55 protein-coding genes (2 of these 55 cut by a window edge) are annotated in these 57,671 nt (G+C 37.2%); 28 read left to right on the top strand and 27 right to left on the bottom strand.

The genetic code is table 11. The features are described from left to right. Nucleotides 1–197: the 5' portion of a hypothetical protein gene (locus G440_RS0109675; RefSeq protein ID WP_157417921.1), read on the bottom strand. It extends 505 nt beyond the left edge of the window; only the first 197 of its 702 coding nucleotides appear in the window; the start codon lies at nucleotides 195–197; its stop codon lies off the left edge, out of view. 274 nt (nucleotides 198–471) lie between these two features. Here G440_RS0109675 and G440_RS0109670 point away from each other — a divergent pair, with 274 nt between their 5' ends. From G440_RS0109670 to G440_RS0109650, 5 genes are all read left to right on the top strand, one after another. Further along, the gene (locus G440_RS0109670; RefSeq protein ID WP_026451123.1) at nucleotides 472–3,318 is read left to right on the top strand and encodes a WD40/YVTN/BNR-like repeat-containing protein; all 2,847 of its coding nucleotides are present in this window, start codon (nucleotides 472–474) and stop codon (nucleotides 3,316–3,318) included. Between the two features lie 107 nt (nucleotides 3,319–3,425). Next, nucleotides 3,426–4,082 carry a succinate dehydrogenase cytochrome b subunit gene (locus G440_RS0109665; RefSeq protein WP_026451122.1) on the top strand — a complete coding sequence of 219 codons (657 nt, stop codon included), beginning with the start codon at nucleotides 3,426–3,428 and terminating at the stop codon, nucleotides 4,080–4,082. Between the two features lie 20 nt (nucleotides 4,083–4,102). Continuing rightward, nucleotides 4,103–6,106 (top strand): fumarate reductase/succinate dehydrogenase flavoprotein subunit, encoded by a 2,004-nt coding sequence (locus G440_RS0109660; protein WP_026451121.1) that lies wholly within the window; start codon nucleotides 4,103–4,105, stop codon nucleotides 6,104–6,106. 152 nt (nucleotides 6,107–6,258) lie between these two features. Then, nucleotides 6,259–7,053 (top strand): succinate dehydrogenase/fumarate reductase iron-sulfur subunit, encoded by a 795-nt coding sequence (locus tag G440_RS19765; protein WP_051285267.1) that lies wholly within the window; start codon nucleotides 6,259–6,261, stop codon nucleotides 7,051–7,053. Nucleotides 7,054–7,232: 179 nt separating this feature from the next. Then, nucleotides 7,233–7,898, top strand: coding sequence for a transglutaminase domain-containing protein (locus tag G440_RS0109650; protein WP_157417919.1), 666 nt, complete (start codon nucleotides 7,233–7,235; stop codon nucleotides 7,896–7,898). A 64-nt stretch (nucleotides 7,899–7,962) separates the two neighbouring features. On the opposite strand, the gene rpmA is transcribed toward G440_RS0109650, so the two are convergent. The 7 genes from rpmA to mutY all read right to left on the bottom strand — a co-directional run bounded on the left by rpmA (nucleotide 7,963) and on the right by mutY (nucleotide 13,810). Next, nucleotides 7,963–8,226 (bottom strand): 50S ribosomal protein L27, encoded by a 264-nt coding sequence (gene rpmA / locus G440_RS0109645; protein ID WP_026451119.1) that lies wholly within the window; start codon nucleotides 8,224–8,226, stop codon nucleotides 7,963–7,965. Between the two features lie 32 nt (nucleotides 8,227–8,258). After that, on the bottom strand, nucleotides 8,259–9,038 hold the full coding sequence (rplU, locus tag G440_RS0109640; RefSeq protein WP_026451118.1) for a 50S ribosomal protein L21: 780 nt from the start codon (nucleotides 9,036–9,038) through the stop codon (nucleotides 8,259–8,261). Between the two features lie 289 nt (nucleotides 9,039–9,327). Further along, on the bottom strand, nucleotides 9,328–9,786 hold the full coding sequence (locus G440_RS0109635) for a DUF4199 domain-containing protein (protein ID WP_026451117.1): 459 nt from the start codon (nucleotides 9,784–9,786) through the stop codon (nucleotides 9,328–9,330). Between the two features lie 455 nt (nucleotides 9,787–10,241). Beyond that, the gene (gene gldD, locus G440_RS0109630) at nucleotides 10,242–10,799 is read right to left on the bottom strand and encodes a gliding motility lipoprotein GldD (protein WP_026451116.1); all 558 of its coding nucleotides are present in this window, start codon (nucleotides 10,797–10,799) and stop codon (nucleotides 10,242–10,244) included. Then, nucleotides 10,795–12,123, bottom strand: a complete 1,329-nt coding sequence (locus G440_RS0109625; RefSeq protein WP_026451115.1) for a gliding motility-associated protein GldE — start codon at nucleotides 12,121–12,123, stop codon at nucleotides 10,795–10,797. The genes gldD and G440_RS0109625 overlap by 5 nt, the downstream gene beginning before the upstream one ends. 42 nt (nucleotides 12,124–12,165) lie before the next feature. After that, nucleotides 12,166–12,621, bottom strand: coding sequence for a single-stranded DNA-binding protein (locus G440_RS0109620; RefSeq protein WP_026451114.1), 456 nt, complete (start codon nucleotides 12,619–12,621; stop codon nucleotides 12,166–12,168). Between the two features lie 106 nt (nucleotides 12,622–12,727). After that, entirely contained in the window at nucleotides 12,728–13,810 is a 1,083-nt protein-coding gene (gene mutY, locus G440_RS0109615) for an A/G-specific adenine glycosylase (RefSeq protein WP_026451113.1), read from the bottom strand. Nucleotides 13,811–13,941: 131 nt separating this feature from the next. On the opposite strand from mutY, the gene G440_RS0109605 reads away from it, so the two are divergent. The 3 genes from G440_RS0109605 to G440_RS0109590 all read left to right on the top strand — a co-directional run bounded on the left by G440_RS0109605 (nucleotide 13,942) and on the right by G440_RS0109590 (nucleotide 16,892). Further along, on the top strand, nucleotides 13,942–14,232 hold the full coding sequence (locus tag G440_RS0109605) for an HU family DNA-binding protein (protein ID WP_026451112.1): 291 nt from the start codon (nucleotides 13,942–13,944) through the stop codon (nucleotides 14,230–14,232). Nucleotides 14,233–14,588: 356 nt separating this feature from the next. Next, nucleotides 14,589–16,133: an Rne/Rng family ribonuclease gene (locus G440_RS0109600; RefSeq protein WP_026451111.1), complete on the top strand. Its 1,545-nt coding sequence runs from the start codon at nucleotides 14,589–14,591 to the stop codon at nucleotides 16,131–16,133. Between the two features lie 282 nt (nucleotides 16,134–16,415). Continuing rightward, entirely contained in the window at nucleotides 16,416–16,892 is a 477-nt protein-coding gene (locus G440_RS0109590; RefSeq protein ID WP_026451110.1) for a regulatory protein RecX, read from the top strand. A 120-nt stretch (nucleotides 16,893–17,012) separates the two neighbouring features. On the opposite strand, the gene G440_RS0109585 is transcribed toward G440_RS0109590, so the two are convergent. The 3 genes from G440_RS0109585 to G440_RS0109570 all read right to left on the bottom strand — a co-directional run bounded on the left by G440_RS0109585 (nucleotide 17,013) and on the right by G440_RS0109570 (nucleotide 19,215). Then, the gene (locus G440_RS0109585) at nucleotides 17,013–17,699 is read right to left on the bottom strand and encodes a hypothetical protein (protein ID WP_026451109.1); all 687 of its coding nucleotides are present in this window, start codon (nucleotides 17,697–17,699) and stop codon (nucleotides 17,013–17,015) included. A 104-nt stretch (nucleotides 17,700–17,803) separates the two neighbouring features. Continuing rightward, nucleotides 17,804–18,319 (bottom strand): DUF6646 family protein, encoded by a 516-nt coding sequence (locus tag G440_RS0109575; RefSeq protein WP_026451108.1) that lies wholly within the window; start codon nucleotides 18,317–18,319, stop codon nucleotides 17,804–17,806. Between the two features lie 41 nt (nucleotides 18,320–18,360). Then, the gene (locus G440_RS0109570) at nucleotides 18,361–19,215 is read right to left on the bottom strand and encodes a cupin-like domain-containing protein (RefSeq protein WP_026451107.1); all 855 of its coding nucleotides are present in this window, start codon (nucleotides 19,213–19,215) and stop codon (nucleotides 18,361–18,363) included. A gap of 133 nt (nucleotides 19,216–19,348) precedes the next feature. Here G440_RS0109570 and G440_RS0109565 point away from each other — a divergent pair, with 133 nt between their 5' ends. Both G440_RS0109565 and G440_RS0109560 read left to right on the top strand, forming a co-directional pair. Next, nucleotides 19,349–19,660 (top strand): type II toxin-antitoxin system ParD family antitoxin, encoded by a 312-nt coding sequence (locus G440_RS0109565; RefSeq protein ID WP_245574845.1) that lies wholly within the window; start codon nucleotides 19,349–19,351, stop codon nucleotides 19,658–19,660. Then, nucleotides 19,653–19,961 carry a type II toxin-antitoxin system RelE/ParE family toxin gene (locus G440_RS0109560; protein ID WP_034259319.1) on the top strand — a complete coding sequence of 103 codons (309 nt, stop codon included), beginning with the start codon at nucleotides 19,653–19,655 and terminating at the stop codon, nucleotides 19,959–19,961. Before G440_RS0109565 ends, G440_RS0109560 begins: the two co-directional genes overlap by 8 nt. A 181-nt stretch (nucleotides 19,962–20,142) precedes the next feature. Here G440_RS0109560 and G440_RS0109555 read toward each other — a convergent pair whose 3' ends face one another. The 8 genes from G440_RS0109555 to G440_RS0109520 all read right to left on the bottom strand — a co-directional run bounded on the left by G440_RS0109555 (nucleotide 20,143) and on the right by G440_RS0109520 (nucleotide 29,174). Next, complete coding sequence (locus G440_RS0109555) at nucleotides 20,143–20,418, bottom strand: FoF1 ATP synthase subunit delta/epsilon (protein ID WP_026451104.1); 276 nt, start codon at nucleotides 20,416–20,418, stop codon at nucleotides 20,143–20,145. Between the two features lie 74 nt (nucleotides 20,419–20,492). Next, nucleotides 20,493–21,998 (bottom strand): F0F1 ATP synthase subunit beta, encoded by a 1,506-nt coding sequence (gene atpD, locus G440_RS0109550; RefSeq protein WP_026451103.1) that lies wholly within the window; start codon nucleotides 21,996–21,998, stop codon nucleotides 20,493–20,495. A 167-nt stretch (nucleotides 21,999–22,165) separates the two neighbouring features. Then, nucleotides 22,166–23,059: an aminotransferase class IV gene (locus G440_RS0109545; protein ID WP_026451102.1), complete on the bottom strand. Its 894-nt coding sequence runs from the start codon at nucleotides 23,057–23,059 to the stop codon at nucleotides 22,166–22,168. Nucleotides 23,060–23,265: 206 nt separating this feature from the next. Beyond that, nucleotides 23,266–24,009 carry a sulfotransferase-like domain-containing protein gene (locus G440_RS0109540; protein WP_026451101.1) on the bottom strand — a complete coding sequence of 248 codons (744 nt, stop codon included), beginning with the start codon at nucleotides 24,007–24,009 and terminating at the stop codon, nucleotides 23,266–23,268. Between the two features lie 89 nt (nucleotides 24,010–24,098). Further along, nucleotides 24,099–24,767: a hypothetical protein gene (locus G440_RS0109535; protein ID WP_169718954.1), complete on the bottom strand. Its 669-nt coding sequence runs from the start codon at nucleotides 24,765–24,767 to the stop codon at nucleotides 24,099–24,101. 101 nt (nucleotides 24,768–24,868) lie between these two features. Further along, nucleotides 24,869–26,716 (bottom strand): glutamine--fructose-6-phosphate transaminase (isomerizing), encoded by a 1,848-nt coding sequence (gene glmS, locus G440_RS0109530; RefSeq protein ID WP_026451099.1) that lies wholly within the window; start codon nucleotides 26,714–26,716, stop codon nucleotides 24,869–24,871. Nucleotides 26,717–26,725: 9 nt separating this feature from the next. Then, on the bottom strand, nucleotides 26,726–28,264 hold the full coding sequence (gene bamH, locus G440_RS0109525; RefSeq protein WP_034259316.1) for a BamH family beta-barrel-assembly machinery protein: 1,539 nt from the start codon (nucleotides 28,262–28,264) through the stop codon (nucleotides 26,726–26,728). A gap of 100 nt (nucleotides 28,265–28,364) precedes the next feature. After that, entirely contained in the window at nucleotides 28,365–29,174 is an 810-nt protein-coding gene (locus tag G440_RS0109520; protein ID WP_026451097.1) for a glycogen/starch synthase, read from the bottom strand. Between the two features lie 131 nt (nucleotides 29,175–29,305). Between G440_RS0109520 and panC the strand changes: the two genes are divergently transcribed. From panC to G440_RS0109500, 4 genes are all read left to right on the top strand, one after another. Beyond that, nucleotides 29,306–30,172, top strand: coding sequence for a pantoate--beta-alanine ligase (gene panC, locus G440_RS0109515; protein WP_026451096.1), 867 nt, complete (start codon nucleotides 29,306–29,308; stop codon nucleotides 30,170–30,172). A 12-nt stretch (nucleotides 30,173–30,184) separates the two neighbouring features. Beyond that, complete coding sequence (panD, locus tag G440_RS0109510; protein WP_026451095.1) at nucleotides 30,185–30,535, top strand: aspartate 1-decarboxylase; 351 nt, start codon at nucleotides 30,185–30,187, stop codon at nucleotides 30,533–30,535. Between the two features lies 1 nt (nucleotide 30,536). Further along, nucleotides 30,537–31,517 (top strand): lysylphosphatidylglycerol synthase transmembrane domain-containing protein, encoded by a 981-nt coding sequence (locus G440_RS0109505; protein ID WP_026451094.1) that lies wholly within the window; start codon nucleotides 30,537–30,539, stop codon nucleotides 31,515–31,517. 72 nt (nucleotides 31,518–31,589) lie between these two features. After that, nucleotides 31,590–32,738 carry an alpha/beta hydrolase gene (locus G440_RS0109500; protein ID WP_026451093.1) on the top strand — a complete coding sequence of 383 codons (1,149 nt, stop codon included), beginning with the start codon at nucleotides 31,590–31,592 and terminating at the stop codon, nucleotides 32,736–32,738. 2 nt (nucleotides 32,739–32,740) lie between these two features. On the opposite strand, the gene G440_RS0109495 is transcribed toward G440_RS0109500, so the two are convergent. Together G440_RS0109495 and G440_RS0109490 are read right to left on the bottom strand one after the other, a co-directional pair. Continuing rightward, nucleotides 32,741–33,391 carry a response regulator gene (locus G440_RS0109495; RefSeq protein ID WP_026451092.1) on the bottom strand — a complete coding sequence of 217 codons (651 nt, stop codon included), beginning with the start codon at nucleotides 33,389–33,391 and terminating at the stop codon, nucleotides 32,741–32,743. Further along, nucleotides 33,392–36,256 (bottom strand): sensor histidine kinase, encoded by a 2,865-nt coding sequence (locus G440_RS0109490; RefSeq protein ID WP_026451091.1) that lies wholly within the window; start codon nucleotides 36,254–36,256, stop codon nucleotides 33,392–33,394. 47 nt (nucleotides 36,257–36,303) lie between these two features. On the opposite strand from G440_RS0109490, the gene radA reads away from it, so the two are divergent. The 3 genes from radA to G440_RS0109475 all read left to right on the top strand — a co-directional run bounded on the left by radA (nucleotide 36,304) and on the right by G440_RS0109475 (nucleotide 40,339). Then, on the top strand, nucleotides 36,304–37,665 hold the full coding sequence (gene radA / locus G440_RS0109485) for a DNA repair protein RadA (RefSeq protein ID WP_026451090.1): 1,362 nt from the start codon (nucleotides 36,304–36,306) through the stop codon (nucleotides 37,663–37,665). A 109-nt stretch (nucleotides 37,666–37,774) separates the two neighbouring features. Beyond that, nucleotides 37,775–38,908 (top strand): M23 family metallopeptidase, encoded by a 1,134-nt coding sequence (locus G440_RS0109480; RefSeq protein WP_026451089.1) that lies wholly within the window; start codon nucleotides 37,775–37,777, stop codon nucleotides 38,906–38,908. A gap of 66 nt (nucleotides 38,909–38,974) precedes the next feature. Next, complete coding sequence (locus tag G440_RS0109475; protein WP_026451088.1) at nucleotides 38,975–40,339, top strand: acyl-CoA dehydrogenase family protein; 1,365 nt, start codon at nucleotides 38,975–38,977, stop codon at nucleotides 40,337–40,339. A gap of 7 nt (nucleotides 40,340–40,346) precedes the next feature. Here the strand turns inward: G440_RS0109475 and G440_RS0109470 are convergent, their stop codons facing one another. Next, nucleotides 40,347–41,135 (bottom strand): exodeoxyribonuclease III, encoded by a 789-nt coding sequence (locus G440_RS0109470; RefSeq protein WP_026451087.1) that lies wholly within the window; start codon nucleotides 41,133–41,135, stop codon nucleotides 40,347–40,349. 240 nt (nucleotides 41,136–41,375) lie between these two features. Between G440_RS0109470 and G440_RS0109465 the strand changes: the two genes are divergently transcribed. After that, nucleotides 41,376–44,861 carry a hypothetical protein gene (locus tag G440_RS0109465; protein WP_026451086.1) on the top strand — a complete coding sequence of 1,162 codons (3,486 nt, stop codon included), beginning with the start codon at nucleotides 41,376–41,378 and terminating at the stop codon, nucleotides 44,859–44,861. Between the two features lie 150 nt (nucleotides 44,862–45,011). Then, a complete protein-coding gene (locus G440_RS0109460) occupies nucleotides 45,012–45,311 on the top strand; it encodes a hypothetical protein (protein WP_157417915.1) in 300 nt (99 codons plus the stop codon). 91 nt (nucleotides 45,312–45,402) lie between these two features. On the opposite strand, the gene G440_RS0109455 is transcribed toward G440_RS0109460, so the two are convergent. Both G440_RS0109455 and G440_RS0109450 read right to left on the bottom strand, forming a co-directional pair. Next, the gene (locus tag G440_RS0109455) at nucleotides 45,403–46,941 is read right to left on the bottom strand and encodes a glycine--tRNA ligase (RefSeq protein ID WP_026451084.1); all 1,539 of its coding nucleotides are present in this window, start codon (nucleotides 46,939–46,941) and stop codon (nucleotides 45,403–45,405) included. Nucleotides 46,942–47,090: 149 nt separating this feature from the next. Continuing rightward, nucleotides 47,091–47,978 carry a hypothetical protein gene (locus G440_RS0109450; protein WP_026451083.1) on the bottom strand — a complete coding sequence of 296 codons (888 nt, stop codon included), beginning with the start codon at nucleotides 47,976–47,978 and terminating at the stop codon, nucleotides 47,091–47,093. 82 nt (nucleotides 47,979–48,060) lie between these two features. On the opposite strand from G440_RS0109450, the gene G440_RS0109445 reads away from it, so the two are divergent. From G440_RS0109445 to G440_RS0109425, 4 genes are all read left to right on the top strand, one after another. Beyond that, complete coding sequence (locus G440_RS0109445) at nucleotides 48,061–48,723, top strand: ComF family protein (RefSeq protein ID WP_026451082.1); 663 nt, start codon at nucleotides 48,061–48,063, stop codon at nucleotides 48,721–48,723. Nucleotides 48,724–48,822: 99 nt separating this feature from the next. Beyond that, nucleotides 48,823–50,427 (top strand): Ig-like domain-containing domain, encoded by a 1,605-nt coding sequence (locus tag G440_RS0109440; RefSeq protein WP_026451081.1) that lies wholly within the window; start codon nucleotides 48,823–48,825, stop codon nucleotides 50,425–50,427. Nucleotides 50,428–50,516: 89 nt separating this feature from the next. After that, a complete protein-coding gene (locus G440_RS21205; RefSeq protein ID WP_157417913.1) occupies nucleotides 50,517–50,660 on the top strand; it encodes a hypothetical protein in 144 nt (47 codons plus the stop codon). 118 nt (nucleotides 50,661–50,778) lie between these two features. Then, the gene (locus G440_RS0109425; RefSeq protein WP_026451080.1) at nucleotides 50,779–50,973 is read left to right on the top strand and encodes a DUF2283 domain-containing protein; all 195 of its coding nucleotides are present in this window, start codon (nucleotides 50,779–50,781) and stop codon (nucleotides 50,971–50,973) included. 14 nt (nucleotides 50,974–50,987) lie between these two features. Here G440_RS0109425 and G440_RS0109420 read toward each other — a convergent pair whose 3' ends face one another. From G440_RS0109420 to ahcY, 3 genes are all read right to left on the bottom strand, one after another. Continuing rightward, entirely contained in the window at nucleotides 50,988–51,764 is a 777-nt protein-coding gene (locus G440_RS0109420; RefSeq protein WP_026451079.1) for an amidohydrolase, read from the bottom strand. A gap of 40 nt (nucleotides 51,765–51,804) precedes the next feature. Continuing rightward, nucleotides 51,805–52,947, bottom strand: coding sequence for a methionine aminotransferase (locus tag G440_RS0109415; RefSeq protein WP_026451078.1), 1,143 nt, complete (start codon nucleotides 52,945–52,947; stop codon nucleotides 51,805–51,807). A 133-nt stretch (nucleotides 52,948–53,080) separates the two neighbouring features. Next, nucleotides 53,081–54,397: an adenosylhomocysteinase gene (ahcY, locus tag G440_RS0109410; RefSeq protein ID WP_026451077.1), complete on the bottom strand. Its 1,317-nt coding sequence runs from the start codon at nucleotides 54,395–54,397 to the stop codon at nucleotides 53,081–53,083. A gap of 104 nt (nucleotides 54,398–54,501) precedes the next feature. Between ahcY and G440_RS0109405 the strand changes: the two genes are divergently transcribed. The 5 genes from G440_RS0109405 to G440_RS0109385 all read left to right on the top strand — a co-directional run. Beyond that, nucleotides 54,502–55,140, top strand: a complete 639-nt coding sequence (locus G440_RS0109405; protein ID WP_026451076.1) for a 4'-phosphopantetheinyl transferase superfamily protein — start codon at nucleotides 54,502–54,504, stop codon at nucleotides 55,138–55,140. Then, nucleotides 55,141–55,833 carry a phosphoglycerol geranylgeranyltransferase gene (locus G440_RS0109400; RefSeq protein ID WP_026451075.1) on the top strand — a complete coding sequence of 231 codons (693 nt, stop codon included), beginning with the start codon at nucleotides 55,141–55,143 and terminating at the stop codon, nucleotides 55,831–55,833. Between the two features lie 196 nt (nucleotides 55,834–56,029). After that, a complete protein-coding gene (gene pnuC / locus G440_RS0109395; RefSeq protein ID WP_026451074.1) occupies nucleotides 56,030–56,668 on the top strand; it encodes a nicotinamide riboside transporter PnuC in 639 nt (212 codons plus the stop codon). Next, nucleotides 56,665–57,195, top strand: a complete 531-nt coding sequence (locus G440_RS0109390; protein WP_084426689.1) for an AAA family ATPase — start codon at nucleotides 56,665–56,667, stop codon at nucleotides 57,193–57,195. Before pnuC ends, G440_RS0109390 begins: the two co-directional genes overlap by 4 nt. A 79-nt stretch (nucleotides 57,196–57,274) precedes the next feature. Beyond that, nucleotides 57,275–57,671, top strand: partial view of a DUF4301 family protein gene (locus tag G440_RS0109385; RefSeq protein WP_026451072.1) — the start only. Its footprint extends 1,127 nt past the window's final position; 397 of the gene's 1,524 nt are visible here — the first part of the coding sequence; its start codon is at nucleotides 57,275–57,277; its stop codon lies off the right edge, out of view.

The raw sequence follows: 57,671 nt of genomic DNA, 5'->3' as shown, positions 1-57,671 counted from the left end.
GCCCACTTTTCAGTAAATCTATGAATATAGCCGAAACCGTATCTTGGTGCAAAACGCTCAAAAATGGGTAATATGTTAAAAGTAATATAATCTTTGGTTTGAGGATAATGCGTTTTTTTGCTTTCCTCTTCAGTGCCTTCTTGCGCAACTACGGACATGGAAAAAAGCAATGTTAAAATCCAAAATATTAGCTTCATACTATCAAGAATTATTTTGGATAAATGTAGGGTAAATTGTACAGCGATTTTAGAATAGTTTGAGTTTTGAAAAATAGTAAATCCTTATTCACTTCGGTTACCTGCTTATTAAACATCCTTAAGAGAACCAATATTGAATTTATTTCCGAGTATAAATTATGCTAAGTTAACCGAAGAGGAATAATTTCTTTTTGATATTCACTATTTCCGAATAGTAAACCCGTTGCAAAACCCACCTCATTTAACTACCTTCATCTTTTCAAAATAAATCCCCATGAAAAACCTTTTACTTTCGGCAATCTGTGTTGCTACTACGCTTGCTTTTTCACAACAGCCAGCCACATCTGCAGCCACTTTGGAGGCAGGGTTGCAACAAAAAGCAGCATTGGCTCAGACTTCTTCAGTTAAAAATATAAGTTTCAATAGTATTGGCCCTAGTATTATGAGTGGCCGGGTGGTTGATTTTGCCGTAAACCCAAACAATCCTACAGAATTTTATGTGGGTTACGCAAGTGGTGGGGTTTGGTATACCAACAATAACGGTACATCATTTACGCCAGTGATGGACAATAGCCCAACCCAAAACGTTGGCTGTGTGGCGGTAGATTGGAAAAGTGGCACCATTTGGGTGGGCACGGGTGAGGTGAATGCTTCGCGCTCTTCTTATGCAGGAATTGGGTTATTGAAAAGCGATGACAAAGGGAAATCCTGGCAAAATGTGGGACTTATGGATAGCCATCATATAAGCAGTATTCTTATAAATCCATCCAATCCCGATGAAGTGATTGTTGGCGCCGTTGGACATTTATATTCTACCAACGACGAACGCGGTGTTTTTAAAACAACCGATGGTGGAAAAACCTGGAGCAAAACACTTTTTGTCAATAATCAGACTGGAGTTATTGAAATTGCTACGAACCCAAAAGACTTCAATACGATGTATGCTGCTGCGTGGGATAAGGATCGCAAAGCCTGGAATTTTGATGGTAGTGGTGAAGGAAGTGGCGTTTATAAAAGCACCGATGCTGGAAGTACATGGATAAAAATTTCTTCAGAAAATAGTGGCTTGCCCATAGGAAAGGGGATGGGCCGTATGGGTATTGCAGTGGTGAATGAGAATTTGGTTTATTTAATTGTTGACAATCAATTTCATAGACCTGCCAATGCAGAAGATAAAATGGAGAATAATGATGTACTGACAAAGGATAACTTTAAGGAGATGGACGTAGATTCCTTTCTTAATCTAGATGAAAAACAACTAAATCAATATTTGAAAACAAATGGTTTTCAAGAGAAGTATCGTGCCGAAAATGTGAAGCAAATGGTTCGCGTGGGCACGGTAAAACCTGAGGATCTCGCAAAGTATTTGGAAGATGCCAATTCAGCCTTATTTAACACGCCCGTTATTGGCGCGGAGGTTTATAAAAGTACAGACGGTGGAAAAAGTTGGAAAAAAACCCATGATGGTTTCTTGGACGATTTGTATTATTCTTACGGTTATTACTTCGGGAAAATTCACGTGGATCCAAGTGACTCAAACAAAATATATATTTATGGCGTGCCAATTCTAAAATCTGCTGATGGTGGAAAAACCTTCGAAAGTATAGGTGCAGATAACGTTCACGCAGATCACCACGCCTTGTGGATAAATCCTAATATGTCTGGCCATTTAATTGACGGAAACGACGGTGGCGTAAACATAAGCTATGACGATGGTAAAACTTGGATAAAGAACAACGCTCCGGCAGTGGGGCAATTTTATTATGTAAACATAGATCACGATAAAGATTATAATGTTTATGGCGGTTTGCAAGATAATGGTGTCTGGGTGGGGCCGCACGATTATAAAGCAAGTATGGAATGGCAGCAGCAGGGAAAATATGCCTATGACAATCTTTTTGGAGGCGATGGAATGCAAGTTCAGATAGATAATAGAAATAGCAAAATTGTTTATACTGGGTTTCAGTTTGGAAATTATTATAGGTTGAATAGAAATGGAGCCGAACCTGTTTACATTCAGCCGAAACACGAATTGGGTGAAAGTCCATACCGCTTTAATTGGCAAACGCCTATTTTGTTGAGCCCACATAATCAGGATATTCTCTATTTCGGCGGAAACAAATTGATGCGAAGTATGAACCAAGGTGATGATTGGACCGCCATTTCAGAAGATTTAACGCAAGGTGGAAAACCTGGCAATGTGGCCTATGGAACGCTTTCGGCCATTAGCGAATCGAACTTTCAATTTGGCTTGCTTTACACGGGAAGTGACGACGGTTTGGTATATGTTTCAAAAGATGCGGGTGGAAATTGGAGAAAGATTTCAGACAGCTTCCCAAAAGATCTTTGGGTGAGCCGCGTGATTGCTTCTTCACATAAAAAAGAACGGGTTTATGTTACTTTGAATGGATATCGTAGTGATGATTTTAAACCTTATGTATATGTAAGTGATAATTATGGAGCGACGTGGAAGGACATCAGCAGTAATTTACCTACTTCCCCAATTAATGTAATAAAGGAAGATCCAGTACATGAAAACTTATTGTTTTTGGGAACTGATAATGGAGCTTATGTTTCCTTTAATCGCGGAAAAAGTTGGGAAGTGTTCTCAAAAGATCTTCCAAATGTGGCGGTTCACGATTTAGTAATCCAGCCCGAAGCGAAGGATTTGGTTTTGGGCACACACGGTCGTTCCATTTATGTTGCCGATATTTCATTACTTCAAAAGTTGAATGAAAATTCAATGAATGAAATGGTTGCTGCCGAAATAGATACTGTAAATTTCTCTCCTCGCTGGGGAAATAAATGGAGCGCTTGGGGCGAAGTGTATGAACCAAAAGCTAAGATTCAATTTTATAGTCCACAAGCTGGCAAAGCAACTATAATAATCAAAACCGAAGATGGAAAGGAGCTACAAACCCTAACTAGAGATGCTGTAAAAGGGGTGAATGAATTGGAATATGATCTGTCAATTCCTGAAAAAGCTATCAAATTCCTAGAGAAGAAAGAAGCAAGAATGAAGCAAGGAGAAAACGGAAAATACTATCTTTCTAAGGGAAAATACAAAGTGAAGATATCGATTAAAGGAAAATCTGCAACTTCTGAATTAGAGGTAAAATAGCAAAATGTATTTAAATCGATTCTAAATAAGTTTAAACAATTAAGAATGTTTGGCGACAAGCCGTTTGAAGCGTATTTTTGTACAACTATTTTAGAAATAAAACCATAATGGCAATATTAACATCTTCAATCGCCCGAAAAGTTGCTATGGCACTTTCCGGCTTATTTCTTGTTTTGTTTTTGGCACAACATTTTACCATCAACATTACTTCGGTCATAGATCCCGAAACCTTTAACAGCTTGTCCCATTTTATGGGGCATAATTTTGTGGTCCAGTTTATCGCGCAACCTATTTTGATTTTTGGGGTTGTGTTCCATTTTATTATGGGGCTTATTCTTGAAATAAGAAACCGAGGTGCAAGAAGTATAAAATATCAATCCTTTAAAGGGAACAATAATTCAACTTGGGCCTCACGCAATATGCTGATTAGCGGTGCTGTAATCTTGGCATTTTTAGGGCTTCACTTTTATGATTTTTGGTTTCCAGAAATTGTTCACAAATATGTAGAGAGCAATCCAATGGATCCAACCCGTTATTATCCAGATTTGGTTCAAAAATTTGAAAGTCCAGTGCGTACAGGTTTATATTGCTTAGCATTTGTCTTGCTTGCATTACATTTATGGCATGGTTTCGCTTCCTCATTTCAAAGTATGGGCTGGAACAATAAATACTCAAAAGGATTGAGAGGTTTTACAAAATTTTATGCAATATTTATTCCGCTCGGATTTATTTTTATTGCGATTTACCTTCATCTTAATCAATAATCACCACGAAACGCAACGCTATGTCAATATTAGATTCAAAAATCCCAAAAGGACCCTTAGCAGATAAGTGGACGAAACATAAAAATGATATAAATCTCATCAACCCCGCAAATAAGCGAAATATTGATGTTATTGTTATTGGAACTGGGTTGGCAGGTGGTAGTGCCGCCGCTACCTTGGCAGAATTGGGTTATAACGTAAAAACCTTCTGCTATCAAGATTCTCCACGTCGTGCGCACTCTATTGCTGCTCAAGGGGGAATAAACGCCGCAAAAAATTATCAAGGAGATGGTGATTCAAACTATCGTCTTTTTTACGATACGGTAAAAGGGGGTGATTATCGCTCCCGTGAAGCCAATTCATATAGACTTGCTGAACTTTCAGGAAATATAATCGATCAATGCGTGGCACAAGGTGTTCCTTTTGCTCGCGAATATGGAGGATATCTTGATAACAGGTCATTCGGTGGAGTATTAGTTTCTCGAACTTTTTATGCCAAAGGTCAAACAGGGCAGCAGTTGCTTCTTGGGGCATACGCTGCAATGAACCGCCAGATAAACAGAGGGAAAATACAATCCTTCAACCGTCACGAGATGTTAGATCTGGTAATGGTAGATGGAAAAGCTAGAGGAATCATTGCTCGTGATCTTGTCTCAGGTGAAATTGAAAGACATTCTGCACATGCAGTGGTTATTGCTTCTGGAGGCTACGGTAATGTTTTCTATCTTTCTACAAATGCAATGGGAAGCAACGCTACAGCTGCCTGGAAAATACATAAAAAAGGAGCGTACTTTGCGAATCCTTGCTATACGCAGATTCACCCAACCTGTATTCCGGTTTCTGGAGATCATCAAAGTAAGTTGACCTTGATGTCTGAATCTCTTAGAAACGATGGTAGAATCTGGGTTCCTAAGAAAAAAGAAGATGCAGAAGCCATTCGAAAAGGAACAAAAAAGCCAAATGATCTCTCTGCAGATGAGCGTGATTTCTATTTGGAAAGACGTTACCCTTCATTTGGAAACTTGGTGCCACGAGATGTAGCCTCACGCGCTGCAAAGGAACGATGTGACGCAGGATTTGGTGTCAACAAAACAGGGCAGGCGGTTTTTCTTGATTTTGCTTCGGCAATTGAACGATACGGGAAAGAGCGTGCTGTAGTTCATGGAAACCACAATCCAACAGAGAACGAAATAAAAACTTATGGAAAACAGGTAATCAGAGAAAAGTATGGAAACCTATTCCAGATGTATGAAAAAATTGTGGATGCGAATCCGTACGAAACTCCAATGATGATTTATCCTGCCGTGCATTATACGATGGGTGGAATTTGGGTGGATTACAACCTTCAATCTACTATTCCTGGATGTTTTGTTCTTGGAGAGGCGAATTTTAGCGATCACGGAGCCAACCGTCTTGGAGCTTCGGCTTTGATGCAAGGTCTGGCTGATGGTTATTTCGTGATTCCTTATACAATTGGTAATTACTTGGCAGAAGATATTAAAACAGGAAAAATCCCTACGGATTCTCCGGAATTTGATGAAGCTGAAAAAAATATTCGTACAACACTAGAGAAATTGATCAATAACAATGGGAAACACTCCGTAGACCATTTTCATAAGAAACTTGGTCATATTATGTGGGAAAAATGTGGAATGGCAAGAAATGCCAAAGACCTTAAAGAGGCAGCCGTTGAGATACGCGCACTACGTGAGGAGTTTTGGAGAGATGTGAGAATTCCCGGAGGTATAAATGAAATGAATGCGGAGTTGGAAAAAGCTACACGAGTGGCAGATTTCCTTGAATTGGGAGAGCTATTTGCAAAGGATGCTTTAAATAGAAACGAATCTGCTGGTGGGCACTTCCGTGAGGAATATCAAACGGATGAAGGAGAAGCGCTACGAGATGATGAAAACTATATGTATGTAGCAGCTTGGGAATATACAGGGGATCCTGGAAATGAAATTCTTCATAAGGAAGCATTAGAATACGAAGACATTGAAGTTAAAACACGTTCCTATAAATAGGATTGAAAGTTATTCTGAAAGGAAAGGAATTTGTTGTTTTATTCTAAAATACATAGATTTCAGATCGAAAATTCAGGGACACGTGGATTGATCAACTTTTAAAATTTAAGAAAAAATAATACCACCCAGCGATGGGTAATATATAGAAGCTTATGAAACTTACACTCAAAATCTGGAGACAGAAAAACCACGATGCTAAGGGAGAGCTAAAAACCTATCCCATTGACGGAATAGAAGGGGATATGTCATTCCTTGAAATGTTGGATGTTCTCAATGAAGGTTTAATAAATAATGGCGAAGAGCCAGTGGTTTTTGATCACGATTGTCGTGAGGGAATCTGCGGAAGTTGCTCGTTACAGATTAATGGAGAACCACACGGGCCTGATAGATTGATTACCACTTGTCAGTTACACATGCGTAGCTTTAAAGATGGCGATACTATCGTTATTGAGCCTTTTCGTGCCAATGCATTTCCAGTAATAAAGGATTTAGTGGTTGACAGAAGTGCTTTTGACAGAATCCAACAAGCTGGTGGATATGTATCTGTGAATACTTCAGGTAACACCGTGGATGCAAATAGCATTCCTGTAAATAAACACGATGCCGATGAATCTTTTAACGCGGCTACTTGTATTGGTTGTGGAGCCTGTGTTGCAGCTTGTAAAAATGCCAGCGCGATGTTGTTTACCTCTGCGAAAATAAGTCAGTTTGCACTTCTTCCACAAGGAAAAATTGAGGCTACGGAACGAGCGTTGAATATGGTAAAACAAATGGACGAGGAAGGGTTTGGTAATTGCTCTAATACAGGAGCTTGTGAGATTGAGTGTCCAAAAGGAATAACACTCGTTAATATAGCCCGAATGAATAGAGAGTATGTGAGCGCAAGCCTAGAGGCGCCACTTTCCAATGCTTGGTCCATAGACGACGAGTCATCACTTTTTGATTAAAAAATGAATAGCCTCTAGTTATATACGGAGATCATTTCTTCATCGAGAGTACAATTTTATAATAAGTTCTTAAGCCCTGCATTTAGCGGGGCTTTTTATTTGGCATAAAAATCGCATATATTTGAGTAATAAACGTCATAGAAATAATTCTTTAAATAATACATTTAAAACACTCTAACTTGAGTACCTACAAACTAAAATATTTACTTCTTGCTTTTTGTTTGGTGCTTCTATGTTCTGAAATGAATAGTCAATCGCGTAATGTGATTGGGAAAAATGTTTCACCCAAAACCGCTATATCAAAAGAGGAAAAAACAAGCTTTTCAACCAAAAGGTTAGCTTTTTCTATTACGCGAAATGCGCGCACTGATTCAGAAAAGATTAGGGACATCTACAACTGGATTGTTTATAATATCTCATACGACATCGAACTGATGCAGAGTGAAAAGCTTCAGAAACAAATTTATACTTCTGAAGGTAATATAATAAGAAACGTTTTAAAGCGTAAAATGGCCATCTGTGGAGGATTCGCACTTCTTTTTAAATCTTTATGTTTGGATGTTGGTCTCCAAGCTGAAGCTGTAAACGGATTTACAAAGGACTATTCGGAAAGAATTAAAGAACGAAAGGTGCCCAACCATACGTGGAATGTCGTTAAGGTGAATGGACAATGGCGGTTACTAGATATTACTTGGGCCATTGGTCACGGCAAGGAAGATGCTCCAGATAATTTTTGGTACTTTACGAGCCCCAAAGAATTTATTTACTCTCATTATCCCGAAGACGTAAAATGGACGTTGATAGAAAATCCGATTTCGTTTTCGGACTTTCAAAAAAATCAATAATTTTCAAAAACAAAAAACCTCCACATTGTTGTGAAGGTTTTTGAATTTTAAACAAAAGTATTTACTATGCTTCAGCGTTTGGAACGATGGAAACGTAGCTTCTGTTATCTTTCTTTTTGGTGAATTTCACTAAGCCATCCACTTGCGCGTGCAAAGTGTGATCTTTACCACCATATACGTTTTCACCTGGGTGATGCGTATAGCCTCTTTGTCTTACAATGATATTTCCAGCAATAGCCGCTTGACCACCGAAAATCTTAACGCCTAGACGTTTTGATTCTGATTCGCGACCGTTTTTGGAACTACCAACTCCTTTTTTGTGAGCCATGGTTTATAAATTTTTTAATTAATAATTTCGGTTTATTTGTCTTTCAACAATTCCTTTGCTTGCTTAACCCACTCGTCAGATTCAATCTTTTCACGAGTAATCCCGTCAATAGCTGAAAGTTCTTCGCGGTCTGCAGCCTTAAGTTTACTGATTTGCTCGAAGGTATAAATACCAAGTTCGTTCAATTTTTCTTCGTAAACTGGACCGATTCCGTTGATCAATTTAAGATCGTCAGCATCGCCTTTTAAAGCAGTACCAATATTGTGAAGTACTTTGTCGATGTTAATTTCGATGTGTGCATCTTCAGCGCGGTGTTCTGCACGAGTAACCAAATTTTCGCTTACTTCAACTTCTTTTTTAGAAGGGGCAGCTTTTTTGGCTTCTGGTTTAGCGTCAGCTTTCGTTGCAGTTTCCTTTTTAGGAGCTGCTTTTGCGGCTGGCTTGGTTTCTTTTTTAGGAGCAGCTTTTTTAGCTTCTTCCTTTTTAGCAGGTGTAGCTCCTGAAGCTACAATGCTTTCGATTACAATTTGAGAAAGAGCCTGACGGTGTCCGTTTTTAACACGGTATCCTTTGCGGCGTTTCTTTTTGAAAACTATAACCTTGTCACCTTTAAGGTGCTTTACGACTTTTGCTCCTATTTGAGCGCCGTTTATAGCCGGGGCGCCAATGGTAATATTGTCTCCGTCACCAATAAGAAGTACATTGTCAAAAGACACTGTTTTCCCTTCTTCATCTGGCAAACGATTAACAAAAACCCTTTGGTCTTTCGCAACTTTAATTTGCTGCCCTGCTATCTCTACAATTGCGTACATAGCGAATCGTTTATAAAATTAGTTAAACTTAGATTTCCCTAACTTTTGCGGCGGTTTTCACCACCGAAGCAAACAAGGTCTGCGTAGGGGGCTGCAAATATAATTTTAAAAAAGCAAACAACAAAGTGTTTTTAATTTAATCTTCAAAGGGTAATTTACTGAGAAACAATTTGGTTTGAATCTTTGAAACATTAAACCCACACAGATATCGCACAATTATAGAGCCTTTAAGTACGATGAAGAGGTTTTTAATTTTTAATTTTGAATTTGGCTTTTGGCTTTTGGGTTTTTATTTCATGATGTTCCGATTGCCATCTCGAGTATTCCAAGATCTTTTCAGTAACTGCATAAAGGAGAGAGTCAGAACAAGTGTAGTTACAAAACCCATTATCAAGATGGATATAAGCAGCATAAACGTTCCTAAATCATAATCAAGATTCCACTGTTCCATTATCGATGCGGCAAAGGCTGTGTCTATTTGGTACATATAGATTGCCATAAAAATGGTGAATAATATAGAGGCGATTCCGCCTGAAATCAGGCCTACTTCAAAACCGTTTTCATATTTAAAATCACTCTCTTCTGTAGCGTATTTTTTAATGGCCAAATAAAGACCGGCACCATAGATGAGTCCATTGACAGCGCTAAAAGCAAAATATTGATGAAGTCCAATTAATTTTAAAAGAAGAAAGTACGCAATTAAGATTATTGCAATCCAAATACCATATCGTGAATATATCTTAGCCATAACAGTTAGTTTTATGATGAAAAGTTACAAAATATACCCTTACTTAGTTGTAAATAGATTGTTAACTTTTTTTAGGACTATTTATTAGCCTTTATTTTCACTTTATTTTTTAAATGTTTGATTATTTTCAAAATCCAAAATAAAACTTTCTTTTTATTTCAGAAGAGAAGAATATTATTTTTATCATAGATTTAAAAGGACCGAAAACAATTCTTAAGTTGAAAATAGGAATTTTTAACTTAAACTTCCTTTTAGTATAGAGCAATCTGCCGGGACAAGGAACTGACTTTGAAAATAAATAAAGTATCTATTAATGAGCAAGTAGCTGCTTTTGATTTCGAATAAAAAACGATGAGAACCTAAATAAACAACTTTGAAAGAAATTTTAAAGCGGTTTTTTGTTAGATTAGTTTCTAAAAACTTCTAAAATTATGTCTTCCTGTAATTAGCTAATTCTATTCCCAAGTAACAGTTTCCATGATTTTTCGAATGTCTTCTCTAAGGTATTCTACTGCCGGATAGATAGAATCAAAATTTGGTTTGGCATCAAAATAAAGAGCGCCGTTTAAAAAATGATTGATGCTGTCTGTAACATAAAATTCAGCTTGGGTAGCGGCATTTCCATTGATCATATAAAACATTCCATAAACGCCCTTTTCTGGGTTCACAAAAGGTTGTTCAGGCATGCTATTCGCTTTTATTGTGTGTTCGTAAGCAAGCTTTTGCGCATCTTGAAGTAAGGAATCTAAATTATTATTGTGCACATCTTGATAGGTCAAATATAAAGTAGCCTTCATATTTGGATAATTGATGTTTAGACCGCAATTTTTCTTTTGGATCAATTTCGCGTGGTCGTTTATAGAAAAGGAATAGGGGCAAACAGTTTCAACAGTGTGATATGTAGCAATAGGGTAATCTAACCTAAGCATTGCTGAAGGTTTTACTAAAACGTCGTCCTTGCAAGATGCAAAAATAAAGAGACCTGCTAGAAATAAAAAGAGATATTTTTTAATGTTCAATGCTAAGTTTTATTTGTTTGATGCGTTTGCCCTCAAAGGCTTCAATGGTAAACGCATAACCGTGATAGGATATTATTTCGTTTTTCTTCGGAAAGCCTTTTGATATTTCCAACAGAAAGCCAGCTAAGGTTTCTGCTTCCCCTTTTTGATCTTCGAAAATTTCAGGATCTTCAAGTTTTATAACCTTGTAAAAGTCTTTCAACGGGGTTTTTCCTTCAAAAATAAACGTGTTGTCGTCTAATTTTGAAAAGATAAGGTCTTCATCATCAAATTCATCGCTTATTTCACCCACAATTTCCTCAATAATATCTTCTAAGGAAATTAAGCCACTAGTTCCGCCATATTCGTCTACCACAATGGCCAAATGCATTTTCCGTTCTTTGAATTCATTTAAAAGGTCATCCAGTTTTTTATTTTCGGGAACAAAATAGGCTTCGCGTTTTAGCGTTTTCCAATCCAGAATTTTCCGGTCGGTATAAGGTATCAAATCTTTTACATATAGAATTCCAGTAATATGGTCCATGCTGTCTTTATACACGGGAATTCGCGAATATCCGTGTTCTAAAATCTGGGGAAGAATTTCCTTAAAAGAATCCTCTTCGTTTAATGCAAAGATATCCATTCGGTTTTTCATCACCTGTTTGGTGTCTGTATTTCCGAAGGTCACAATGCCTTGTAGTATTTTCTGTTCCTCGAAGGTCGTGTCCTTATTAGAAAGTTCGAGTGCTTGAGAGAGATGGTCAACGCTAATGTTTGTTTTCTGTTTGCCGTAACGATCGTGCAAAAATATAGTGGCTGAACGCATTGGCAGGCTTATTGGAGAAAACAAAGTGTCTAAAATGTTAAGTGGTTGTGCCATAAAAACCGCAAATGAAACACGATTTCTATTTGCGTATATTTTCGGAAGAATTTCTCCAAAGAGCAAAATAAGAAAGGTTACTACAACTACTTTTAAAAGGAACACAAGGCTAACGTTAAAGTAATACAGATTCACCGAATAATTCCATTGCGCGAACCAAATGGAGCTTAGGGATTCAAATAATAGTACAATGGCGATATTTATGAAATTGTTAGCAACCAAGATCGTTGCCAAGAGTTTCTTTGGTTTAGCCAGCAATCCTTCAACAATTCCAAGTTTTTTGGAAATATTCTTTTCTTGATTGGTCTCAAAATCGGAAGGGGTTAAAGAGAAAAAAGCCACTTCAGCTCCTGAAATAAGAGCAGAGCAGGCTAATAAAGCAACTAGTAAAACACTGCTTGATATTTGTGAAAAATCCAAGGCAGATAAAAAAAGTAAACCAGGGGGTTCTATGTCCAATTTGATGCGATTTAGCCTGCCCACTGGCAGGCAGTTTAAATGTTAAAAAGGAAGGTCGTCTTCCTCTTCATTAGTATCCTGAACTTGCGATGGTTGTGCAGGTTTTGAGGGCTCTTGTTTGGTTTGGGTAGTATTCCCAGAAGCTGCAGGAGCGGTTCCCCCTTTTGGCGTTAAGAATGTAAAATCGGTACAGTGAACTTCCGTGCTGTATCTATCTAATCCTTTTTCGTCTTGCCATTTTCGGGTTTTTAAACGGCCTTCTATATAAACCATATCGCCCTTTTTAAGGTATTTTTCGCAAATTTCGGCAGCTTTGTTGCGCACAACGATATTGTGCCATTCGGTATTGGTAACACGCTCGTTAGTATTTTTATTCGTGTAAGTTTCATTGGTGGCAAGCGGGAAACGGCCTAAACTATTTCCACCTTCAAAATAATGCATTTTCACATCATCGCCGGTATGCCCAATTAACATTACTTTATTCAATGTTCCGCTCATAACTATTTCTTATTCAATTTATGCAAAGGTAGATTTTGCGTTTTAAATATACTGAATTTTTAAATTTTAATATGAAATGATTGCTTAAAACCCTTGATTTCGTCTCTTAATAGCTTTCAAAAAATTCAGAAACAAAGTTTTCAATCAAAACGGGAACTGCGTAGCGGCCAATTTCCGAAATGGCGACAGAGGCTTCGGTTTCTTCCGCTTGCCCTTCAAGACGGGGAGTTTCCACAATCCAGAATCGCGTGTTTAAATGTTGGTGCGAAAGTTTATGTATCACTGGTTTTTCATTGAAAAGCGAAATGCTTTCAATCTTGATTTTTTCAGAAAAAACTTGAAACTGCGGATTTTTTTTCAAAGTTGAAATATTAACTTTTTCCAAAGTTTCTATAAGCGGAAACTCATAGAGCTTGTGCCAAATACCTTTCCCAGTGCGTTGTTGCAGAATAGTACGCTCGTTTTCAGAAAGAATTACCATATAATTAAAATATCTTGTTTTTGCTGGTTTTGCTTTAATCTTGACTGGGAGTTCAGATACTTTTCTTTTTTGAAATGCTACGCAATTATCATTAAATATACAGTTGGCGCAATCTGGATTTTGGGGTACACAATAGCGTGCGCCAAATTCCATAATGGCTTGGTTAAAAGTGCCAGGTTGTTTCTTGTCTATTAATTGTTGGGCAAGCTGTTTAAATTCTTTTTGACCGCTTGTAGTATTAATAGGAGTGAGAATTCCAAAATAACGCGATAGCACGCGGTAGACGTTTCCGTCAACAACCGCATCCGGCTGGTTGAAGGCAATGCTGGCAATGGCACTGGCGGTATAATCCCCTACACCCTTCAGTTTTAATAACTCTTTGTAATTATCTGGAAAAACGCTGTTCATTTCTTGGGAAACCATTTTTGCAGTGGCATGCAGGTTTCGGGCGCGCGAATAATAACCCAATCCCTGCCACATTTTTAGAACTTCGTCTTCATCGGCATTTGCTAGGTCAGAAACGGTGGGATAGGCTTCCAGAAACTTTAAATAATAAGGTAAGCCCTGCAACACACGGGTTTGCTGGAGCATGATTTCAGACAGCCAAATATGATAAGGGTTCACTGTATCGCGCCACGGAAGTTCACGTTTGTTAAGTAAATACCACGAGATTAGCTTTTTGGAAAAATGGGAGGTTATTTTCGGCATTGGGCAAAAATAATCTATATCCCTTTAAATTTTAAAGGATTAAGCTTTGAATTATTGATTTTAAAATATGTATATTTGCGGTCTGTTAAAAAAAATTCTAGTAAGAGATTAATAATTAAAATTTATAAGTAATGACGAAAGCAGATATCGTAGCTAAGATTTCAGAAAAATTAGGAATGGAAAAGAATGAAGTTCAGGCTACAGTTGAAACCTTTATGGCAGAAGTGAAGAATTCATTGGAAGGTGGAGATAATGTTTATTTAAGAGGCTTTGGAAGCTTTATTATCAAAACAAGAGCTGAGAAAACAGGAAGAAACATTTCGAAAAACACAACCATTAAAATTCCAGCCCACAATATTCCGGCTTTTAAACCTGCAAAAGTATTTGTTGAAGGTGTAAAAACGAATGTGGACGTAAAATAATATTAACCCGTTCTGAATTAAATTCAGGGCATTAAAAAAGACTTTAGTATGCCAAGTGGTAAAAAAAGAAAAAGACATAAGGTAGCCACGCACAAGCGTAAGAAAAGACGTCGTGCTAACCGCCATAAAAAGAAAAAGTAGTTTCTAAACTACTTTTTCTGTTTTAAAAGTGTTTTGGTAATCGTATCTTTTTAGGTGCTTTTTTCCAAAAAATAACAAACGAAAAATTGTTCTTTGAAAATGAGATTGTAACAACCTGCTTTTGGTTTTGATGCAATTTCGCCGGGTTTTTATAGAGAACCTGTAAAAATATTGTTTAATTAGTCCGCTTAGGCGGGCGTCAAAATTAATGTAACGTGAACTACGAATTATTTATTAGGTCCGGTTCACAAGAAGTTGATTTTGCCCTTTTAAAGGATGGAAGACTTATAGAGCTTCACAAAGAAGAAGAAGGTAATAATTTTACGGTTGGCGACATATTTCTCGCCAAAATACGTAAAACGGTTCCTGGGCTTAATGCTGCCTTTGTGAATGTGGGCTACGAGAAAGATGGTTTTTTACACTATCATGATTTGGGCCCAAAAGTGCTATCGCTATTAAAATTTGTTAAAGGCGTAAGTTCGGGTAAACTAAAAGATTATTCCCTAAAAGATTTTCCTTTCGAAAAAGAGATTGATAAAAACGGCAACTTAAATGATGCCTTGAAAAGTAATCAATCCATTTTGGTTCAAGTTGTAAAAGAACCCATATCCACCAAGGGACCACGTATAAGTTCCGAGCTTTCTATAGCCGGAAGATATATTGTTTTGGTTCCATTTTCTGATCGTGTATCTATTTCGCAAAAGATAGAAAGCAACGAAGAAAAAGATAGGTTAAAGCGCTTGATTACAAGCATTAAACCAAAAGGATTTGGTGTTATTATACGCACCGTAGCCGAGGGCAAAAAAGTAGCAGAACTGGACAAAGATTTGCAGAATCTTATGGAACGCTGGACAGCGATGTGTAAGAAGCTACAAGGGGCGCACCACCCTTCAAAAGTGCTGAGCGAGCTAAACAGGGGAGCCTCTATCATCCGTGATATGTTCAACGATCAATTCTCCGCAATACATATTGACGATGAGACCCTATACTTGCAAATAAAAGATTATGTGCAGGAAATTGCACCAAAACAAGACAATATCGTTAGGTTTTACGATTCTAACGTTCCCATGTTTGAGAAATTCGGCATAGAACGACAGATCAAAACTTCTTTCGGAAAAACAGTATCAGGTAGCAAAGGTGCTTATTTGGTAATTGAACACACCGAAGCCATGCACGTTATAGACGTGAATAGCGGTAACCGAAGCAATAAGCAAAAGACGCAGGAAGGCACAGCGCTTGAGGTGAATCTAATTGCAGCTACCGAGGTGGCAAGACAGCTTAGGTTGCGCGATATGGGAGGAATTATTGTGGTAGATTTTATTGATTTGGCAAATGCCACGCATCGCAAACAGCTCTACAATCACCTTCGTGATGAAATGAAGGATGATAGAGCAAAACACAAAATTCTCCCCCCAAGCAAATTTGGATTAATTCAAATAACCCGACAACGCGTTAGGCCAGAAATGAATATCAAAACTCGCGAAGAAGACCCGAATACCGGGAGCGACGGCGAGATTGAAGCGCCTATTATCGTTGTAAATAGAATAAATGAAGAGGTAAAGAGCCTTTTCAAAAAAGACTATAAAAAGATAACACTTAATACACATCCTTTTATAGCGGCCTTTTTAACCAAAGGTTTCCCAAGTGTGCGCACCAAATGGTTTTTGGAGCATAAAAAATGGGTGAAAATTCAACCGAGAGATGCTTATACGTATCTTGAATATCACTTTCACGATAAGGATGGTGAATTATTAAAATAACCAGAACCCCTTTTGAAGCATAGCTTCGGAAGGGGTTTTTTTGTTTCCATCGCCAGCATCTCTTGAGAGAGGAGTTTTAATATATAAAACTAACCACACGCTTCTTCCCCTCTTTCAGGGGAAAGTGGCCCCGATTTTTCATCGGGGGCGGAAGGGGTAAATTTCCCAAATTATATTTTTTGAAGTAGTAGCAAATCCAGTCTGATTTCTGCAGTGAAGCAGTCTTGGTTCTTGTTTCTTTTCTGAATAATTAAAATGAATTATCTTCACAAAAAATAAAATTTGAACACCCACAAAACATACACCGTAGAAGAAGCTAAAAGGCGAATGGAACGCTACTGCGTCTATCAAGAGCGTTGCCATAAGGAAGTGAACCAAAAGCTGTATGAAATGCGAATGATTCCCGAAGCGGTGGACCAAATAATCAATCATTTGCTGCAGCATAACTTTTTGAATGAAACACGGTTTGCACAAGCCTTTGCGCGCGGAAAATTTAGAACTAAAAAGTGGGGTAGAAATAGGATTGTCAATGAATTAAAATTCCGCCAAATTTCTAAATTTAACGTCATAATTGCCTTAAAGGAAATCCCTGACTCGGAATATTACAAAACTTTTGACGAATTAGTAGAAAAGCGATTACGACAATTAGATTCTGAAACAGATCTTCAGAAGAAACGAAAGAAGTTGGCTGATTATCTTTTTTATCGGGGATGGGAGAGCACGTTGGTTTATGCGAAGGTTAATGAAATCTCTAATTGATATTTGGGTGAGGCAAGAGTGGCAAAATCGCTCGAGCTGAGTGCAGGAGTTGCAAAATCGCGCTAGTTTGGGCCAATGCGAGCTTACTTAAAAGAGATGTTGGTGTTGATTTGGCAATTGTTATTCACATTCTAGATTTGAAATACCTTCCATCATATCACTTGAATACCCTCCTTGTCCTATTATTTTTTTATATTCCTTGCTTAAATTTTCATCGAGCCTAATTATAAATTCTGAACAGTTCTTAAAATATGGCTTAAGATATTTTTTAGCAAATTTAACGTCGTCCTTAGTATTATTTTTTGCTCGTTTTTTCTTGTAAATAAAATTATCATTCTTTTTATCATATAGATAATAATAAAAGGAACTATGGGAGAAATATTCTGTTAATACATATTTATCATTTTGCACTATAACCTGATGTAATCTATTTAGGCCAAATTTACTTCCTATTTTTAAACGTGTGTAATAGTTGTTGCCAACAAATAGCTCTGATACCTTTCTTTGTTTCACTTTGATAACTTTCCCTTTTTCATTATGATAAAAAAGTCGCTCGGCCGTTAATGCATAGTCACTATAAGAATACATGTTTAATATCGTTTCTTCAGTGTCTTGCATGCTATACATATCAATTCTTTCGTCTTTAGTTGTAAGATAATATCCAATTGATGGATTCCCTTTCCTATTTTTTATCATTTCCTCAATTAGAATCATTCTTTCTTTAGAAGATAGAGTATCACTTTGTGAAAAGGAACTTGAGATAATTAATAAATGAAAAGCAGCTATTAGAAGTAATTTAATTTTCATGATTGTAAGTTTTTTAAACCCTGACACAAATATGGAAAAAAAAATTAAACAAATACTTCTAGTAAGTTTAATGATTGCTTTCTTAATAAAAGTTACTTAGAAAACTAAATATTAAACGAAGCTCCTAAGTTAAACGAGAATTGATTGTGAAGCTTTTCAGCGGGAGTTAATATATCTGTATTGTATTTTGCGAAGGGAACGCTTATTTCAGTAAAAACTCCGAAACCGTAGGTGAAGAAATAACGCGCACCCAAATGACCGCCAAAGTTTTTTAAGCTTGCGTAGAGTCCGGGGTAAATATCAAAACCTTCGTCAATATTTATTACGTTGCCAAGATTGGCGTTAAAACGCGCTCTTAAATCGAAACGATCTCCAAATTTTGCAAATGGGACTTCTTCGCCATCAAGATTTCGAACCTTATCAATTCCCAATAGATAAGCTGAAGCCACTCCAAAAGAAATGTTTTCACCCACGCCAAAGTCTAAACTTCCCATAATTCCCGTGCCGTATTCTTGAAGGTTTGCACCAACTTGGAACTTAACGTCGCCTTTTCCTGTGTAAGCTTGGCCAAAGCTAAGTTGTAAACAAAGAAGTGCAAATACGGTAGCGAATGTTCTCATAGATGAAGGATTTAATGGAAAGATACTGATTTATGACGAAATTAGAGCCTTTTGTTAGTGCGAACGATCGCTTGTTCGTTTTTCCAGTCAATCCATTTTTGACCTTTTATTCTACGCATAAATTGGTCGTAATAGCGCATAATGGCAATATTGTAAACTGCTTTTGCCAAATTTTTAGGATGTCTGGGAATGGCGCGTAAACTCATAGAAAACCCAGGGGTAATGTAGCGCATATAATGCCAATAGCCTTCCGGCATATACAGCACGTTGCCATGTTCTAAATTAGCAATATAACCTTCTGCTTTTTTTAACGCAGGCCATTTTTCAAAATCAGGATTGTGAAAATCTATGTCTTCACGAGTAATTAGAGAATGTGGAATTTTATAGAGATAATCGTTCTGCTTTTGGTCAAAGAGAATCACTTCTTTTTTTCCTTGGAAGTGGAAATGAAAAATGTTCGCCAAATCGATATCATAATGCATAAAAGTATATGAATCTTCTCCACCGAAAAAGAGCATCGGCAAGCCTTTCATCAATTTTAGACCGAAATCGGGATAGGTAAAATCCTGTTGAAGCTGTGGTACTTCCTTTAAGATGTTCCAAAGAAAAATACGGTACTTGGTAGGTTCTTTTTTAAGAAGTTCCACATATTCGCTCATCTTCATTTTGGCGTGTGGTTCATTAAAACCGTCTTCGTGACTCACAGGTCGGTTGTCATAAAGCGGTACGGTTTTATCGCCTGCAACATCCCCCATATAGTCTAGATCCCATTTAGAAAATGCAGGCCAATCATCGACAAAATGTTCGATAACAACCGGTTTTTGGGGTTTAAAGTAATTCTTGAGAAAATCTTCTTTGGTAATGCTCTTTACCTGGTCTATCTTCTGTAGCTGCATAATCTTTGGATTCAGGCAAATTTACGAATCTCTTTGCATTGTAGGACGCGGTTAATAGAACTTTAAGGAAATTGGAGATAATATCTAATTGCGGTACTGAATCGAATTTTTTCAAGGAATTGGCATTTACGTAATGAAGACAATATTATGTCCATATTTGCTAGATATGGACATAAATTGTATATTTATATTTATAAAGAAAAAAATCATGAATGTTAGTCTTACAGAAAAGCAGCGAAAATACATTGACGACAGGGTAAAATCTGGCGATTATCAAAACGCCAGTGAGGTAGTAAGAGATGCTTTGCGTGCTCATGAACTTAATGAACAAAAGTTACAATATTTGCGTAACGAGATACAAAAAGGTATTGATAGTGGGGTTAGTCCTTTTACTATGAAGGATATCTTAGAGCAGAAGAAAAGGCAATATAATATCGATGATTAATGCTGGAAAGGAATATTATACTTTAACTTATAATGCCAAATTTGACGTGGATGGGATTTTCGATTATGATGAAGATCGTTTCGGAATAGATCAAGCTTTAAAATATTTTTTCGGTTTAGAATCGCTTTTTGAGCAACTAACTACTTTCCCGAACGAAGGAATTCTCCGAAATGATATTGGTTCAGGCATTCGAAGCATTCCATATGGCTCCCACCTCGTATTTTATTTAATTACAGATATTTCTATTGAAATTGTGAGAATCTTACATCAAAGCCAAAATACAATGGATTATTTTGAATAACTCATTAGATTGAATAGATACCTCTACAAGGAGATTGCTTCGTGCCTCGCAATGACACCTTGCAGGAAACAATAAATCCCAAACTCCATTTTATTGGAATTTGGGATTTTATATTTTTTTGGGATTTTCTTTTCAAAGGTAGCTGAGTGATTCCGACCTTTCAGTTGGAATTGTATCGAAGCTAATCTGCCAAAACCATCACTCTGTTCTTATTACATTCAACAGTTCCTCCAGAAATATGAAGTACCCATTTTCCATCTTCTTTGCTAAATTTTTTCTGAAAACCTTCCGCTATGGTTGGGTTTCCGTCAAACTTCACTTTGCCTTCCTGTAAAACAGAAACGATAGGAGCATGGTTATTCAACATTTGGAACTCACCTTCCACACCTGGAACGGTTATGCTTACTACTTCTCCAGACACTAAGGATGCTTCGGGGGTTACTATTTCTAAATACATCTTTTTTAGTTATGAGTTATGAGTTATGAGTTATGAGCAACTCTGCACTCATAACTCATAACTCTGAACTTGTTTTATACTTCTGCAAGCATTTTCTCACCAGCGGCGATAGCTTCTTCAATGGTTCCTTTAAGGTTAAAAGCTGATTCTGGAAGGTGATCTAGTTCTCCATCCATAATCATGTTGAAACCTTTGATCGTTTCTTTAATATCAACCAAAACTCCAGGAATACCGGTAAACTGCTCTGCCACGTGGAATGGCTGAGAAAGGAAACGCTGTACACGACGTGCGCGACCTACTGCCATTTTATCTTCTTCAGAAAGTTCTTCCATCCCAAGAATGGCGATAATATCCTGTAATTCTTTATAGCGCTGTAAAAGCTCTTTTACGTTTTGTGCACAGCTGTAATGCTCTTTTCCAAGAATAGCTTCGGTAAGAATTCTAGAAGTAGAATCCAATGGATCTACCGCTGGATAAATACCAAGCTCAGCAATTTTACGGGAAAGTACGGTTGTAGCATCCAAGTGGGCAAACGTTGTTGCCGGCGCTGGATCCGTAAGGTCATCCGCAGGTACGTAAACCGCCTGTACAGAAGTAATGGAACCTCTTTTAGTTGAAGTAATACGTTCTTGCATCGCACCCATCTCTGTTGCCAAAGTTGGTTGGTAACCCACCGCTGAAGGCATACGCCCAAGTAGTGCAGAAACCTCAGAACCTGCTTGTGTAAAACGGAAAATGTTATCAACGAAGAAAAGTACATCTTTTCCTTGACCTTCGCCAGCTCCATCACGGAAGTACTCAGCAATTGTCAACCCTGAAAGTGCAACACGTGCACGTGCTCCAGGTGGTTCGTTCATCTGTCCGAACACGAAAGTAGCTTTAGATTCTTTCATTGCAGTTTTGTCAACTTTTGAAAGATCCCATCCACCATTTTCCATAGAGTGCATAAAGTCGTCACCGTATTTTATAATACCAGACTCAAGCATTTCGCGAAGCAAGTCATTACCCTCACGGGTACGTTCCCCTACACCGGCGAATACTGAAAGACCACCGTGGCCTTTCGCGATATTGTTAATCAACTCTTGAATAAGTACCGTTTTCCCAACACCAGCACCACCAAAAAGACCAATTTTACCACCTTTTGCATAAGGTTCAATAAGGTCAATTACTTTAATACCTGTGAAAAGAACTTCGGTAGAAGTTGAAAGATCTTCAAATTTTGGAGCATCACGGTGAATTGGAAGACCGTGTTCGCCAGCTTTTGGCAAGTTTCCAATACCGTCAATTGCATCGCCAATTACGTTGAAAAGTCGACCATAAACGTCATCGCCTACTGGCATTTGGATTGGCGCTCCAGTTGCAACAGCATCTACGCCACGGCTTAAACCATCGGTAGAGTCCATTGATATGGTACGTACCATGCTCTCACCAATGTGAGATTGAACTTCAAGAACCAAAAGGTTTCCGTTGTTGTTTACCTCTAACGAGTCGTATATTTTTGGAAGTTCCGATCCGCTATCAAACGCAACGTCAACTACCGGGCCAATAATCTGTGCAACTTTTCCTATGCTTTGTGACATGAGTAACTCTTTATTTTATAGTTATCTAAGGGTTAAAAATCAACCCCTGTTTTGAACGGTGCAAAGATAGTTTTTTCTGGGTGATATTTGCAACGGAATTTTTAAAAAAATTATAGGTAAGAAATACTAGCCCACAAAGTTCTTTGAGGCCTTTGGGGCTTGAATAATCAGAGCATTTCGCAAAGCCCACGAACCTCTTCCGAAAAAAGTGAAATTATTCGCTTCTGAAGGGTATCATCTTTGGAAACGCTGCGGCCATCAATCTCAATAACTGGCGTCAATTCCCCCATGGTTCCTGTTGCTAGAACACCATCAGCATTATAGAACTGAGAAAGGGTGATATCCGCTTCTGTTATTTCGATATCGTATTTTTTACACATTTCAATCACTGAATTCCGTGTAATTCCAGGAAGACAGGCGTGCGCAAACGGTGTGTAGACCTTTCCATCTTTTACCATAAAAAGGTTGCTGCCATTAAGTTCAGCTATAAAGCCACGATCGTCAAGCATTAATCCCGCATCTTTTCCAGCCACATTCGCTTGAATTTTTGCGATAATATTATTGAGCAAATTGTTATGATGAATCTTACTATCCAAAAATTGCGGTGAGTTGCGACGTTGACTGGTGCTTATTACTTTTATTCCGTGATTGTTATCGTAGACCAAAGGTTTCCATTCTGCCAAAACTATTAGGCAAGAGCCGCTTTGATTTAGGCGAGGATCCATACCGCTGGTTATTTTTTCACCACGGGTCAAGGTTAAACGAATATGTGTATCGTCATTCATCCTATTGGCATCGAGGGTTTGTTTGATAGCTTTTTTAATGAATTCTTTGGAAGGGATATCCGTAAATGCCAAGGTTTTAGCAGATTCGTACAAACGGGTTAGGTGTTTATCTAAGCAAACTACACCTTCGGGATAGACGCGCAAACCTTCCCAAACCGCATCGCCTCCTTGTACAGAACTGTCAAAAACAGAAACTTTAGCTTCGTTTCTCGGGTATAATCTATCTTTTATAAAAACTTGAATGGTATCGTTTTTGGGATTGGATTTTTGAAGCATAATTTTGAAGTTGAGAGTTTATGAGTTTAAAAGTTTAATGGTATTTTTTAACGCCTCATCCCGAAGGGATGAAATATTTATAGAAAACAATTAGCTAGGTTTATAAGACCCCATCGGGGTCGAATGCGGTTTCAATGTTGTTTGCTATAAATATATGAACACTTCGGGTTCGGTGTTCTTATAATATTGGTTTGAATTCGTCATAATTAGGTATTAATCAAAACATTATTTTTTAAAGTTTCATAATATGGCAAGGCCTTTTTCAGCAATGGTTCCAAATGTTTCGGCAAATCTTGCGAACTGCTTTTTTGCAGGGCAAAACCTTCTGAATTATGGACGTTAGTGTACCAATGTTTTGCCCAAATGCCATCTTCAGGTATTCCGCCTTTTTTCCAGTGAAGCATTTTTTCAGAAAAGGGAATCTTTAGTAAGTTACAAAGTTTTTTCAAATAGGCTTCTGGGTTTTTCAAAAGTTCATCACTGTCTATAACAATTGGTGTTTTTTCGTTGTTCTTCAGAAATAGGAATAGTTCAGAAGCTTTTTTGATTCCAATATCGTTGATAGTAGGAGTATGGATTACTTTCGAAAAGGAGGCAATCAACTTTTTAGGATGTCGAATTAAAACCACGTTTTCCCAATTCAATATATATCTAGGTGAATCGGTTAAATAGTGATGCGCCATTCCTTTTACAAAAACGTTTTTCTTTCCTGTCCGTCCGGCAGAAGAGTCTGAAAGTAAATTTATTTCTTCAACTACTTTTTCTTCTTTGAATTCCAAGGTTTGCAGAATTTCATTTTGCGAGGGATGGTCGTTTTCCAAAGTTGCATTTTGAAGATAATAGCCATAAAAAGGTTCGTCTAAAACTATTATATCGTCGCGCTGTGCAAAGGAATACATAAGGGCGGTAGAAAGGTTTCTGGGGCCTGAAATGAGATTGATAACTTTCATTTAATAAAAGTATCAATTAATTTGGAAACAAGGCTGAAGGGAATCAAGAAAGGAGACTAATGCGAGTCAGGGAAAGAAAAAATTCGACGTTATCTTTTCAAATAAATTTCCATATAATTTGCGGTGGAAAGGTATTCGTTTCGCAAATGGTCAAGATGCATTATTATATTTTTGTAGGCAGGATCGGTTTCTTTTAAATTGTCTTGAAACTCTTCATCAGTCACGGTTAATGCGATATACCAAGAACCCGATCGAGATGTATATTGATTTTCGAAAGCTGGATCAATCCCTTTGCTGTCCATTACAGCATCAGCCACAATTGGTACAAGGTTCACGGTTTTCGTATTCCGTTCTATTTCGTAAAAAGTGAGATAATACCTTTTGTTGTTTATGGATATAGGTAAGTTTCCACCACCAACGTCATAGTCAATATCATACTTGGCATTAATATAGGTGTAAAATTCGTTTGCATCTTTTGGGTCTTCAAAAACATAAACGTACTGTTTAGGAAGTTGATTTTTGAATTTTTTCCCTTTGTAGATTTTTGCGCCTTCAATATTTGGGGCAATTTTCAATGGAATACAGGAAAATGTGCAAAATGCCAAAAGCATAAAGCATGTGCTTTTTAAAAAAGTTGAAACTAGGTTTTTATAAGTTGACATTTTGAACCACGACTGAAGGGAATCAAGACTAAAGAGAGATAGGACGTTTAAAACCACAACTTGTCCCGATTCTTCATCGCGAACCTTTTGAATCACGATTTGAAATTGATATTATATTTAAAATAAAAAAAGACGAACCCTTAAATATTTCACGGATTCGTCTTTTATCTTTATTCTATTGTCTTTTTTCTGAAAACTTATTCCACAGTAACCGATTTCGCTAAGTTACGCGGTTGATCGACATTTCTACCGAGCATAACTGCAATGTGGTATGAAAGCAATTGCAATGGAATGGTAGTAACTAATGGCGTTAAAGCTTCTGGGGTGTGAGGCACTTCCATAACGTAGTCTGCCATTTCTCTTACAGCGGTATCTCCTTGGGAGACGACTGCTATAATTTTACCTTTTCTAGCTTTTATTTCTTGAATATTGCTCACCACTTTTTCATAGTGATCACTTTTTATTGCAATAACCACAACGGGCATTTGTTCGTCAATAAGTGCAATCGGTCCGTGCTTCATTTCAGCAGCCGGATAACCTTCAGCGTGGATATATGAAATTTCCTTTAGTTTTAAAGCGCCTTCCAAGGCTACAGGGAAATTGTAGCCTCTTCCCAAGTATAGAAAGTTTCGGGCATCTTTAAAGACAGCAGAGATTTCCTTTATCTTATCATCAGTTTTCAAGGCTTCTTCTACATGTTTCGGAATAAGATCCAACTCACGTAGATAGAGCATAAAATCACGTTGGCTGATGGTTCCTTTGGCTTTCGCCAGGCGTAGGGCAATCATAGTCAAGACGGTGATCTGGGTAGTGAATGCTTTTGTTGAAGCAACACCAATTTCAGGACCGGCATGCGTATAAGTTCCGCTATGTGTTTCTCTCGAAATAGTGGAGCCAACAACGTTGCAAATGCCATAAACAAAAGCTCCTTTTGATTTAGCAAGCTTTATTGCAGCAAGGGTGTCAGCAGTTTCTCCACTTTGGGAAATAGCAATAACAACATCTTTTTCTGAAATGATTGGATTTCTATAACGAAATTCGGACGCGTATTCAACCTCAACGGGAATACGAACCAAATCTTCAATAATATATTCGGCTACTAAACCAGCGTGCCAAGAAGTTCCGCATGCTACAATGATAATTCGTTCTGCATTGATGAATTTTCCAATGTGATCTTCTAGACCACCAAGTCTAACGATACCTTGATCTGCTAAAAGCCTTCCTCTATAAGTGTCTTTTATAACGGATGGTTGCTCAAATATTTCCTTCAGCATAAAATGGTCATATCCACCTTTTTCAATTTGCTCCAGATTGAGTTGGAGTTCTTGAATGATTGGCGCAACCAATTTATCGTCTTCGATTTTGCGAACTTTCACATCGCGTCCAAGACGAATGATGGCCATTTCCTCATCTTCCAAATAAATGGCACTTTTAGTAAACTCAATAAAAGGTGAGGCATCACTAGCAATGAAGAATTCATCTTCACCAACCCCAATAGCCAATGGGCTACCAAGTTTTGCAACTACAATTTCATCTGGTTTTTTTCTGTCGAAAAGAGCAATGGCGTAAGCGCCAATCACTTGGTTCAGGGCTATTTGAACGGCCTTTCCGAGTTTCACTTTTTCCTTAATTTGAATTTCTTCTATAAGATTTACCAAGACTTCCGTGTCGGTTTCAGATTTAAAGGTGTATCCTCTTTTTATCAATTCCTTTTTTAGCGCATCATAATTTTCAATGATTCCATTGTGGATGAGAACCAAATTGCCACTGTTTGAATAGTGGGGGTGGCTGTTCACATCATTTGGTACTCCGTGAGTAGCCCAACGCGTATGGCCAATCCCAATATTTCCTTTTAGGGAAATTTCACTTTCAGCTTTAGCTTCTAAATCAGCAACTTTGCCTTGTGTTTTGCAAAGTTGAATTTCATCGCCATCAAAAAGTGCAATGCCTGCACTGTCATAACCTCTGTATTCTAGGCGCTTTAGCCCGTTAAGAATAATTGGGTATGCTTCTCTATGGCCAATGTAGCCTACAATTCCACACATATAATTCTTTTATTTTGGTTCGGTATAATAAATTTGAAGTTTTAATCTTTTCTCCGGATTTGAAGTAGCATTTCCATATAAAACAGTTCCCTCTGGCGATACTACGCTGCTGGATGGAACTTGTTCGATATTTGGTTCTATTGGGTTTTCAAGATCTAATGTTGTTCGTATGGTAACATTTTGCGAAACCACAATTCCCAATGGTACATTGGTACTATCTTTATTGATTAGATTACTAATGTGGTCTGTTATTTTCATTTTGTAATACTTCCCTTTGCCGTCAGTTCCTCTTTCCAGTCTTCCATAATGATTGGTAAATGCGTCCAGAGGATCTAAGCCATTGGTTTGATCACTATTATAATCTGCTAAAACATTGCTGTTTTTAAGATCATAAATTATAATTCGCTCTGGTTCCGTTGTGCCACCGGCAATTATATTTTGGTTTACATAAAAAATTAAGTTTGCTTCGTTTATAATCAATTTTTTATCACGAAGTACTTCAAGATCGTCTGCTATTCCGTTGTTGTCAAGATCTTTTCCGAAGAGCTCCACCACCGAAATAATCCCATCACCTCCTCGTATATAAAGATTTTCTTCACCGGATTGTGTATTCGGATTCTCTAGAGCAGTTTCTACAGGTTGGGGCAATTCGTTATCAAAAGTGTTCACGTTAATACCTCCAAGGCCTAATCTAAAGATGGCGTTCTCTCTTTCGTCTTCATCGGGATTTTTAAAATTATAATATATTGATATATACGCTGAAGCGGCATCAAAAATGAACAAACTACCATCATTTGAAGGTGAGTTTACCTGAAAGTAAATTCCTCTAAGATAATCTTTAAAATTATTGCTGTTCCGCAATTCTTCAGCGCCTTCCATGTCTATAATCTTCTCTTGGAAAAAAGTAGAGTCAAGTTTAACCCTAAGTCCAGGGATTAGTTTTTCTTCATTATCCCCTCCTTCATCAAAAACGAAACCAGTCTCACTTGGAATGAAATTTTCAATAGAAGCCAAAACCGGACCTAGATTATCTTCAAAAGTGCTCCCTTGATCGGTATAGTAATTTTGAAATTCCTGAAAACCTGTACTGGGATCATAATCCCTTAAAAAATAATTGGAGGCTGCGATGGAAATATTTATAGGCGAAGCGCCATAAATAGAATCTAGCTCATAAGTGGTTACACTATCAACGGTAGTGGCTTTGCTAAAATAAGGCAAATACACATATACACTGTCCACTTGAGCGTCTTCTCCAAACTTCGGATCGTTTTCAGTTAAAGTGAGTTGTGAAAGTAAGTTTACCGTCGATTTTCCAAAGACTGGGTCGTTGTATACCCCAAGTTGGTATGCCGGTAATCTATTACTTTGAACGGGTCCCATTTTTTTGCTGTAGGAAACTATGGTCTGTGATTCGTCTAAAATACCATTGGGAATTTGATCACCTAGAATTTCCGATCCAATTGTGCTAATATCATCTTGGCACGAGGAGAGGGCAATTATAAGAAACAAAATAGTGCCAGCGATAGGCAGCAAATTTTTTATTTTCATCAGTCTTTACGATTTTTTTAAAATGGGAAGTAATTTAATAGCTGCTTTATAAAAAGTATGTGTTCTATAAATGCTTTTTGCATTTTAAAACACAAAACATTTATTTTAAAACTTTGTCGCGGTAAAAATCCAAATATGCTTGGGAAAAATTCTCCATATTGTGATATTTTAACACTGGAATTTCTAGAGTGTTAAGATATTCCTCAAGTTCTTTGGGTATGACTTCTGAACCAATGATCGCTGCATCCGAATTTTCAATTGCAACTTTCATTAAATTAACATAGCTCGGATCTTCCAGATCCTTTATAGCTTCATCATCAAGAGCGTCAAACTTAAGTTTGTCAATGGTGTTTTTGGCCAATGTTCCATCAAAACCTTGTCTATATACCGAGGTAACAATTTTACTGTTTTCAAATAAAGGTTCATTGCCGTAATAATTTTTTAAGTACAAAGGTAAAAAAGAGGCCAACCATCCATGAATATGAATGATATCTGGCGCCCAGTTAAGTTTTTTTACGGTTTCAATTACACCTTTTGCGAAGAAAATGGCGCGCTCGTCATTATCCTTGTAAAAATTTCCATCCTCATCGGCATACGTAGCCTTACGTTTAAAGTAATCTTCATTATCAATAAAATAAACCTGAATGCGCTCTTTTGGTATGGAAGCAACCTTTATAATTAATGGCATGTCTAGATCATTAATGACTAGATTCATTCCAGAAAGGCGTATTACTTCGTGTAGTTGATGTCTTCTTTCATTAATATTGCCGTATCGAGGCATGAAGATGCGTATTTGACCATTATTGCTGTTAATCATTCTCGGCGCTTCAAACGACATTGAAGAAATCTCGGTCTCTGGAAGGTATGGAATTACTTCGGAAGACACATACAAGACTCTTTTATCTTTCATCTATAGGGTTTTTAGGTGTTATTTATGATTGTCCCAAAATATAATGGGGGGCGTTAAAAACACGCAAAATTACGAAAATTTATGTAGATTGTCTTTAATATATTATTTTTGGCCGCTCTTAACGCAATTTTATGCTGATACATACCCAGAAAAAGTCCTTAGTACAAGCCTTGTCTTCTGCAAATAATGCAGATTCAGAAATAGGAAAAAAGAAAAAAATAGGTTTTGTGCCAACAATGGGTGCATTGCATATTGGTCATATTTCTTTAGTAAATAAGGCCTTAGAAGATAATGACTTGGTGGTTGTAAGTATTTTTGTAAATCCAACACAATTTAATAACAACGCCGATCTTCAAAAATATCCAAGAACGCCGGAGGATGATATTTCACTTTTAAAAAACTTAAAAGGGGAGATAATTGTTTACTTGCCCCAAGTTCAAGATTTATATGAAACTGCTGTTTCTGCAAAGGATTATAATTTTGAAGGTCTCGAAAATGAAATGGAAGGTAAACATAGAAAGGGTCATTTTAATGGAGTTGGAACGATTCTAGACAAGTTCTTTAGAATAATTAAACCTGATAATGCCTATTTTGGTGAAAAGGATTTTCAGCAATTGCAGATTGTGAGAAAATTGGTTGCCGTAGAAAAACTTCCTGTTAAAATTATAGGATGCCCTATTCTTCGAGAAGAAACGGGCCTTGCCTTGAGTTCACGTAATAAAAGACTGGATGCAAAACAAGTTGATGAAGCTACGCTAATTTATAAAGTTTTAAATGAAGTTAGAGAAAAATTCGATTCAACAACGCTCAAGGAGTTAAACGAATTAGTTGCGGAACGGTTTTTGCAAAACGAAAGCTTGAACTTGGAGTATTTTGAAATTGCCGACGAAAAAACGCTTAAGACCGCCAAACAAAAAAGCAAGCACGCAAAATATAGAGCGTTTATTGCTGCCTTTGCAGGCGAAGTTAGGTTGATAGATAATATGCCTTTAAATTAATATCTTTGCACCATGCAAATACACGTAGTAAAGTCTAAAATTCATAGGGTAAAAGTTACCGGTGCCGATTTAAATTATATCGGTAGTATAACTATTGATGAAGATTTGATGGACGCCGCCAACATTATTCAAGGCGAAAAAGTCCAAATAGTAAACAATAATAACGGCGAGCGCCTTGAAACGTACGCCATCCCTGGTCCGCGAAATAGTGGGGAAATCACACTCAACGGTGCCGCTGCAAGAAGAGTTGCTCCTGGAGATGTGCTTATTCTTATCACCTATGCAATAATGGAGCTGGAAGAAGCAAAAGTCTTTAAACCCGCTTTGGTTTTTCCAGAAGAGGAAACCAATTTACTCCGTTAGCTTGAGCCGTAAGCTTTCAAAGTTTTTACAGATTTCAATTCCATTGGCGTTGGGGGTCTTCCTCATTTGGTATATCTATAACTCCTTTACGCCTCAACAGCTTGCAGAGACCAAAAGATATTTTGCAGATGCAAACTATGGTTTTGTTTTGCTCTCGGTTATCTTGAGTGTTCTCAGTCATCTTTCTCGCGCTTATCGTTGGAGTTTTATGTTGGAGCCGTTGGGATATAAAACCAAACTGGCCAATAATTTTATGGCTATTTCTGTAGCCTATTTAATGAATGTTTTTATTCCGAAGAGCGGCGAAGTATCAAGAGGTATTATTTTAGATAAATATGAAGGCGTGCCTTTCCAAAAGGGATTTGGGACTATAATTTCTGAAAGAATAGTAGACCTAATGTTCCTGCTTTTTTTTACTGCCTTGGCTTTATTTATAGAGTTTGATGTGCTAAAGGATTATGTAATGGATAGCATTCCCACCTTCGTTTTATATGTATTTTTGATAGGAGTGGTTGCAATAATGATATTGATTCCGTTATATATTAGATTTTCAAAGTCTAACATCAATAGGAAACTGAAAAATTTTGTGATGGGTTTAAAAGAGGGGATTTTTAGTATTTTAAAAATGCGAAAAAAGGGCTATTTTCTTTTTCACAGCCTCGTTATTTGGTGGCTTTACTTACTTTCGTTTTATTCAGCACTTCATGCTTTGCTTGATACGGCGAGTATTCCTTTTGGCATCGTTATTATCGCCTTTGTGGTTGGTAGTTTTACTTTTGCTTTCACCAATAGCGGGTTTGGTACTTATCCGGCTGCTATAGCAGGCATATTGACTGTTTTCGGAATTGCGAAAACGGCAGGTGTTGCCTTTGGTTGGATTTTATGGGTTTCGAATATTGCTTCAATTTTACTTATTGGTGTGTTGTCTTTGATATTACTCCCAATTTATAACAGGAAATTGAATGAAACATCAATAATTTGAATTTATTTTTGCTTCAGAAAAATCTGACAAATACAAAATTCATTATCTTCACAGCTTAAATTTTACTCCCAAATGAGAAACCACCTACTTTTCGCAATGAGCATCTTGCTTACTTTTACTTCTTTTTCCCAAACTATTTATAAAAATTTCGACTCAGACAAACTCAGGCAGACTAGAAAGTTGAAAATCCAACTTCCGCGAAACTATGATAAGAATACTGATAAAAAGTATCCTATTGTATTGGTGTTGGATGCCGATTATCTCTTTGAGCCGGTAGCTGGGAATGTTGATTATTTTAGTTATTGGGAAGATATGCCAGAGTCAATAGTAGTTGGTGTGATGCAAGGGAATTCGCGCTATAAAGATTGTGCCTATGATGAAGATACCTTTATGCCTGGTGACCAAGGTGCTGAGTTTTTCGAATTTATTGGACTGGAACTGATTCCTTATATAGATGAACAATACCGTACGGCAAAATTCATTATTGGTGTTGGTCATGATTTTACGGCGAACTTCCTTAATTACTACTTGTTTAAAGATCCGCCTTTAATGAATGGATATATTAATTTGAGCCCAGATTTGGCACCGCTCCTAGATACTAGGCTTGCAGAGCGAATTCCAAACATAAAGAGTAAAACATTCTATTATTTGGCCACAGGGACCGATGATATTGACGGATTAAGAGAATCTGCAGAAAGTTTGAACACCCAATTGGCAGGCCTGAAAAGTGAATCGTTCAGCTATTATTATGACAATTTTGATGGTGCCACTCATTATTCTTTGGGTGCACGTGGTATTCCAAACGCTTTAGAGAAAATATTTTCAGTGTATAGACCTATCAGTAAAAAGGAATTTACCGATGTTTTAATGAAGAAAGATACAAAGATTTATACGTATTTGGTAGATAAATATCAATTGATCAAAGATTTATTTGGCATAGACAACCCTATACGGGTTAATGATTTTATAGCTGCAGGTACAGCTGCTGAGAAGCAAAAACAATGGGAGTCTTTAGAAAATATCGCCAAGCTAGCTCAGAAACAATATCCTGGAAATGTTTTGGGTGATTATTATATGGGGCGTTTTTTTGAAGGAACTGGAGAATCTAAAAAAGCAGTAAGAAGCTATCGTAAGGGCTTTGGTAAAGAAGATTCAGATTTTATAACTGTGGATACTCTTTTGGATGCCGCCGATGTAATTAAAGCAAGAGAAGGAATTTGATATTAAAGTTCCTTTATCGTTTTTCTATAGGTGAACGCCCAATTTATAAGTGAGTTTACGGAATTATTTATTTCCAATTTTCCGAGTATATTGCTTCGGTGTTTTTCTACCGTTCGCGGCGATATGAAAAGTGTTTCGGCAATTTGATTGCTGCTCATTTGTTGGGCCACAAGTTTTAAAATGGTTTTTTCCGAAGGAGTAAGTAGCTTTATTCTTTTGATTTCTTCGGAAACACTTTTAAGCGAAGAGGCTTCAAAAGAAGGGCTAAAACAAATCTCGTCGTTTAATACATTTTTAATACAGTTTTCAATTTCGGAGAAGGAATCTTCCTTTAGTAAATAACCATTAATTTGAAGTGCTTTTGCTTGTGAAATATATTCTGTTTCCTTGTGAAAAGAAAGCACAATAAATTTTGTGGATATACCTTTTTCTTTGGCCATCTTTATTACCTCAAAGCCCGTTAAAACAGGCATATCTATATCTAATAGCGCAATTGTAGGTTGAAGTGTCAAGATGAGTTCTAAAGCTTGCATGCCATTGTTGGCCTCGCCTACAACGTTATAATTGTTTTCTACTAATTCTTCTTTTAAGCCTTTTAATATCATGGGGTGATCGTCGGCTATAACAAGGGATATGTCATTTTTTATAATCATTTAGATTGGGGTAATAAGGGTTACGGTTGTACCTTGGTTTATTTGACTCTTTATATCAATTTTTGAATGTAATATTTTTGATCTTTCCAAAAGTGTCTTCATCCCGAGACTGGCACTTGATTTTATTTTTTCAGAATGCTCAAAACCTTTTCCGTTGTCTGAAATAACAGTTTCAATATTTAGTCCTTTTTTCTCAATATTGATGGAGGCCGATTTAGTTTCGGCGTGCTTCACCATATTGTTTAACACTTCTTGAATAATTCTATACAAATGTAAGGATGCTTCTTTGCTTAACAAAGTGTCTATATTTTCAATTTCGTAAGTAAAGAAAATATTTGTGTTTGCATCCACTTCATCTATCAAGGTTCTTATTGCTGCCGTTACGCCCAATCTTTCAAGGTTTGCTGGATGTAGGCCGCGAGAAATAGTTCGCAGTTCTTCTAAAGTATTTCCTGCTAACGACTCCATTTCAGAATTGCCGATACTCTTGGTTTTTTTGGTAAGCAACATTAGTTTTTGTCCCACACTGTCGTGAAGTTCACGTGCTACACGAGTTCGCTCCTCTTCTTGTGCCTTTATAAGGTTATGCGCGTAAGCTTCATTTCTTTTTTGTTTTGCTTTATTCTTATAATGAATAAAAAGAAGGATACTTGCGGAAATGAATGAAAGCAATGAAAACCAGAATAAGCTAGTTCTCCAAAACGGAAGTTTTATTGTAAAGGAATACTGACTTGGCGTTTCTTGCCAAATAGCATTACCATTGCTGGCTATAAATTCAAAAGTATATTCTCCAGGCGGAAGATAAGAAAATACAACATTTGGGTCTTTTGTAGGTAAAGACCATTCATCTCCGTCACGAAGCCCTTTCATGCGGTATTGATAGTGAACGTTTTCTGGATTTGTAAAGGTGATTGCTTCCATGGAAAAACTTAAGTAATTTTTTTGATAGGGAAGAACAATTCCATTTGCGCTTTTGTATAGACTCTCATCTATGGATTCAGAAAAAAGACGAATATCTGAAAGTTCTAATTTTGGGGGCTGGGTGTTTGGGATATAATCTTTTTCATTAAAAGCTATGATTCCACTAAATGACGATGCCAAGATGGTTTTGTCTTTTGTAATTAGAAGCGAGTTAAAGTCGATGTCATTTTCCAGAAAATTGGCAACTGTATTGTAGTGTTTCTCTGAAATACTATCCTTCGTAAGTAAAAGTTCTAGATTTGTTTTATAAAACATATTCCTACCTGCTAACCATAAATCATTGCCATCCACCTTTAAAGCCCGGAAATTTGTTAACAATGGAAACCGAGACATGTCGAAAATCTGTATTTTAAAATCGTCATCTTCTAGTTTAATGTGATATAGCTTTTTCTCACTTCCAGCAATCACTTCATTTTTATTAATAACATCAATACTTCTAAAGTCGTGATGATCCATATAACTTAAGCCGGGAATCGTATCCATTCTATTTTCTTTAATCTGAAACAATCCAGCTATTTTGCAAAGAATATAGCGATCGCCAATAGGTTTGATGTCAATAGATCGTTTTGATTTTATAAAATAAGTAGAATCTTCAGTCAAGACTTTGATTCTTTTAGTTTCAAAAAGAAATGTTCCTTTCTTATCCTTAAACAATAAATTATATACACCCTGGTCAATAACTTTAGGAGGAGCATCTTTAGAAAACTCCAAGACTTCGGACTCTGTGGATAGTAACAATGTATTTTCAGGCGATACAAAAAGATTTGTTACGGGCTCCTTTTTAGTAAGTTGGCGTATTTCTTTATTTTCATTGATCGTGACGGCTCCATCATCGGTAGCCAATACCCATTCATTGTCCCATTCCGCCAGATCATTTACATTGTTTGATGGCAGTCCCTGTTCCTCGTTGTAAATTTTAAATGAAGTGTCTCTGAATCGAATAATTCCTTCTCCATAGGAAGTCATCCAATGGTTTCCTTCAACGTCTTTTATGGTTCTGTAGATATATTTGCTGGGAAGTCCTTGTTGCTCGTTGTATATTTTTATGTTCCCGGATGTTTTGTTGAAAATGCCAAACCCGTTTCCTTCAAAACTTAGGTAGAATTCATTTTCGTTTTCTTCATAAATATCATAAACACGGTTTTTGTCAAACTCATCTGGATTAAAGTCGTAATAGGTTATGTTTCCATTCACTATTTTGTAAAGACCACCATAAGCACCCACCCAAATATTTTTCTCTTTATCTATTAATATAGAATAGCAGATATTGTTTATACCATCTTTTTCGGTGTAAATATTTTCAAGCTTATACGGATTCAAGGTTAATTTAAAAACACTCTTGCTGAGAGAAGTGATATAAATAGTATTACTGTCATACCACGCAGCAATTTGCAAATCGGAAGAGCCATCTTCCTCGGTATCCTGCATCAATATATTCCATTTGCCATTTTTATAGGAAACTATACTTCTTAAGAAGAAAATGTAAATTGTACCGTCCTCAGCTTCCAAATAACTGTTGACACTACCCATGGAAGAGAAGTCTAGTCCCTGCGGTCTTGTGACCTTTCCATTTTCAATGATGCTCACTCCTTTGCTATGGGAGCCAACCCAGATTCGGCCTCGTGAGTCCTCAAAAAGACTAAAGCTGGCATTGGAAGCCAAGCCGTCGTCAGTTGTATAATTTTTGAATGTTTTACCGTTAAAGCAGCTTATTCCGGCGACTGTAGATATCCAGATTCTGTTTTTGCTGTCTTGAATAATATCGTAGGTCTCGTTGCTCACCAGTCCTTCTTCAACTTTGTATTTCTTGAACTGGTATTGTTGCGCAGTTATAGCCAAGGTACAATTCCAAAGAAAAAAAAGTGCGAGGAATAAGGCTTTCATTTAGTGCTGGTTTCTAGCGTAAATATATTTAATTTAGCGGAACTATTATGGCTAAAACAAAAACCACTTTTTTCTGTCAAAATTGCGGCGCGCAACATTCAAAATGGCAAGGACAATGTTCTTCTTGCAAACAATGGAACACTATTGCCGAAGAAGTCATCCAAAAAGCTGAAAAGATAACTTGGAAAACTAGCGAAAACACTTCGAAAAAGCATGCGCGACCGCTACGTATTTCTGAAATTTCAACCCAAGCCGAAGCGAGGCTAAATACAAAAAACAATGAATTGAACCGTGTGCTCGGTGGTGGCTTGGTTCCAGGCTCATTAACGCTTTTAGGAGGGGAACCAGGAATTGGGAAAAGTACGCTTATGCTTCAAATTGCGCTTCAACTTCCCTATAAAACACTTTATGTTTCTGGTGAAGAAAGTGCGCAGCAGATAAAAATGCGAGCGGAAAGAATTCAGCCAATTTCTGAAAACTGCTACATTTTAACAGAAACAAAAACGCAGAACATCTTTAGAAATATTGAAGAGATTGAGCCGGATATTGTGGTGATCGATTCCATTCAAACCCTGCACACAGATCATATTGAAAGTACTGCCGGGAGTATTTCCCAAATCAGGGAAACTACTGCTGAGCTTATAAAATATGCTAAGGAAACTGCAACCCCAGTTATTTTGATAGGCCATATTACCAAAGATGGAAACATCGCCGGCCCAAAAATCTTGGAACATATGGTGGATACGGTTTTGCAATTTGAAGGGGATAGAAACCATATTTATCGAATATTACGCGCCAACAAAAACCGTTTTGGAAGTACAAATGAACTTGGTATATACGAAATGCAAGGTAGTGGACTTCGCGAAGTTTCAAATCCTTCTGAAATATTAATTTCCAAAAATGAGGAAGACCTTAGCGGTACAGCAATTTCTGCAACTTTAGAGGGAATGCGTCCGCTTATGATTGAAATCCAAGCCTTGGTTAGTAGCGCGGTTTATGGTACGCCACAGCGTAGCGCAACGGGCTATAATGCAAAACGCTTAAATATGATTCTTGCCGTTCTGGAAAAACGAGCAGGTTTTAAATTAGGTGCAAAAGATGTTTTTCTAAATGTAACCGGTGGAATAACCGTTGACGATCCAGCAATTGATTTGGCCGTTGCCGCCGCGGTACTTTCATCAAATATCGACATAGCTATCGACAAGCGTCTTTGTTTTGCCGCTGAGGTTGGACTCGCTGGCGAAGTTAGACCCGTCACTCGTGTGGAGCAGCGCATTTTGGAAGCGGAAAAACTCGGTTTCACTTCTATTGTAATCTCCAAATATTGCAAAATTCCGAAAAATGACTTTCATATAAATATTATTAAAGTTGCAAAAGTACACGATGTGGTGCATCATCTTTTTGGGTAGGAAGCCCCCTAACCCCCAAAGGGGGAACTCATACGTAAAGATTCCTATCCTTTTTTACTTTAGACGGGCGGGGTGGTTTTGGTACAAATTATGTTAAGCGAGTGGTGTTATGAAAAATATCTTCAGGTACTTTATAATACTTATGTTACCCCTGGTTTTTGGTTGTAATGAAGTTCAAAAAGTAGCAGATGTAATTAAAAAACCAACTGCTCGCATAGCTTATGAACGCAACTTTAAAAAGAATGATTCGTTGTTTCTTCTATGGAGAAATGCTTTTAAAAAATCAAAAGAGGATAAGCTTCAAATAACGCTTCCTTATTCTGAAAGTGGATTGTTTTCTGAAGAAAATTTCAACGTTTACAGTTATAATCTGCAATTGAAAGAAGGCGAAAGGTTGATTGTTGGAGTTGAAAAACAACCAGATTCAGCTTTGGTATTTATCGATCTGTTTCAACAGAAAAACGATTCCCTAAAAACATTTAAACTTGTAAAAAGCGCGGAGGATCAAAAATCGTCACTTGCTTTTGAGATAGACAAATCTGCTGTTTACAAGGTTATCATTCAGCCAGAAATGAAAAGGCAGTTTCCTTTCATCTTAAAAATATATTCCGAACCAATGTATCAATTTCCTGTGAGTGGTGGAAACAACAAGAGTGTGCAAAGCTTTTGGGCAGACCCAAGAGGCCACGGTAACCGCTCACACGAAGGCGTTGATATTTTTGCGGAGAGAGGCACACCGGTTGTTGCCGTTTCTAATGGTAGAATCGCCTCAACAGGGGAACGTGGTTTAGGCGGGAAACAGGTTTGGCTAAAGGACGGAATTTTTGGAAAGAGAGTCTATTATGCGCATTTGGACAGTATAGCAGTAACGGCTGGGAAAAGAGTAAAAACAGGTGATACCCTTGGTTTTGTTGGCAATACGGGTAATGCAAAAACTACTCCGCCACATCTTCATTTTGGAATTTATAGAAAAAGAGTTGCCGTAAATCCATATCCGTATATTAAAATGAGCGATATTCAAGAGGTTAACGATACTGTTAGATTTTTAAAAGCTACGGTTTCTAGAAATCGAACCGATTTACGAAATGGTCCGGCAGCTATTTTTAAGCAACTCACTAGCTTAAAGAAAAATGACACTATTCTAGTACTCGGTAAAAACCAAGACTGGTTTCACGTGCAAACCTTAGACAGCTTAAAAGGCTTTGTAAATCAATCGTACTTGAAAGAACTTCCTTCAAATTAACTTTTCTTTAGCCTTCAACAAAAGTCCTAAATGCTATCTTTAGAATTCAATTCTAAAAATACACCTATGTCCATTTTTTCAAAAATCAAACAAACCATTCATTTAATGAAAGATATCGATCTCGATGCCTTGGGAGCCCTTTCAGAAAAAGTAGATCTTTCAGAAGTTATGAAAACCGTTGGGGAGCTCGACGACCGTCAATTGGCTGGTTTGATGAAGATGTTAAAGCATAAAGGTGGAAAAAAAGGACAGCACAAATTACCTCCAATTGATGGCGATTTTTATGATTTGGCTTTAAAATTAAGTCCCGAACAACGTGAACTTCAGATGAAAGTGCGCAATTTTATGGAAGACGAAATAAAGCCAATAGCCAATGAATACTGGAACAAAGCTGAATTTCCTTTTCAAATTATTCCGAAAATGGCAGAATTAAACATCTGCGGATTGACTTATGAAGGTTACGGAACACCTAATGAAAATTATATAATGGAAGGTATAATCGCTATGGAACTCGCCCGTGTAGATGTTTCCATTTCCACCTTTTTTGGAGTGCATAGCGGTTTGGCAATGGGTTCTATTTATATCTGCGGAAGTGAGGAACAAAAACAAGAATGGCTCCCGAAAATGGCCAAAATGGAATTAATAGGTGCTTTTGGCCTTACCGAACCTGATGTGGGATCGGCAGTTGCTGGTGGCTTGGGAACCACGTGTAGACAAGAAGGTGATGAATGGGTTTTAAACGGACAAAAAAAATGGATTGGGAATGCCACTTTTGCAGATGTTGTAATTATTTGGGCACGTAATGAAGCGGACGATCAGGTGAAAGGATTTTTGGTTAGAAAAGGAAATCCAGGTTTTAAAGCTGAAAAGATGGAAAATAAAATGGCACTCCGTACCGTTCAAAATGCGTTGATAACAATGACCGATTGCCGTGTGCCGGAAAGTGATAGGCTTCAAAAATGCGACTCCTTTAAAGATACTGCAAAAGTGTTGAGAATGACCCGCGCCGGCGTAGCTTGGCAAGCTGTGGGTTGTGCTCGCGGAGCTTATGAAGCTGCCCTTAAATATACCAAAAAACGCGAACAATTCGGGAAACCGATTGCTTCATTTCAGTTAGTGCAAAATCATTTGGTGGAAATGGTCTCCAATCTAACGGCAATGCAAACAATGTGTTTCCGTCTTTCCGAATTGCAGGATGAGGGTTTACTGACTGACGAACACGCTTCCTTGGCAAAAGTATTTTGTAGTATGCGAACTCGTGATGTGGTTAGCCAAGCCCGTGAAGTTATGGGCGGTAACGGAATATTACTTGAATATGACGTAGCCCGTTTTGTGGCAGATGCCGAAGCAATCTATAGTTACGAAGGCACCAAGGAAATCAATTCCCTAATAGTGGGAAGAGCGATTACGGGATATAGTGCGTTTGTGTAACTTCCCCCTAACCCCCAAAGGGGGAACTAGACGGAAATTCGAGCACCACCAAAAGCGGACAGTGGTCGCTGTGCATAGCATCTGGTAAAATAACGGCACGTTTTAGATTATCCCTTAAGGGTTCCGAAACCAAATTATAATCTATTCGCCAGCCTTTGTTGTTATTTCGGGAATTAGCGCGATAACTCCACCACGTATAATTATCGGGTTCTTTGTTGAAATGACGGAAGCTATCTATAAATCCGCTTTTCATAAACCCATCGAGCCACTCCCTTTCAACAGGTAAAAAACCTGAAGTATTTTTGAGACGGACTGGATCGTGAATGTCAATGGCTTCGTGACAAATATTATAATCGCCACAAATCACTAAGTTTGGAATTTCTTTTTTCAGGTTGTCAATATACTTTTTAAAATCTGCCATAAATTTAAACTTGTGCTCTAACCGAAGGGTGTTTGTGCCACTTGGCAAATACAAGCTCATTATCGAAACATCGTCAAAATCTAAGCGAATATTTCTTCCTTCGAAATCCATATATTCAATACCGGTTCCGTATTCGATATGATTCGGTTTTGTTTTTGAAAAGATTGCCACTCCGCTATAGCCCTTCTTTTGGGCGCTATACCAATAATGAAACGGATATCCCGCTTTTTCTATTTCTTCAACTTCCACTTGATCAATATTGGCTTTTATTTCCTGAATGCAGATAACATCTGGGTTCGCAGCTTGCAGCCATTCTATAAATCCTTTGCGCATGGCCGCGCGAATTCCGTTTACGTTGTATGAGATTATTTTCATATATCATGCCCGCGAAGGCGGGTATCTTTTTTTGGTAGAATATCTTATATTATAGATCGCAAGTTAAAAATCTTAGATCCTATTGACAACCTATCCAATATAACTTTAAAATTAAAGTTAGTTTTGATGAGATTCCCGCCTTCGCGGGAATGAAATCGTATTTTTACACCAAACATTTCCGAAAAGGTTATCAAAAGATATCCTACAAAATAAAAACCGAAGTGTTTAGTTTTATAGTTGATGAAGTTATACTCTCTTATCCTTTTCTTTTTTGTTGTAGCTGTTGGCTATGCGCAGGATAATACGCTCCATCCGGCGGGTGCAGCTTCAAATTATCGAGAAAAAAGAGTTGCCGTAACCGATACAGTCGTATTAGACAGTGTTAGTATCAATCCCAAAAAGTTCGCTGTCCTTGATAAAGAAGGAAATTCCCAAGATCCGTTTAGCTATAGAATAGACTTTAAAAAAGGGATTATTATTTTTTCCGAAGAATTACAGCAACAGCAAGATTCACTTATCGTTCAATATTTACGTTATCCAGATTTTTTAACGCGTGAGTATTTCGCGCTCGATCCGAAGATTATCGTTGAAAATACGGGGAGGATTGATAAACTTTATTCGCTTGAGGAAAGTACCAATAAAAACACTTTCACCCCTTTTGATGGCTTAAACACTTCAGGAAGCATATCACGCGGAATTACTATAGGAAACAATCAAAACGCAGTTGTTAATTCGGAACTGGATTTGCAAATCACTGGAAAATTAAGCGATAAGGTTTCTATTCGGGCTTCTATTCAAGATGCGAACATTCCTACACAGGAAGGTGGGTATTCACAAAGCTTGAATGAGTTTGATCAAATATTTATTGAACTTTTTGGTGAGAATTGGAACATTCGCGCTGGCGATATTGATTTGCAAAACAACAACAGTTATTTCGGAAGGTTTACTAAAAAAGTACAAGGGATTTCACTTGGTGGAACAGTCACCAATGAAGACGGTTCCAAAATTTCCGCTTTTGCTTCGGGTGCATTGGTACGTGGCGTGTTTTCAAAAAGTGAATTTTTAGGGCAAGAAGGAAATCAAGGACCTTATAAATTGGTTGGCCCCAATGGTGAACTTTATATTTTGGTGGTTTCCGGAAGTGAAAAGGTTTATGTAAACGGGCTACTTTTAAAGCGCGGCGAAAATGAAGACTATGTAATTGATTATAATGCGGGTGAAATAAAATTCAACCCAACCTATCCCATAACGAGCAATATGCGTATTTCCGTGGAATATCAATATACCGATAGAAGTTATACGCGTTTCATTGGCTATGGCGGTGGAAATTATTCTAGTGATAATTTGGATTTGGGCGTATATGTGTATTCTGAAAACGATGCAAAAAACCAACCGCTTCAGCAAAATCTTTCTGAAGAACAAGTCGCTATTTTAAAAGCTGCTGGTGATGATCCAGATTTAATGACCGCTCCTTCGGCGGTTCCCGATACTTATTCTGAGAATAAGATTTTGTATAAAAAGGAAATTATAGGTGGGATTGAAGCTTTTGTTTTTTCAAGTAATCCTGAAGACGAACTTTTTAGTGTTCGTTTTACACTTGTTGGCAATAACAACGGAAATTATGTGATAGGAGATAATAACACGATCAGTCGGATTTTTGAATATGTGGCACCTATTAATGGGGTGCAACAAGGGAATTATGAACCCGTAATTAGATTGAATGCCCCAATAAAACTACAAGTTGGAGGTCTGAATGGGAGTTTTCATCCTTCAGAAAAAACACAAATCGATTTTGAAGTTGCTGGAAGTAAAAACGACCTCAATCTCTTTAGTGATATTGACAATGACAATAATGACGGTTTCGCCGGAAGATTAGCTTTTAAGCAACGTGTTCTAACCACGGAAGATACATTAAAGGTAGAAGCATTTGGATCTCTAGATTTTGTGCAGAAGAATTTTAAAACTATTGAGCGCCTTTACAACGTTGAGTTTAACCGTGATTGGAACCTCATTAATCCAATGGGAAATCAAAGTTTTATAATTTCTGGAGTTGAGGTTTCCCATCCTAAAATCGGTGGCGGACGTTATGAATTTCAAAACTTGAATTATTCTGAAAATTTCAACGGAACCCGAAATGTAATCGCTTCGGAAATAAATTTGAAAAAGTTGAAATTTAGAACTTATGCAAGTTTTCTGGATAGTAAGGCAGATACTATTTCTTCTAAATTTTTCAGAATAAATAACACCACCACATATTCTTTTGATAAAGCTTGGGTAGGGGGAAAGGTCGCGATAGAAAATAATCAAATAAGAGATGTTTCTAAGGATAGTATTTCGCCTGTAAGTCAAAAATTCAGTGCGTTTGAAATTTTTACAGGTGTTGGCGATAGCACCAAAGTTTTTGTGGAAGCCGGCTATCAATTTCGGGTGAATGATAGTGTTCGGAATAATCTGCTTCAAAAAGTGAACTCCTCAAACACTTTTTATTTAAAGTCGAAACTTATAAATACGGAAAACACGCAGCTTTCGGCCTTTGCGAACTACAGAACATTGAAGTATGAGCCAAGGTCTGAGAGCGGGTTTTATCCAAATAATTCCCCTGATAATTTGGCGGACAAACGTAAAATTGAACGTTCCTTAAATTCCCGGATAATCTATAACCAAGCCTTGTTTGATGGAGGAATTCGTTGGAATACGGCCTTGGAATCTAATAATGGAGTGATTCCTCAGCAAGAGTTTACGTATGTGAAAACCGAACCTGGACAGGGCGTTTATACGTGGATTGACTATAACAACAACGGAATTCAGGAGTTGGAAGAGTTTGAGGTTGCCCAATTTCAGGATATGGCAGAATATATTCGCATATTGCTTCCTAACCAGATATTTTTAAAGATTAGACAAAATAAATTCAGTCAAATTCTCACTTTGAATCCGCAAAAATGGTCTGATAAAGAAGGATTTAAGAAGTTGCTGTCCCATTTCTACAATCAAACTTCCTATGTTTTGGATAGGAAAGTAAAGCGAAAAAACGATGGTTTTAATATAAATCCTTTTCAAGACGGCGGAGATGATCAGTTGGGATTAACGCTAAATTTTAGAAATGCTTTGTTTTTTAATCGAGGCAAGCAGCGTTTTACAACGAGTTATACTTTTATTTCCACATCCAGCGATAACTTGCTCGCAGTGGGTTTACAACGAAATGAGTTGAAAAGCCATCAATTGAATTTCAATCATAAGTTTCAGGAAAGTTGGTTGTTAAATTTTAAGGGAGCTACCGGAAGTACGGAAAGTGTTTCGGAAAGTTTTGCGAGTAGAAATTATCTCCTAGATTCTTATGAACTAAATCCAAAGATTTCGTATTTACTTAATCAAAGTACGCGTTTTGATTTTTTCTATGAATTTGCAAACCAAGATAATCAACTTGGAAATATGGAAAAACTAAACCAGCAAACCCTTGGATTTTCTTTTGCTTACACCAATGCCGAAAAGATTTCGATGAGCGGCGAGTTCAATTATATCGATAATAAATTTGAAGGAAATCCTTTTTCACCTGTGGCATATCAAATGTTGGAAGGATTACAGCCGGGAACCAATTTTACGTGGCGAGCACTTTTTCAAAAACGAATAACAAAATATTTAGACGCCAATATCTCCTATTTCGGAAGAAAGAGCGAAACAACCAAAACGGTACATACAGGAAGCGTTCAGTTGCGAGCGTATTTCTAGAAATAAAATCCAAATCTTAAAAGAGCTGTTGCACTTTTTCGTATCTTCATAACTCATTCAAAACCTTAAATTATGCTTTTAAAGTCAGGACTCTTAATTTTTTCTGCGATCATTTTTTCTTGCGGAACCATCCAAAATTCGTCAAAAACTATGGAAACTAATAAAGATGCAGAAATAGAAGCTCAAAAAGCGGAAGGTGAGAAAATGATGGCCGCAGGTTATTTACCGGGAAGAATCGTTTATTCAGATCTTGCTGACGATTGTGAATATACCATTCAGTTAAAAGATGGGGAAAAGGATTTCTATTATGTAGATCCTATAAATTTAGATCAAAAGTTTTCAACGGATGAGAAAACAATATGGGTAAAACTCACTTGGCTAAGAAGAATGAATAGATGTGAAAAAGCTGCCCCAGTGGAAATCACCGAAATAAAAGATAGAGCAGAATAAGGTACATTGTCCATCTGTTTTAAGGCATAAAAAAAGAAGGATAAATTAATATCCTCCTTTTTGGAAAAATAGAATTAACCACTTAAAAAAATTATTTGGAAAGCCAGTTTTTATATGAAATGGTTTCCTTCATTTTCTCTGAGATTTCTTCAATAGAAATCCGTTCTTGTTCCATAGTGTCTCTATAACGTATAGTTACTGTGTTGTCTTCTATGGTTTGATGGTCCACCGTAATGCAGAAAGGTGTTCCCGCGGCATCTTGGCGTCTGTAACGTCTTCCTACGGCGTCCTTTTCGTCATAAACAACATTGTAATCCCATTTGAGGTCATCAATAATTTTATGTGCTATTTCTGGAAGGCTGTCTTTTTTAACTAAAGGTAAAACGGCTGCTTTCACAGGAGCTAGAATAGCAGGTAATTTTAAAACCGTACGTACGCTTCCGTCTTCTAAAGTTTCATCTTGAAGCGAATTGCTCATCACGGCAAGGAACATTCTGTCTAACCCAATGGAAGTTTCAACCACATAAGGGACATAGCTTTCGTTCAATTCGTGATCAAAAAATTGTAGTTTTTTTCCGGAAAATTTTTCGTGTGCTTTTAAATCGAAATCGGTTCGAGAGTGGATTCCTTCCAATTCTTTAAAACCGAATGGATAATCGAATTCAATATCTGTAGCTGCATTGGCATAATGCGCCATTTTTTCGTGATCGTGGAAACGGTAGTTTTCTTCACCCATTCCCAAGGAAAGGTGCCATTTTAAGCGGGTTTCCTTCCAGTATTCATACCATTTTAATTCTTCGCCAGGACGAACAAAAAATTGCATTTCCATTTGTTCAAACTCCCGCATACGGAAGATAAACTGTCGTGCAACTATTTCGTTTCTAAAAGCTTTTCCAGTTTGTGCAATTCCGAAAGGAACTTTCATTCTTCCACTTTTCTGAATGTTTAGGAAGTTTACAAAAATACCTTGCGCAGTTTCTGGACGAAGGTAAAGGTCCATGGCACTTTCTGCAGAGGCGCCCAATTTAGTTCCAAACATCAAGTTAAACTGACGTACATCGGTCCAGTTTTTTGAACCCGTATCTGGATCTGCAATCTCCAACTCTTCAATTAAAGCTTTAACATCTGCTAAATCTTCTTTTTCTAAGGAGCGTCCCATCCGTTCCAAAATGGAGCGTTGTTCTTCAAGATATCTTACAACGCGTGGATTGGTAGTTATAAATTCTTGCTCATCAAAACTATCACCAAAACGCTTCTTGGCCTTGGCAATTTCCTTTTGGGCTTTTTGATAAATTTTTTCGGCATAATCCTCAATCAACACATCTGCGCGATAGCGTTTTTTGGAATCTTTGTTGTCTATCAACGGATCGTTAAAAGCATCAACGTGGCCAGAGGCTTTCCAAGTGGTGGGATGCATCAATATGGAGGAATCTATCCCCACAATATTTTGGTGCATATATACCATACTTCTCCACCAATATTCACGAATGTTTTTCTTTAGTTCAACACCATTTTGAGCATAGTCGTAAACAGCGCTTAGCCCGTCATAAATCTCACTTGATGCAAAAATATAACCGTACTCCCTTGCATGGGAGACTACTTTCTTAAATTGATCTTCGTTGTTTGCCATGTCGCAAAAATAGGAAAGTCCCCCCAACTCCCAAAGCCAGAATGACAAATAAACTTAAAAAACCCTCAAAAACCAATTTAGGCTTTTGAGGGTTTTTAGTTTCAGATTTTTAAACACCAACTATTTATAGCTGATGGTTTAAAAATCTGTTATTTCAATTCCATGGTAGTTGTACCAATTTGGTTTTCCCCATCAAAAAGATTGATGGTATATTTTCCTTCCACAAGGTCTATCTCTAAAGCATTGACAAGAATACAAACATCCAACTCATTGCCTTCATAAAAAACATTCGTTGAGGCGCTGTAATTAAGGTTTGTATCTTCAAATTGCTTTACAGTATTATCGCCCATCATCTTATCTTTTGGGTTGATAACTTGAAGATATAAAAGTCTATCTCCTTTTCTAGCAATTGAATTAGGTGCTAAGGTAAAGCAAGCCCTTATTTTATCGGCTCTACTTGATCTTCTGGTGTCAACTACTTTTCCACTATTCCTAATGATAACGGCTTCTCCACGAAGATCTGTAGCTTTTACAATGGAGCCTTCCTTAATTCGTTCATTCATAGCCATATTTTCTTGGCTAACTGAATCTACAACCATGCGGGAGTTTTCCAGTTCGGTTGAGGTGCTATCACGTTCCATAGCAAGCCTTTTATTTGCTGCTATTAAACTATCTGCACGTTTGAAGAGCATGGAGCGTTCTTGTTTTAACCTGCCCACTTCAGATTTATACCTTTCAATTAAACCTACATTGGCTTTCATATCTTTAACTGAATCTAAAAGAACGGTAATTCGCTCACGAGCCGAAAGTAGGTCTTTATCCTTTAATTCATTGTCTTTTATTACTTCGTCATAGTTTGCGATTAAACCTTCTAATTCTTGCTCAATGTCGGCTTTTTGCATCTCAAGATTTGAAACCGTATTTTTACTATCATTAAACAATGTAACTGTGTATACCGCCAAGGCGATCAGCAATACAGAAAGAACCCCAATAAGGATCTTAAATTTGCCGCTGTTATTTTCGTTTTCAGTATTCATTATTAAAAAGTTAAGTTAGTTGGTAAAAGTAGGCAGGTATTTCTTTAACAAACGTTTATAAAATGGTAAAAATTCTTAAAATATGTTAAATCTTCTCTTTCCTAAGGTTTGTGTAGGTTGTAAAGCGCTGCTTGTCAAAGGAGAGGATGTTCTTTGTATGGACTGTATCCACTCACTTCCGATGGCTGCATTTCACAAAACAGGGAGTGAAATGTTAAAGGATAAGTTTTATGGAAGGTTTTTAGTAGAAAATGCAACCGCTTTGGTCCAGTTTCAAAAAAGAGGACTGACCCAAGAATTGTTGCACAGTTTAAAATATCGAGGAAGAAAGGAAGTTAGTTCTTTCTTCGGAAAATGGCTGGGAGCTGAACTGGCAGAATTGGAATCCTATAAAAATATAGAAATGATAATTCCAGTGCCTTTGCACAAACAGAAATTGAAAAAACGCGGATTTAATCAAGTGGAAGGCTTTGGAAAAGAATTGGCTTTGGCCTTGAAGGTACCTTATCGCGATGATATCTTGATAAAGATATCTAAGTCGGGCTCACAGGCCTTTAAAACACGAATTCTTCGTTTTGAGACTGAGGAAGTCTTTTCAATTCAGAATTTGGATGAAATTAAAAATAAACACCTTCTATTGGTGGATGATATAATTACCACCGGCGCCACCTTGGAAAAATGTGCGCTGCAATTGCTGAAAGCAGAAAATGTGAAAATAAGTATAGCAACAATTGCAACAACCTAAAAAGTTATTGCTTATCGTTAATGCTTATTTGTTTAATTTTGGAGAATCTTAAAGAAACTATCCAATTAATTTTTTATAAAACATAGCTAAGTCCTCATCTTGAAACATCGCCTCCTTTATATACCCATTGCATTATTGTTTATGCTTTCTTTTGTGGATTGCGCAAAGAAGGGAACGCCATCTGGTGGCCCACGAGATAGCATTCCACCAATTATTGTGAGGAGTAGCCCCGAAAACTTTAGCACCAATTTTACCGGAAACGAAATAGAAATTCGCTTTGACGAATATATAAAGCTAAAAAACCTTACCAAGGAGTTGATTATTTCGCCTCCTATGAAATATGCTCCAACTATAACACCGCTCAGCACTTCTAAATCGCTGAAAATAAAAATATTGGATACCTTAAAACCTAATACCACGTATTCTTTTAACTTCGGAAACAGTATCGTGGACAATAATGAGGAAAATCCATTCGAGTATTTCAAATATATTTTCTCCACGGGAAGTTATATTGACAGTTTAAAAGTTTCGGGAAGGGTAAGTGATGTGCAACTTGTTACTCCAGAAATTCCAACGGCAGTAATGCTTTATGAAGTGAATGAGGATTTTCAGGATTCTTTGGTTTATTCTGAAAAACCCACTTATCTGACTGTTACAAAAGACTCTACAGGTACGTTTGAACTCACGAACTTAAAGGAAGGTAACTATTTAATGATTGCCTTGAAGGAGAAAGATAACGATTATACTTTTCAACCACAGAATGACAAAATCGGATTTGTAAACGACCTTGTTTCTATCCCCACTGATACCACATATTCAATTACCCTTTTTAAGGAAATGCCCGATTATAGATTGGCACGTCCAAGTCTTGTTGGCAAAAATCAGATTCTCTTTGGTTACAGTGGTCGCGCCGATAGCATGGATATTGAAGTTCTTTCTGAGGTTCCCAATGAATATTCCTCTACATTTTTTAAGGATGAAAAAAAAGATACTCTCCACTATTGGTTTAAACCTTCGATAGAAACTGATTCCCTTATTTTTAAAGTTTCGAATGGAAATAGAATTGATACGGCCTTGGTGCGGATGCGTGAGTTTTACAATGATTCGCTGAATATTTCAGCAATAAAAACAGGAACAATAAAACTGAAAGACACCTTTAAGTTGCGTGCAAATATTCCTCTGGTTTCCTTTGATCCCGAAAAATTCCAGATAATGGCTAAGGATTCCTCACTGGTTGAGCCATTTATAAAGTTGAACAAAGAATATAATTGGGTAGAGCTGTTTTTTCCAAAGGAAGAAGATCAAAGCTATAATGTGCAGCTCTTTCCTGGTGCTCTGACCGATTTTTTCGAGAAAACGAATGACACCCTTTATTTTAATCTAAGCACGCGGCTAAATTCTGACTATGGAACATTGGGTTTAACTTTGGAAAATGTAGATCACTTTCCAATTATAGTGCAAATACTCGATAGTAAATACAATGTTGTAGCCGAAGACTACCTTACGGAAAACAAAGATTTATATTTTGATGAACTGACACCCGATAAATATTACCTTCGAATAATTTATGATGACAACCATAATGGAATGTGGGATACAGGTAGTTTCTTAAACAGAATGCAGCCTGAAAAAATTATCTATTATCCTTCACAAATCGAGGTTCGGGCCAATTGGAGTTTAAATGAGATTTTTAGGTTAAAATAACGCAATCCTGAATGTTGAAATCTGAAGTCAACTGCGCTTTTAAGTTTCAAGATGTTTTAAAACTTTATTAGTTTTAAAATTGATTATCTTTGGTAAGAAACCTTTCAGGAATAGTGAAATATGTTTTCTCAAATCATTCCATGCTGCAAATAGAAATACGTTCTATTTCAATGGAGATAATGCATTTGGTAATTACAGATCCAGATAAAATAATTGAAGAAAATGATGATTAAGTAATACATCAGAAAGTTGTAGGTGCATATATGTATCGGGTTTTTATTTCAAAAAGTACAGATCCTGCGGTTATAAAGACAGCCTATAAAACTTCAAAGATCAATAAATACGGAACAGATGAAAGTTAGATATGATAAAGCTGTGGATATTTTGTATATTCAAATAAGTGAATCTAAAGTAGAAGAGTCAATCGAATCTAAAAACGGAGTCATTATTGACTATGACGCAGATGGCAAACTTGTGGGCATTGAAGTCTTGAATGCCTCCAAAAATACTTTAGATCCTTTAAAAATGGTTTATGAAGTGGCATAAAGCCAAATATGTTTTTATATAATTTTGAATTGATCCCGATCATTTAAAAATTGAAAATGACGTCGGTTAGTTTCAATGTGTTTTTTCTCTAGTATTACGGTTTCAATAAATTCGTCAAAGGCAGAAGTAGAAATTTGCTTACCTAAAACATCATAAACAGCGGAATGGCCCACGTATTCGTGTTTATTGCCATCAAAGCCTACTCGGTTTACACCAATGCAATAGGTCATGTTTTCGATAGCTCTTGCACGCAACAAAGTATCCCAAGCCAGCGTGCGCACTTTTGGCCAATTTGCCACGTAAATCAATACATCATAATCTTCAGTATTTCTTGCCCAAACTGGAAACCGTAAATCGTAACAAACCAGCGGACAAATTTTCCAGCCTTTATAATTTACGATGATACGTTCCTTTCCTGAGGTATATGTCTCGTTTTCTCTGGCGAGCGTGAAAGTGTGCTTTTTATCATATTTCTCATAACTTCCGTCAGGAAAAACAAAATAAAGCCGATTGTAAAACTGATTATCTTCGGAAATAATCACACTTCCTGTAATGGCAGTTTGATGTTTTTTTGCTTCGGAAATAAGCCAATGTAATGTTTCCCCATTATTCGATTCCGCAAGATTTTCAGCATTCATTGAAAATCCTGTTGAAAACATTTCGGGTAGAATTATCAAATCTGTTTCCCCTTCAATCTTTTGGAATTTCTTCGAAAATAGCTGCCTATTGGCTGCTGCATCTTCCCAGTGCAATTCACTTTGAATGATTGTTACTTTTAAATTCTCTTCCATCTTTTCTTTTAAAATTACAGTTTCAATAGATTAAAAAAATTTATAGTTCCTTTAATATTTTTGCCGCTTCCGCCAATGTTTCATCCGTTTTCGCAAAACATACTCTTATTTGTTTAAAATCCCTTTTCCCTTCATTAAAAACAGAAGTTGGAATAGTCGCTATTTTATGCGCTTTCGTAAGTCGTTCCGCAAAAGTGATATCACTTTCATTTGAAATTTCAGAAAAATCCAGCATTTGAAAATAAGTGCCTTTGGAAGGAATTATTTTGAAATTAGAACCTTTCATTAAGTGTAGAAAGAAATCCCGCTTCTGTTGATAGAAATCCGAAAGTTTTAAATAGTGATTGGCATCTTTCAAATAAGTCGCAAAGCCTTTTTGAAAAGGATAATTTACACAGAAAACCACGAATTGATGGACTTTCTGAAACTCTTTCATCAAATATTTCGGTGCGGCGCAATAGCCCATTTTCCAACCGGTATTGTGAAAGGTTTTACCAAAGGAGGCGGTTATAAAACTGCGTTCTGCCAAGGCTTTAAATCTTGAAACGCTTTGATGTATATTTCCATCAAAAATAATATGTTCATAAACTTCATCACTCAAAACCAACAAATCATTTTTTTCTGCCAAGTCTTGTAATTCCAACATATCATCTTTGGTAAGAAGGGTTCCGCTTGGGTTGTGCGGAGAATTGATGATTATCATTTTGGTTTTTGAACTAATCTTATCGGCAACTTCCTGCCAATCCACGCCATAAAAAGGTGGCTTCAATTGAATAGGAACAATTTTTCCGCCGAATAATTCCACAGTTGGCGCATAGCAGTCGTAAGCTGGAGTGAAGATGATTACTTCATCCCCTTTGGAAATTGTTGCTGCGATTATCGTATAAATTGCCTGTGTTGCTCCTGCGGTAATTGTGATTTCGGTGTCAGGATTGTAGAAATGATTATGAAGGTTTTCAATCTTTTCTGAAATCTCCATGCGCAGTTCAAAATCGCCAGCCATCGGGGCGTATTGATTAAATCCATCGCGCATAGCTTGATCCACTAAGGCATTTAAAGCAGGATCACTGGGGAAGTTTGGAAAACCTTGTGAGAGGTTTAGGGCATTATGGTTTGCCGCCATTTTGCTCATTTTGGCAAAGATGGAGGTTGGGATGTTCGGTAGTTTGGAATTTTTAATCATTCGATACAGTGTTTATGAAAAATTCATTCCCTTAAAGTAATAATAATTATTGCGTTGTGAAAATTAAATGTCATCAACAAAAAAACCCTCACATCACTGCAAGGGTTTTAGTCTTAAATCTAATGTCTCAAGTCTAATATCTGTAATATTCAGGCTTAAATGGCCCTTCAACAGTTACACCAATATAATCGGCTTGTTCTTTTGAAAGCTCAGTAAGCTCAACTCCAATTTTTTCGAGGTGAAGTTTTGCAACTTTTTCATCTAAATGTTTTGGAAGCATATAAACTTCGTTTTCATAGTTGTCACTATTTTTCCAAAGTTCAATTTGAGCTAGCGTTTGGTTTGTGAACGAGTTACTCATTACAAAACTTGGGTGGCCAGTGGCGCAACCAAGGTTTACCAAACGTCCTTCAGCAAGAAGGATGATATCTTTCCCGTCAATAGTATATTTATCAACCTGAGGCTTTATTTCCACTTTTGTGTTTCCGTGGGTATTGTTCAGCCAAGCAACCGCAATTTCATTGTCAAAATGCCCAATATTACAAACAATGGTTTTGTCTTTCATCGCTTCAAAATGCTCGGGACGGATAATATCTTTATTTCCAGTAGTAGTAATAACGATATCCGCTGTTTTAACAACAGTTTCTAATTTTTTCACTTCAAAACCGTCCATTGCAGCCTGTAAAGCACAGATTGGATCAATTTCAGTAACTGTAACGATACTTCCCGCACCTTTAAATGAAGCTGCAGTTCCTTTACCAACATCACCATAACCGCAAACTACAACACGTTTTCCTGCAAGCATCACGTCCGTTGCGCGGCGGATTGCATCCACGGCACTTTCGCGACATCCGTATTTATTATCGAATTTACTTTTGGTAACGCTATCGTTAATATTAATAGCAGGCATTGGCAAAGTTCCTTTTTTCACACGTTCGTATAATCTGTGAACGCCAGTGGTAGTTTCCTCAGAAATACCTTTTACGCCAGCGGCAAGCTCTGGATATTTGTCCAAAACCATATTGGTTAAATCGCCTCCGTCGTCAAGAATCATGTTTAATGGCTTGCGGTCTTCGCCAAAGAAAAGAGTTTGTTCAATACACCATTCAAATTCTTCTTCACTCAAACCTTTCCAAGCATAAACAGCAGTTCCTGTTGCTGCGATAGCCGCAGCTGCCTGATCTTGCGTTGAAAATATATTACAAGAACTCCAAGTAACTTCGGCTCCCAAAGCTTGCAATGTTTCAATTAAAACAGCGGTTTGGATTGTCATATGAAGACATCCAGCAATGCGCGCGCCTTTCAAAGGTTGCTCTTTTCCGTATTCTTCACGAAGACTCATAAGCCCTGGCATCTCTGCCTCGGCAAGCTCAATTTCTTTTCTTCCCCAGTCTGACAGAGAAATATCTTTTACTTTAAAAGCCGTATAAGGCACAGTTTTAGTTGACATAAAAATTTATTTTTATTCCCGCGAGGGCGGGAAACTCGTTGTTATTAACTAATTTTGAATTATATTTTAAGTCTGCAAAAGTACAAAATATCCTTTAAGAATTTATGCCACTTTACAAAACTATAACAATCAACCCAAGCACTAAAGTCTTCATTTGGAAGATTGAAGAATCTTTCGAAGCACTTTCGGAAGGAATTTTCCTCACTAAAAAATGTTCTAGAAGAGTTGAAAATATGAAAAGCGACTTACACCGTCGCGGGTTTATGAGTATCCGGCATTTGATGGCTTTGGAAGGGTTTACAGATCATGATTTGTATTATGATGAAAATGGAAAGCCGCATCTAACCGGCGATAAACATATATCTATTACACATTCCTTTAACTTTTCGGCTATAATTATCAGTGATTTTGAAGTGGGGATTGACATAGAAAAACAGCGAAATAAAATTCTTAGAATCGCACATAAATTCACCCCCATTGAAGAATACCGAACCATGGCAAATGATGATGCCTTGATGCGAAAACTTACCATAGTTTGGTGCGCAAAGGAGTCGCTTTATAAGAGTTTTTCTGAAAAAGGCGTGAGTTTTTTACAGCATATAGATGTTGATGAATTCTCGATGGAAGACAATAGAACTACTGCAACTGTAACTTATGGAAACATAGAAGCAAAGTATAATATAGATTTTCTTGAATTTGAAGATTTTACTTGTGCCTATGCTCTTATTGCCGAGAAAAGTTAGATGGAAGGAATTTTCTACAACTCTTTTCTGAAATTAATTTCCAAAAGGGAGAAGCTACTTAGCATTTTGATTGACCCCGATAAGTTTGATATTTCTGAAGTAAAAGCATTTTTAAATATAATTCCGAAAGAAACCACGCATCTTTTTGTTGGTGGAAGTATTGTGGCAAATGACGAAACTGAAGAAACGGTAAGAGCATTGAAGACAGAAACAAAGCTTCCCATTTTTCTATTTCCGGGTGATCATTCACATATTACACCACTTGCAGATGCGCTTTTATTTTTAACCTTGCTCTCTGGAAGAAATGCGGAATACTTAATTGGACAACAAATAAAATCCATTTCGAAATTGAAAGATTCAGCGTTGGAGATTATTCCCACAGGTTATATTTTGATTGATGGCGGCAATGATTCTGCAGTTTCAAAAGTGACGAAGACCGAACCGCTTCCGCAAGAAGATATTGAAAAAATTGTGCACACGGCACTAGCCGGACAATTTATGGGCGCAAAACTCATTTATCTGGAAGCGGGCAGTGGTGCTAAGTTTCCCGTTAAGCCTGAAATTATTTCTGAAGTAAGAAGAGCGATAAAAATCCCTTTAATTGTTGGAGGAGGGATCAAAACAGAAGCGCAAAAACAAAACGCATATAAGTCCGGCGCAGATATGGTTGTAATGGGAACGGCCTATGAGTAAATTCCAAAATTCAAGCCCCAAATAACAAAATTCAAATTTCATTAAATTTCAAATAACTAAATTTTGCAACTTGAAACATGTGTCGTGCAACTTCAAACAAGCAACTGTAAAGCGCCTGACCGCCTTAGATGGAAATATCTATATAATCGTAATTTTGAATAAATTGAAGAAAAATTAAAACCTTAGCAAACCTCAGATGAACGCTATTTTTGATTGGTTTTTTGCGCAGTATAATGATATTCCAACCTATTTGATAGTCTTGGAAATTATTGGTGTTTTCTTTGGATTTCTGAGTGTTTTGTACGCCAAACAGGATAACATTTGGGTGTATCCAACTGGCATTATCAGTACTGCCATTTTTGTTTATATACTCGCTATCTATGGTCTTTTAGGCGATATGATGATAAACGCCTATTATTTCTCCATGAGTATTTATGGTTGGTATGTATGGACACGAAAAGTGGACGACACACATTATACACCGATTACTAGAACTACTAAAAAAGAACATAAGACTTCCATTTATATTTTCATTGCGACCTTGATCTTCGTTTTCGCCGTTTATGAAGTTTTTGACAAATGGAATAGTTGGACGGCCTATGTAGATACAATTACCACCGCTATTTTCTTTGTGGGAATGTGGTTAATGGCGAAGAAAAAAGTGGAAAACTGGATTTATTGGATTATTGGAGATGTTATCTCTATCCCGCTTTATCTTTATAAAGGACTCGTATTTACTTCGTTTCAGTACGTATTATTTACTATTATTGCCATTTACGGATATCGCGCTTGGAAGAAAAATTTAAACATCCCCGAAACCAGTCTGCTCAATTGATAAAAGTAGTTTTATACGGCCCCGAATCTACAGGTAAAACCACTTTGGCAAAACAGTTGGCAGCGCATTATAGCACCTCTTGGGTGCCTGAATTTATGCGGGTTTACCTTGAAGAAAAGTGGGATTTAAAGAAAGAATTGGTTGCCAGAGAAGACCTGCTCCCAATAGCAAAAGGACAATTAAAACTGGAAAATGATATTTCACAACAGGTTGAAAAACTCCTTATCTGCGATACGAACTTGTTGGAGCTAAAAGTGTATTCTGAATATTATTACGACGGATTCTGTCCTAAAGAAATAATTAATGAAGCAACGAAGGATAATAATTGCATCTACCTTTTAACGTATATCGATACAACGTGGGAGCCTGATATTTTGCGAGACCGACCCAAGAATCGTGAAGAAATGTTTCGTATTTTCGAAGCCGAATTAAAAAAACAGGATTTCCCTTATAGAATATTAAAGGGGAACGAGGAAGAGCGATTTAATACAGCGATTGGAATTATTGATCAACTGTTGAAAAATTAGAAACCTTTGTGCCCTCTGTGACTCTGTGGTATTATCACCACAAAGGCACAGAGGGCACAGAGCAAAAATTAGATTAAGAATGTTTACTGAAAAAAATATACAGCAGATAAAAGCACACGGTCTTTCCGAAGCGAAAGTTAGAGCCCAACTCCAGATATTTAAAGATGGAATTCCTTATGCGAATGTAGTGGAAGCGGCGTCTGTAAATAACGGAATAGACCTCATTTCGGAAGAAGAGCAACAGCATTTTGTTAATCTTTTTGAAACGGAGAAAGACAATTTAGATTTGCTAAAGTTTGTTCCAGCTTCTGGTGCAGCCACGCGAATGTTTAAATTTCTACATCAGTTTTTGGAAAACTATAAGACAGATGAAGACATTGACTTATTTCTTCAAAAAGAGGAAAATGTAGATCTGAGAACATTCTTTAATTCAATAGATGTTTTTGCCTTTTCAGGTTTGGTAAAAGAAAAATTGG

The organism is Aequorivita capsosiphonis DSM 23843 (genome assembly GCF_000429125.1).
Taxonomy (GTDB): Bacteria; Bacteroidota; Bacteroidia; order Flavobacteriales; family Flavobacteriaceae; genus Aequorivita; species Aequorivita capsosiphonis.
This window is presented reverse-complemented; position numbering and strand designations above follow the sequence as displayed.

Excerpts from the sequence above, each read along its gene's own strand:
- G440_RS0109445 (WP_026451082.1), top strand. The coding sequence starts at position 48,061 with ATGTTAAATCTTCTCTTTCCTAAGGTTTGTGTAGGTTGTAAAGCGCTG.
- G440_RS0109605 (WP_026451112.1), top strand. The coding sequence starts at position 13,942 with ATGACGAAAGCAGATATCGTAGCTAAGATTTCAGAAAAATTAGGAATG.
- G440_RS0109420 (WP_026451079.1), bottom strand. The coding sequence starts at position 51,764 with ATGGAAGAGAATTTAAAAGTAACAATCATTCAAAGTGAATTGCACTGG.
- G440_RS0109415 (WP_026451078.1), bottom strand. The coding sequence starts at position 52,947 with ATGATTAAAAATTCCAAACTACCGAACATCCCAACCTCCATCTTTGCC.
- G440_RS0109670 (WP_026451123.1), top strand. The coding sequence starts at position 472 with ATGAAAAACCTTTTACTTTCGGCAATCTGTGTTGCTACTACGCTTGCT.
- G440_RS0109425 (WP_026451080.1), top strand. The coding sequence starts at position 50,779 with ATGAAAGTTAGATATGATAAAGCTGTGGATATTTTGTATATTCAAATA.
- glmS (WP_026451099.1), bottom strand. The coding sequence starts at position 26,716 with ATGTGTGGAATTGTAGGCTACATTGGCCATAGAGAAGCATACCCAATT.
- G440_RS0109620 (WP_026451114.1), bottom strand. The coding sequence starts at position 12,621 with ATGAGCGGAACATTGAATAAAGTAATGTTAATTGGGCATACCGGCGAT.
- atpD (WP_026451103.1), bottom strand. The coding sequence starts at position 21,998 with ATGTCACAAAGCATAGGAAAAGTTGCACAGATTATTGGCCCGGTAGTT.
- G440_RS0109470 (WP_026451087.1), bottom strand. The coding sequence starts at position 41,135 with ATGAAAATAATCTCATACAACGTAAACGGAATTCGCGCGGCCATGCGC.
- G440_RS0109545 (WP_026451102.1), bottom strand. The coding sequence starts at position 23,059 with ATGCTTCAAAAATCCAATCCCAAAAACGATACCATTCAAGTTTTTATA.
- ahcY (WP_026451077.1), bottom strand. The coding sequence starts at position 54,397 with ATGTCAACTAAAACTGTGCCTTATACGGCTTTTAAAGTAAAAGATATT.
- panC (WP_026451096.1), top strand. The coding sequence starts at position 29,306 with ATGCTGATACATACCCAGAAAAAGTCCTTAGTACAAGCCTTGTCTTCT.
- G440_RS0109540 (WP_026451101.1), bottom strand. The coding sequence starts at position 24,009 with ATGAAAGTTATCAATCTCATTTCAGGCCCCAGAAACCTTTCTACCGCC.
- G440_RS0109475 (WP_026451088.1), top strand. The coding sequence starts at position 38,975 with ATGTCCATTTTTTCAAAAATCAAACAAACCATTCATTTAATGAAAGAT.
- G440_RS0109575 (WP_026451108.1), bottom strand. The coding sequence starts at position 18,319 with ATGAGAACATTCGCTACCGTATTTGCACTTCTTTGTTTACAACTTAGC.
- G440_RS0109460 (WP_157417915.1), top strand. The coding sequence starts at position 45,012 with ATGGAAACTAATAAAGATGCAGAAATAGAAGCTCAAAAAGCGGAAGGT.
- bamH (WP_034259316.1), bottom strand. The coding sequence starts at position 28,264 with ATGAAAATAAAAAATTTGCTGCCTATCGCTGGCACTATTTTGTTTCTT.
- G440_RS0109555 (WP_026451104.1), bottom strand. The coding sequence starts at position 20,418 with ATGTATTTAGAAATAGTAACCCCCGAAGCATCCTTAGTGTCTGGAGAA.
- G440_RS0109635 (WP_026451117.1), bottom strand. The coding sequence starts at position 9,786 with ATGGCTAAGATATATTCACGATATGGTATTTGGATTGCAATAATCTTA.
- G440_RS0109495 (WP_026451092.1), bottom strand. The coding sequence starts at position 33,391 with ATGATTATAAAAAATGACATATCCCTTGTTATAGCCGACGATCACCCC.
- G440_RS19765 (WP_051285267.1), top strand. The coding sequence starts at position 6,259 with ATGAAACTTACACTCAAAATCTGGAGACAGAAAAACCACGATGCTAAG.
- rplU (WP_026451118.1), bottom strand. The coding sequence starts at position 9,038 with ATGTACGCAATTGTAGAGATAGCAGGGCAGCAAATTAAAGTTGCGAAA.
- G440_RS0109490 (WP_026451091.1), bottom strand. The coding sequence starts at position 36,256 with ATGAAAGCCTTATTCCTCGCACTTTTTTTTCTTTGGAATTGTACCTTG.
- G440_RS0109585 (WP_026451109.1), bottom strand. The coding sequence starts at position 17,699 with ATGAAAATTAAATTACTTCTAATAGCTGCTTTTCATTTATTAATTATC.
- mutY (WP_026451113.1), bottom strand. The coding sequence starts at position 13,810 with ATGCCGAAAATAACCTCCCATTTTTCCAAAAAGCTAATCTCGTGGTAT.
- G440_RS0109500 (WP_026451093.1), top strand. The coding sequence starts at position 31,590 with ATGAGAAACCACCTACTTTTCGCAATGAGCATCTTGCTTACTTTTACT.
- panD (WP_026451095.1), top strand. The coding sequence starts at position 30,185 with ATGCAAATACACGTAGTAAAGTCTAAAATTCATAGGGTAAAAGTTACC.
- G440_RS0109465 (WP_026451086.1), top strand. The coding sequence starts at position 41,376 with ATGAAGTTATACTCTCTTATCCTTTTCTTTTTTGTTGTAGCTGTTGGC.
- G440_RS0109565 (WP_245574845.1), top strand. The coding sequence starts at position 19,349 with ATGAAGACAATATTATGTCCATATTTGCTAGATATGGACATAAATTGT.
- G440_RS0109480 (WP_026451089.1), top strand. The coding sequence starts at position 37,775 with ATGAAAAATATCTTCAGGTACTTTATAATACTTATGTTACCCCTGGTT.
- G440_RS0109520 (WP_026451097.1), bottom strand. The coding sequence starts at position 29,174 with ATGAAAGATAAAAGAGTCTTGTATGTGTCTTCCGAAGTAATTCCATAC.
- G440_RS0109400 (WP_026451075.1), top strand. The coding sequence starts at position 55,141 with ATGGAAGGAATTTTCTACAACTCTTTTCTGAAATTAATTTCCAAAAGG.
- G440_RS0109660 (WP_026451121.1), top strand. The coding sequence starts at position 4,103 with ATGTCAATATTAGATTCAAAAATCCCAAAAGGACCCTTAGCAGATAAG.
- pnuC (WP_026451074.1), top strand. The coding sequence starts at position 56,030 with ATGAACGCTATTTTTGATTGGTTTTTTGCGCAGTATAATGATATTCCA.
- G440_RS0109570 (WP_026451107.1), bottom strand. The coding sequence starts at position 19,215 with ATGCAGCTACAGAAGATAGACCAGGTAAAGAGCATTACCAAAGAAGAT.
- G440_RS0109665 (WP_026451122.1), top strand. The coding sequence starts at position 3,426 with ATGGCAATATTAACATCTTCAATCGCCCGAAAAGTTGCTATGGCACTT.
- rpmA (WP_026451119.1), bottom strand. The coding sequence starts at position 8,226 with ATGGCTCACAAAAAAGGAGTTGGTAGTTCCAAAAACGGTCGCGAATCA.
- G440_RS0109405 (WP_026451076.1), top strand. The coding sequence starts at position 54,502 with ATGCCACTTTACAAAACTATAACAATCAACCCAAGCACTAAAGTCTTC.
- G440_RS0109455 (WP_026451084.1), bottom strand. The coding sequence starts at position 46,941 with ATGGCAAACAACGAAGATCAATTTAAGAAAGTAGTCTCCCATGCAAGG.
- G440_RS0109450 (WP_026451083.1), bottom strand. The coding sequence starts at position 47,978 with ATGAATACTGAAAACGAAAATAACAGCGGCAAATTTAAGATCCTTATT.
- radA (WP_026451090.1), top strand. The coding sequence starts at position 36,304 with ATGGCTAAAACAAAAACCACTTTTTTCTGTCAAAATTGCGGCGCGCAA.
- G440_RS0109560 (WP_034259319.1), top strand. The coding sequence starts at position 19,653 with ATGATTAATGCTGGAAAGGAATATTATACTTTAACTTATAATGCCAAA.